Annotated in this window: 44 protein-coding genes, 2 tRNA genes, 3 pseudogenes and 1 riboswitch (1 of these 50 cut by a window edge); of the genes and pseudogenes, 23 read left to right on the top strand and 26 right to left on the bottom strand. The window is 69.7% G+C overall.

Annotated features, from left to right (window positions below):
* The first annotated feature begins 345 nt into the window (after positions 1 to 345).
* From cysS to ACWD6R_RS01515, 3 genes are all read left to right on the top strand, one after another.
* Entirely contained in the window at positions 346 to 1,749 is a 1,404-nt protein-coding gene (gene cysS, locus ACWD6R_RS01525) for a cysteine--tRNA ligase (RefSeq protein ID WP_451816816.1), read from the top strand.
* Positions 1,750 to 1,829: 80 nt separating this feature from the next.
* Positions 1,830 to 2,786, top strand: coding sequence for a 23S rRNA (guanosine(2251)-2'-O)-methyltransferase RlmB (rlmB, locus tag ACWD6R_RS01520; protein ID WP_451816815.1), 957 nt, complete (start codon positions 1,830 to 1,832; stop codon positions 2,784 to 2,786).
* A gap of 203 nt (positions 2,787 to 2,989) precedes the next feature.
* Positions 2,990 to 4,606 (top strand): DoxX family membrane protein, encoded by a 1,617-nt coding sequence (locus ACWD6R_RS01515; protein WP_451816814.1) that lies wholly within the window; start codon positions 2,990 to 2,992, stop codon positions 4,604 to 4,606.
* A 286-nt stretch (positions 4,607 to 4,892) separates the two neighbouring features.
* Here ACWD6R_RS01515 and ACWD6R_RS01510 read toward each other — a convergent pair whose 3' ends face one another.
* The 4 genes from ACWD6R_RS01510 to ACWD6R_RS01495 form a co-directional block, all read right to left on the bottom strand.
* Positions 4,893 to 5,603 (bottom strand): nucleotidyltransferase family protein, encoded by a 711-nt coding sequence (locus ACWD6R_RS01510; RefSeq protein ID WP_451816813.1) that lies wholly within the window; start codon positions 5,601 to 5,603, stop codon positions 4,893 to 4,895.
* Positions 5,604 to 5,638: 35 nt separating this feature from the next.
* Positions 5,639 to 6,052 (bottom strand): hypothetical protein, encoded by a 414-nt coding sequence (locus ACWD6R_RS01505; protein WP_451816812.1) that lies wholly within the window; start codon positions 6,050 to 6,052, stop codon positions 5,639 to 5,641.
* 231 nt (positions 6,053 to 6,283) lie between these two features.
* On the bottom strand, positions 6,284 to 7,420 hold the full coding sequence (locus ACWD6R_RS01500) for an ABC transporter ATP-binding protein (RefSeq protein WP_451816811.1): 1,137 nt from the start codon (positions 7,418 to 7,420) through the stop codon (positions 6,284 to 6,286).
* A 427-nt stretch (positions 7,421 to 7,847) separates the two neighbouring features.
* Entirely contained in the window at positions 7,848 to 9,248 is a 1,401-nt protein-coding gene (locus ACWD6R_RS01495) for an RNA-guided endonuclease InsQ/TnpB family protein (RefSeq protein WP_451816810.1), read from the bottom strand.
* A 163-nt stretch (positions 9,249 to 9,411) separates the two neighbouring features.
* On the opposite strand from ACWD6R_RS01495, the gene ACWD6R_RS01490 reads away from it, so the two are divergent.
* Together ACWD6R_RS01490 and ACWD6R_RS01485 are read left to right on the top strand one after the other, a co-directional pair.
* A tRNA-Thr gene (locus tag ACWD6R_RS01490) sits at positions 9,412 to 9,484 on the top strand.
* Positions 9,485 to 9,725: 241 nt separating this feature from the next.
* On the top strand, positions 9,726 to 9,884 hold the full coding sequence (locus ACWD6R_RS01485; protein WP_451816809.1) for a hypothetical protein: 159 nt from the start codon (positions 9,726 to 9,728) through the stop codon (positions 9,882 to 9,884).
* A gap of 29 nt (positions 9,885 to 9,913) precedes the next feature.
* Here the strand turns inward: ACWD6R_RS01485 and ACWD6R_RS01480 are convergent, their stop codons facing one another.
* On the bottom strand, positions 9,914 to 10,882 hold the full coding sequence (locus ACWD6R_RS01480; RefSeq protein WP_451816808.1) for a hypothetical protein: 969 nt from the start codon (positions 10,880 to 10,882) through the stop codon (positions 9,914 to 9,916).
* A complete protein-coding gene (locus tag ACWD6R_RS01475) occupies positions 10,879 to 12,294 on the bottom strand; it encodes a phenylacetate--CoA ligase family protein (RefSeq protein WP_451816807.1) in 1,416 nt (471 codons plus the stop codon). The genes ACWD6R_RS01480 and ACWD6R_RS01475 overlap by 4 nt, the downstream gene beginning before the upstream one ends.
* Before the next feature lie 342 nt (positions 12,295 to 12,636).
* Between ACWD6R_RS01475 and ACWD6R_RS01470 the strand changes: the two genes are divergently transcribed.
* The 4 genes from ACWD6R_RS01470 to ACWD6R_RS01455 all read left to right on the top strand — a co-directional run bounded on the left by ACWD6R_RS01470 (position 12,637) and on the right by ACWD6R_RS01455 (position 13,821).
* Positions 12,637 to 12,744: transfer RNA gene (locus ACWD6R_RS01470), tRNA-Gly, on the top strand.
* A gap of 167 nt (positions 12,745 to 12,911) precedes the next feature.
* Positions 12,912 to 13,106, top strand: a complete 195-nt coding sequence (locus ACWD6R_RS01465) for a type II toxin-antitoxin system Phd/YefM family antitoxin (RefSeq protein WP_451816806.1) — start codon at positions 12,912 to 12,914, stop codon at positions 13,104 to 13,106.
* Positions 13,107 to 13,135: 29 nt separating this feature from the next.
* Positions 13,136 to 13,501 (top strand): hypothetical protein, encoded by a 366-nt coding sequence (locus ACWD6R_RS01460; RefSeq protein WP_451816805.1) that lies wholly within the window; start codon positions 13,136 to 13,138, stop codon positions 13,499 to 13,501.
* Entirely contained in the window at positions 13,498 to 13,821 is a 324-nt protein-coding gene (locus ACWD6R_RS01455) for a hypothetical protein (protein WP_451816804.1), read from the top strand. The genes ACWD6R_RS01460 and ACWD6R_RS01455 overlap by 4 nt, the downstream gene beginning before the upstream one ends.
* A gap of 228 nt (positions 13,822 to 14,049) precedes the next feature.
* Here ACWD6R_RS01455 and ACWD6R_RS01450 read toward each other — a convergent pair whose 3' ends face one another.
* Positions 14,050 to 14,319 carry an 8-oxoguanine DNA glycosylase OGG fold protein gene (locus ACWD6R_RS01450; RefSeq protein WP_451816834.1) on the bottom strand — a complete coding sequence of 90 codons (270 nt, stop codon included), beginning with the start codon at positions 14,317 to 14,319 and terminating at the stop codon, positions 14,050 to 14,052.
* A gap of 38 nt (positions 14,320 to 14,357) precedes the next feature.
* A complete protein-coding gene (locus ACWD6R_RS01445; RefSeq protein ID WP_451816833.1) occupies positions 14,358 to 14,540 on the bottom strand; it encodes a DUF6177 family protein in 183 nt (60 codons plus the stop codon).
* Positions 14,541 to 14,792: 252 nt separating this feature from the next.
* Between ACWD6R_RS01445 and ACWD6R_RS01440 the strand changes: the two genes are divergently transcribed.
* Complete coding sequence (locus tag ACWD6R_RS01440; RefSeq protein ID WP_451816803.1) at positions 14,793 to 15,578, top strand: GNAT family N-acetyltransferase; 786 nt, start codon at positions 14,793 to 14,795, stop codon at positions 15,576 to 15,578.
* A gap of 2 nt (positions 15,579 to 15,580) precedes the next feature.
* On the opposite strand, the gene ACWD6R_RS01435 is transcribed toward ACWD6R_RS01440, so the two are convergent.
* Genes ACWD6R_RS01435 through ACWD6R_RS01415 form a run of 5 tightly spaced genes read right to left on the bottom strand, consistent with a single transcriptional unit; the run spans position 15,581 to position 19,357 of the window.
* Positions 15,581 to 16,540, bottom strand: coding sequence for an Imm49 family immunity protein (locus ACWD6R_RS01435; protein WP_451816802.1), 960 nt, complete (start codon positions 16,538 to 16,540; stop codon positions 15,581 to 15,583).
* A gap of 12 nt (positions 16,541 to 16,552) precedes the next feature.
* Positions 16,553 to 16,774, bottom strand: coding sequence for a hypothetical protein (locus ACWD6R_RS01430; protein ID WP_451816801.1), 222 nt, complete (start codon positions 16,772 to 16,774; stop codon positions 16,553 to 16,555).
* A 31-nt stretch (positions 16,775 to 16,805) separates the two neighbouring features.
* Positions 16,806 to 17,207: a hypothetical protein gene (locus ACWD6R_RS01425; RefSeq protein WP_451816800.1), complete on the bottom strand. Its 402-nt coding sequence runs from the start codon at positions 17,205 to 17,207 to the stop codon at positions 16,806 to 16,808.
* Between the two features lie 33 nt (positions 17,208 to 17,240).
* A complete protein-coding gene (locus ACWD6R_RS01420; RefSeq protein ID WP_451816799.1) occupies positions 17,241 to 18,641 on the bottom strand; it encodes an NAD(P)/FAD-dependent oxidoreductase in 1,401 nt (466 codons plus the stop codon).
* Positions 18,638 to 19,357: a rhomboid-like protein gene (locus ACWD6R_RS01415; RefSeq protein ID WP_451816798.1), complete on the bottom strand. Its 720-nt coding sequence runs from the start codon at positions 19,355 to 19,357 to the stop codon at positions 18,638 to 18,640. The genes ACWD6R_RS01420 and ACWD6R_RS01415 overlap by 4 nt, the downstream gene beginning before the upstream one ends.
* A 33-nt stretch (positions 19,358 to 19,390) precedes the next feature.
* Here ACWD6R_RS01415 and ACWD6R_RS01410 point away from each other — a divergent pair, with 33 nt between their 5' ends.
* A complete protein-coding gene (locus ACWD6R_RS01410) occupies positions 19,391 to 19,582 on the top strand; it encodes a hypothetical protein (protein WP_451816797.1) in 192 nt (63 codons plus the stop codon).
* A 40-nt stretch (positions 19,583 to 19,622) separates the two neighbouring features.
* Positions 19,623 to 20,096 carry an N-acetyltransferase family protein gene (locus ACWD6R_RS01405; protein WP_451816796.1) on the top strand — a complete coding sequence of 158 codons (474 nt, stop codon included), beginning with the start codon at positions 19,623 to 19,625 and terminating at the stop codon, positions 20,094 to 20,096.
* 11 nt (positions 20,097 to 20,107) lie between these two features.
* Here ACWD6R_RS01405 and ACWD6R_RS01400 read toward each other — a convergent pair.
* Positions 20,108 to 20,221 (bottom strand): annotated as a pseudogene (locus tag ACWD6R_RS01400) (zinc-binding dehydrogenase); the annotation flags it as partial.
* A 27-nt stretch (positions 20,222 to 20,248) separates the two neighbouring features.
* Here ACWD6R_RS01400 and ACWD6R_RS01395 point away from each other — a divergent pair.
* The gene (locus tag ACWD6R_RS01395) at positions 20,249 to 20,935 is read left to right on the top strand and encodes a pentapeptide repeat-containing protein (RefSeq protein WP_451816795.1); all 687 of its coding nucleotides are present in this window, start codon (positions 20,249 to 20,251) and stop codon (positions 20,933 to 20,935) included.
* Positions 20,936 to 21,007: 72 nt separating this feature from the next.
* On the opposite strand, the gene ACWD6R_RS01390 is transcribed toward ACWD6R_RS01395, so the two are convergent.
* Together ACWD6R_RS01390 and ACWD6R_RS01385 are read right to left on the bottom strand one after the other, a co-directional pair.
* Positions 21,008 to 21,505, bottom strand: coding sequence for a hypothetical protein (locus tag ACWD6R_RS01390; protein ID WP_037692856.1), 498 nt, complete (start codon positions 21,503 to 21,505; stop codon positions 21,008 to 21,010).
* A gap of 116 nt (positions 21,506 to 21,621) precedes the next feature.
* Positions 21,622 to 21,897: pseudogene (locus ACWD6R_RS01385) on the bottom strand (response regulator transcription factor); the annotation flags it as partial.
* Positions 21,898 to 22,007: 110 nt separating this feature from the next.
* Here ACWD6R_RS01385 and ACWD6R_RS01380 point away from each other — a divergent pair.
* A complete protein-coding gene (locus tag ACWD6R_RS01380) occupies positions 22,008 to 23,411 on the top strand; it encodes a M1 family metallopeptidase (protein ID WP_451816794.1) in 1,404 nt (467 codons plus the stop codon).
* 28 nt (positions 23,412 to 23,439) lie between these two features.
* On the opposite strand, the gene ACWD6R_RS01375 is transcribed toward ACWD6R_RS01380, so the two are convergent.
* Together ACWD6R_RS01375 and ACWD6R_RS01370 are read right to left on the bottom strand one after the other, a co-directional pair.
* The gene (locus tag ACWD6R_RS01375) at positions 23,440 to 24,942 is read right to left on the bottom strand and encodes a M4 family metallopeptidase (RefSeq protein ID WP_451816832.1); all 1,503 of its coding nucleotides are present in this window, start codon (positions 24,940 to 24,942) and stop codon (positions 23,440 to 23,442) included.
* Between the two features lie 346 nt (positions 24,943 to 25,288).
* Positions 25,289 to 25,864, bottom strand: coding sequence for a TerD family protein (locus ACWD6R_RS01370; RefSeq protein WP_451816793.1), 576 nt, complete (start codon positions 25,862 to 25,864; stop codon positions 25,289 to 25,291).
* A 192-nt stretch (positions 25,865 to 26,056) separates the two neighbouring features.
* Between ACWD6R_RS01370 and arfB the strand changes: the two genes are divergently transcribed.
* Positions 26,057 to 26,482: an alternative ribosome rescue aminoacyl-tRNA hydrolase ArfB gene (gene arfB / locus ACWD6R_RS01365; protein ID WP_451816792.1), complete on the top strand. Its 426-nt coding sequence runs from the start codon at positions 26,057 to 26,059 to the stop codon at positions 26,480 to 26,482.
* Between the two features lie 193 nt (positions 26,483 to 26,675).
* Here the strand turns inward: arfB and ACWD6R_RS01360 are convergent, their stop codons facing one another.
* Positions 26,676 to 27,182: a flavin reductase family protein gene (locus tag ACWD6R_RS01360; RefSeq protein ID WP_451816791.1), complete on the bottom strand. Its 507-nt coding sequence runs from the start codon at positions 27,180 to 27,182 to the stop codon at positions 26,676 to 26,678.
* Positions 27,183 to 27,576: 394 nt separating this feature from the next.
* On the opposite strand from ACWD6R_RS01360, the gene cdgB reads away from it, so the two are divergent.
* Together cdgB and ACWD6R_RS01350 are read left to right on the top strand one after the other, a co-directional pair.
* Complete coding sequence (gene cdgB / locus ACWD6R_RS01355; RefSeq protein ID WP_451816790.1) at positions 27,577 to 29,238, top strand: diguanylate cyclase CdgB; 1,662 nt, start codon at positions 27,577 to 27,579, stop codon at positions 29,236 to 29,238.
* A 163-nt stretch (positions 29,239 to 29,401) separates the two neighbouring features.
* Positions 29,402 to 30,379, top strand: coding sequence for a carbohydrate-binding protein (locus tag ACWD6R_RS01350; protein WP_451816789.1), 978 nt, complete (start codon positions 29,402 to 29,404; stop codon positions 30,377 to 30,379).
* A gap of 69 nt (positions 30,380 to 30,448) precedes the next feature.
* Here the strand turns inward: ACWD6R_RS01350 and ACWD6R_RS01345 are convergent, their stop codons facing one another.
* The 5 genes and pseudogenes from ACWD6R_RS01345 to ACWD6R_RS01325 form a co-directional block, all read right to left on the bottom strand.
* A complete protein-coding gene (locus tag ACWD6R_RS01345) occupies positions 30,449 to 31,297 on the bottom strand; it encodes a class II fructose-bisphosphate aldolase (protein WP_451816788.1) in 849 nt (282 codons plus the stop codon).
* Between the two features lie 242 nt (positions 31,298 to 31,539).
* The gene (locus ACWD6R_RS01340) at positions 31,540 to 32,466 is read right to left on the bottom strand and encodes a 1-phosphofructokinase family hexose kinase (protein ID WP_451816831.1); all 927 of its coding nucleotides are present in this window, start codon (positions 32,464 to 32,466) and stop codon (positions 31,540 to 31,542) included.
* A 167-nt stretch (positions 32,467 to 32,633) separates the two neighbouring features.
* Positions 32,634 to 33,863: an N-acetylglucosamine-6-phosphate deacetylase gene (gene nagA / locus ACWD6R_RS01335; RefSeq protein WP_451816787.1), complete on the bottom strand. Its 1,230-nt coding sequence runs from the start codon at positions 33,861 to 33,863 to the stop codon at positions 32,634 to 32,636.
* A complete protein-coding gene (locus tag ACWD6R_RS01330) occupies positions 33,863 to 34,756 on the bottom strand; it encodes an ROK family protein (RefSeq protein WP_451816830.1) in 894 nt (297 codons plus the stop codon). Before ACWD6R_RS01330 ends, nagA begins: the two co-directional genes overlap by 1 nt.
* A 173-nt stretch (positions 34,757 to 34,929) precedes the next feature.
* Positions 34,930 to 35,058 (bottom strand): annotated as a pseudogene (locus tag ACWD6R_RS01325) (sugar isomerase); the annotation flags it as partial.
* 222 nt (positions 35,059 to 35,280) lie between these two features.
* On the opposite strand from ACWD6R_RS01325, the gene ACWD6R_RS01320 reads away from it, so the two are divergent.
* Both ACWD6R_RS01320 and otsB read left to right on the top strand, forming a co-directional pair.
* The gene (locus tag ACWD6R_RS01320; RefSeq protein ID WP_451816786.1) at positions 35,281 to 35,574 is read left to right on the top strand and encodes a DUF3263 domain-containing protein; all 294 of its coding nucleotides are present in this window, start codon (positions 35,281 to 35,283) and stop codon (positions 35,572 to 35,574) included.
* 167 nt (positions 35,575 to 35,741) lie between these two features.
* A complete protein-coding gene (otsB, locus tag ACWD6R_RS01315) occupies positions 35,742 to 36,617 on the top strand; it encodes a trehalose-phosphatase (protein WP_451816785.1) in 876 nt (291 codons plus the stop codon).
* A 9-nt stretch (positions 36,618 to 36,626) separates the two neighbouring features.
* Here the strand turns inward: otsB and ACWD6R_RS01310 are convergent, their stop codons facing one another.
* Together ACWD6R_RS01310 and ACWD6R_RS01305 are read right to left on the bottom strand one after the other, a co-directional pair.
* Positions 36,627 to 38,018 carry an alpha,alpha-trehalose-phosphate synthase (UDP-forming) gene (locus ACWD6R_RS01310; protein ID WP_451816784.1) on the bottom strand — a complete coding sequence of 464 codons (1,392 nt, stop codon included), beginning with the start codon at positions 38,016 to 38,018 and terminating at the stop codon, positions 36,627 to 36,629.
* A 54-nt stretch (positions 38,019 to 38,072) separates the two neighbouring features.
* Complete coding sequence (locus ACWD6R_RS01305) at positions 38,073 to 39,023, bottom strand: glucosyl-3-phosphoglycerate synthase (RefSeq protein WP_451816829.1); 951 nt, start codon at positions 39,021 to 39,023, stop codon at positions 38,073 to 38,075.
* A 152-nt stretch (positions 39,024 to 39,175) separates the two neighbouring features.
* Positions 39,176 to 39,302: riboswitch (SAM riboswitch) on the top strand.
* A 17-nt stretch (positions 39,303 to 39,319) separates the two neighbouring features.
* Between ACWD6R_RS01305 and thrC the strand changes: the two genes are divergently transcribed.
* The 4 genes from thrC to groL form a co-directional block, all read left to right on the top strand.
* Positions 39,320 to 40,621, top strand: a complete 1,302-nt coding sequence (gene thrC, locus ACWD6R_RS01300) for a threonine synthase (RefSeq protein WP_451816783.1) — start codon at positions 39,320 to 39,322, stop codon at positions 40,619 to 40,621.
* A gap of 33 nt (positions 40,622 to 40,654) precedes the next feature.
* Entirely contained in the window at positions 40,655 to 40,933 is a 279-nt protein-coding gene (locus ACWD6R_RS01295; RefSeq protein ID WP_405685704.1) for a MoaD/ThiS family protein, read from the top strand.
* Positions 40,934 to 41,366: 433 nt separating this feature from the next.
* Positions 41,367 to 41,573, top strand: coding sequence for a cold-shock protein (locus ACWD6R_RS01290; protein WP_003967346.1), 207 nt, complete (start codon positions 41,367 to 41,369; stop codon positions 41,571 to 41,573).
* Between the two features lie 340 nt (positions 41,574 to 41,913).
* Positions 41,914 to 43,131, top strand: partial view of a chaperonin GroEL gene (gene groL, locus ACWD6R_RS01285; protein WP_451816782.1) — the 5' portion only. 405 nt of this gene lie beyond the right edge of the window; 1,218 of the gene's 1,623 nt are visible here — the first part of the coding sequence; it begins with the start codon at positions 41,914 to 41,916; the stop codon falls past the right edge of the window.

The raw sequence follows: 43,131 nt of genomic DNA, 5'->3' as shown, positions 1-43,131 counted from the left end.
CACGCCCGCGACCCGGCGGTCGTGACAAGAGGGCACACCGGGCCGCTGACGCGCGACGGCCGGTCCGGGGCCGTGCAGGGGAGTCCCCGCAGGACGACGAACAAAGACCCGGGCTCGCCCGCGTACCCGCCGAACGTTCGTCGTTCGAGGAGACACCCCGGAAGGGCCCCGCCCACCCCACCACCGGGCAGGCGACGGTGCCCCGGGACACGGCGCCGAAAAATCAAGCCTGTCCGGCGATTGAGGACAAAGACGGCGGCCACTTTCGGGCGCCGACAACACGAAGTTGTTCCGCTGGCCCCAAGGGGGCACTGCGCACAGCTGCGGGCCCACTACCCTTGAGGGGTGACTATTCGCCTGTACGACACCAGCGCCCGGCAGATCCGTGACTTCGTCCCGCTCACAGCGGGCTGCGTCTCGATCTACCTCTGTGGCGCGACCGTCCAGGCCGCCCCGCACATCGGGCACATCCGGTCCGGGCTGAATTTCGACATCATGCGCCGCTGGTTCGCCTACCGCGGCTACGACGTCACATTCATCCGGAACGTCACCGACATCGACGACAAGATCATTGGGAAATCGGCCGAGCAGGGCCGCCCCTGGTGGTCGATCGGGTACGAGAACGAGCGCGCGTTCAACGACGGCTACGACGCGCTCGGCTGCCTCCCGCCCACCTACGAACCGCGCGCCACCGGCCACATCACCGAGATGATCGAGATGATGCGCGGCCTGATCGAGCGCGGTCACGCCTACGAGGCCGACGGCAACGTCTACTTCGACGTGCGGTCGTTCCCCGGCTATCTGGAGCTCTCCAACCAGGACCTGGACGACCTGCGCCAGCCGTCCGGCGAGGGCGAGACCGGCAAGCGCGACCAGCGCGACTTCGCGATGTGGAAGGCGACCAAGCCGGGCGAGCCCAGCTGGGAGACCCCGTGGGGCCGCGGCCGCCCCGGCTGGCACCTGGAGTGCTCCGCCATGGCGCACAAGTACCTCGGCACCGCCTTCGACATCCACGGCGGCGGCATCGACCTGATCTTCCCGCACCACGAGAACGAGATCGCCCAGGCGAAGGCCTACGGCGATGAGTTCGCGAAGTACTGGGTGCACAACGGCTGGGTCACCATGTCCGGCGAGAAGATGTCGAAGTCGCTCGGCAACTCGGTGCTCGTCAGCGAGATGGTCAAGGCGTGGCGCCCCATCGTGCTGCGCTACTACCTCGGCACCCCGCACTACCGGTCGATGATCGAGTACAGCGAGGAGGCGCTGCGCGAGGCGGAGTCCGCGTTCGCGCGGATCGAGGGCTTCATCCAGCGGGTCATCGAGAAGGCGGGCGGCGAGGTCGTGGCCGCCTCCGAGGTGCCGCCCGCGTTCGCCGAGGCGATGGACGACGACCTGGGCGTCCCGCAGGCGCTCGCAATCGTCCACACCACCGTCCGGCAGGGCAACTCCGCGCTCGCCGCCGACGACAAGGAAGCGGCAGTCGCCAGGCTCGCGGAGGTCCGCGCGATGCTCGGCGTCCTCGGCCTCGACCCGCTCGACGAACACTGGGCGGGCGAGAGCGACCGCGGCGAGGATCTGCACGGGGTCGTCGACACGCTCGTACGCCTCGTCCTGGACCAGCGCCAGTCGGCCCGCGACCGCAAGGACTGGCCCGCCGCCGACGCCATCCGCGACCAGCTCAACCAGTCGGGCCTCGTCATCGAGGACAGTCCGACGGGCCCACGGTGGACGCTCGGCCCGCGCCAGTAGTCCGCCCATGTGCCGCCCGGCGATCCGGGCGGCACACTTTCATTACGTACGCACGTCTGAAGCAACGAAACAGGTAGGTCATGGCCGGGAACAGCCAGCGCAGGAACCGCCGCACGTCCAACAAGAAGGGCATGCAGGTCGGCAGCGGCGGTAACCGACGCCGTGGTCTCGAAGGCAAGGGACCGACGCCGCCCGCCTCCGCCCGCAAGGGACACAAGAAGAACCGGGTCGCCAACGCCCAGGCGAAGCAGGCCGCGGCCCGCCGGCCCGCCCCGCGGCGCGGTGGCGCCAAGGGCACGTCCGAGATGGTCGTGGGCCGCAACCCGGTCTACGAGGCGCTGCGCGACGGCGTCCCGGCGACCACTCTGTACGTCCAGCAGTACATCGACAACGACGAGCGGGTGCGCGACGCGCTCCAGCTCGCCGGCCAGCGCGGCAACATCAACCTGATGGAGGCGCCGCGCCCCGAGCTCGACCGGATGACGAACGGCCTGAACCACCAGGGCCTCGTCCTGCAGGTCCCGCCGTACGAGTACGCGCACCCGGAGGACCTCACCGCTGCCGCGTACGACAACGGCGAGGACCCGCTGATCGTCGCCCTCGACGGCGTCACCGACCCGCGCAACCTCGGTGCGATCGTCCGCTCCGTCTCCGCGTTCGGCGGCCACGGTGTCGTCGTGCCGGAGCGCCGTGCGGCCGGGATGACGGCGGGCGCCTGGAAGTCCTCGGCGGGCACGGCGGCCCGTACGCCGGTTTCCCGGGTGACGAACCTGACCCGCGCCCTGGAGGGCTACCAGAAGGCCGGCATCACGGTCGTCGGCCTCGCCGCCGACGGCGAGCACACCGTCCAGGACCTGGAGGCGCTCGGCGGACCCGTCGTCATCGTCATCGGCAGCGAGGGCAAGGGCCTGGGCCGTCTGGTCGGCGAGACCTGCGACTACCTCGTCAGGATCCCGATGCCGGGCGGCGCGGAGTCGCTGAACGCCGGCGTCGCCGCGGGCATCGTGCTGTACGAGGCGGCCCGGCGCCGCGTCTGACCGGGGCGGCTCCCGGACGGGCCCGAGGCCGGCCGTCCGGGAGCCCGCACTGCCGGACGGCGGCGCAGGGCTCGGACCTCGGCAGACGCGGCGGCACCGACCGCCGCGCGCACCCCGGCCACCGCACCGCCCGGGCCTGTTGACGGGTCTCGGACACATCGGGGTCGTCAAGGCAGTGTCCTAATCACACATCACTCGGTTAGATGAGTGTGGACACCAGAACGCCTCGGTTCGACGAACTACCCGCCCTGAGCATGGCCAAGGTGGACTGCGACCCAGCGCAGGTCATCGTCAACCACGCCAGCTTCCGGGTGCAGCTCGCCCCCGGCCAGCGCGCACGGGTGCGCGGTGCCGCCCCCGCGGGGTCCGCCAGGGTCCCCGCCATGAGCGGCAGCGGGGCGGGACGCGGCAGGCGCTCGCCCGTCGTGTGGAGCGGCAAGTCCGCCCCCGGCGCCACCGGACTCCTCCAGGCCGTACGGAACTCCACCGCAGTCGGCCTCGACGGCGGGTACAGCCCGTACGGCGACGAGTTCGACGGCGGCTCGGGCGCCACCCAGGTCATCCCGCGCCTGGACGAAACCCAGCCCACCCCCATCATCCCCGCCCCCCACCGGTCCGGCGGCCGCCACGGCAAAGGCCCGCTGCTGCCCCCGATGCGACAGGTGGTCGGCGCATACGACGCCATCGACACCGGTCCGTACGACCATGAGCCGTACGAGGACGACGAGTTCGACGAGACCGCCGGGAGCAGGTCGCAACGGCACAGCGCCGACACCGTCCGGCACGCGTACTACCCCGGACGCCGGATGAACCTCGGGGTCGTACTCCTGCCGATGCGGGTGTTCCTCGGCTTCATCTCCATCTACGCGGGCATGGGCAAGCTCTGCGACCCCGTCTACTTCGACGGCGGCGAGCGCGGCTCCATGGTCAAGTGGCTGACCTCGCTGCACCCTTGGGGACTCGCCGAACCGCTGCGGGACTTCGCACTCTCACACCCGGTCGGGGCCGGACTCACCGTCGCCTTCCTCCAGGTCGTCGTCGGCGTCCTCACCGTCCTCGGCCTCTGGCAGCGGGTCGCCGCCTCGGTCGGCGCCCTGCTCTCCGCCGCGCTGCTGGTCACCGTCAGCTGGCGGACCGTCGCCGTCTACGACACGCCGGACATCATCTACCTCGCCGCGTGGAGCCCGCTCGTCATCGCGGGCGCCCCCGTCTACTCCGCCGACGGGCGCCTGGCCGGCGAGGCATGGCGCAGGCTCGGCCCGCGCTCCGCGATCTGGGACCTGCGCCGCCGGGTGCTGCGCCGCGGCGCCGTCGTCGCCACCGTCGTCGTCGGGCTCACCCTGCTCATCGGTTCGATGCTCGGCGGCGCCGTCCGCTCCTCCGAGGTCGTCACCGTGCCCGGACCGAACGACAACCCGACCAACCAGCTCCCCGGCTCCCCGCTCCCGCAGGAGTCGGACAAGGGCAGGGCCTCGCGCAGCCCCGCCGGACAGAAGCCCTCCCCGCCGCGCTCCAGCGCCGTTGCCACGCCCTCCGCACAGGCGTCCACGCCCGGCACGGACAGCGTCCGCGAGTCCGGCCGGGCCGCCGGCGTCGGCGCCGGACAGCCCAGCGAGACACAGGGCACCGGGCAGCAGCCCCCGCAGCAGACGACCCCGCAGCAGCCCCCGACGACCAGCGCCGGACCGAGCTCCTCCGGCTCCACCGGCACGGGCGGCGGCTCCACCAGCGGTGGTTCGACCGACGGCGGCTCCACGGGCTCGACGTCCGGCGGCACGTCGGGCGGCGGCCGCAACCCGATCGGCGGCCTGCTCGGCTGAGAGCCTGTCGGGTGACCTCTGATCGGGCGGCCACGCCCTGGCACGCACGCTTCCCGCGTTGCCGAAATGCCCTAGGAGCTCCTTCCCCAAGCTCTCAGCTTCGTTCGAGCAGGGGAGACCCCGTCCGAGGGCCTTCCGGCGCCTTGGAATCGCACGCACCAGACCGCGTCCGCTTTCCGATCGAAGGTCACCCGACAGGCTCTGAGCCGCACACCACGCGGGAGGGGCGGTCACCGGAACCCCGGTGACCGCCCCTCTGCCGTGCCCGCCACGCCGCCCCGCGGCGCTACCGGCCGTCCAGCTCCTTCGCCGCCTCGGCCAGGTCCTTCGCCGTGTCGATGGCCCGCCAGTACGCGCCGTGCGGCAGCGGGTATCCGGCCAGCCGCCGCTCGCGGGCCAGCCGGGGGAACGTCGTCCGCTCATGGTCGCCGCGTTCCGGCAGCAGCGTCGTGAACGCCGGCGAGAAGACGTACACACCCGCGTTGATCAGATACGGGGACGGCGGCGACTCGATGAAGTCGGTGATGTGCCCGAATGCGTCCGTCTCCACGGCACCCCACGGGATACGGGGACGGGCCAGAGCCAGCGTCGCGGTCGCATCGCGCTCCGCATGGAACGCGGCCATCTCACGCAGCGAGAAACGCGTCCAGATGTCGCCGTTGGTGGCATACCAGGGCTCCGACGGGTCCGGCAGCCGGGCGGCGGCGTACCTCAGGCCGCCGCCGCGGCCCAGCGGCTCCGACTCCACCACGGTGGTCACCCGGAGCGGCAGGACGGCCTCGGCGAGCCACTCCTGGAGCACCTCGGCCAGATGACCGCACGAGACGACGACATCGGTCACGCCCTCGGCGGCCAGCCAGGAAAGCTGATGGCCGATGATCGGGGTCCCGGTGCCCGGGATCTCGACCATCGGCTTGGGGCGGTCATCGGTGTACGGGCGTAGCCGCGATCCCTGGCCACCTGCCAGGATCACGGCCTGCGTCGGATACGTATGCATGCCAGGCACGATAGGCCGTGCCCGGACCGTGCCGGTCAGCTGAACTGCGCGACACCCGAGGCGAACGACGTGTCGCAGACCGGGCGGGAGAACCGGTGCGCCCGCGTCGGACCGTACTGCTCGACCGCGGCGCGGCCCAGCGCCCTGGCGATCGACATGCAGTGCCGGGCGAGCGAGGGGCGTCCCTCGACGGCGCGCTGGAGGTCCGTCAGCGCGACGCCCGGGTCCTTCTCCTGAAGCTCCACGAGAAGCCGGCCCCGCAGGACGTCCTGCGGGGCGCGCGACGTGGCGTGCTTCGATACGGTCCGAGCCGACGCGGTGAGGACCTGCGACTCGGAGTTGTGCGCTGCCCACGGCACACGGGTGACCGCGAGAGTCCCGGAGAGGACCATGACGACGGGCAGGACGAGAGCGAGAGTTCGGCCGATGCGGCGCGCGGTGTGGGTCACGCAGCGAGCGTAGCGGCCGGTGATGAATCGACGACATTGCGTCACTCTCGCGGGGGATGGTTCGAGGATGCTTTTCGAATCCCGCGTTGACGCCTGCCGGTGAAATGACCGAAGTACCAGGGTATTTGCCGAAGATGCCGGACCCTCGGGCTCAAACCCGTACACGTGCTTCGGTACGCGGACGGCCCCGCACCACGAGGGGTGCGGGGCCGTCGTACGGCATGTGTGACGTCAGTCGGTGAGACGCTCACCCGTCGAGGTCGAGAAGACGTGCAGCTCGTCCGGGCGCGGCACGACGTGCAGCGTGGTGCCCTTCTCCGGCACGGCGCGGCCGCCGACACGGACGACCAGGTCCTTGTCCGCACCGCCGACGCGCGCGGAACCGTAGACGAAGCCGTCGGCGCCGAGCTCCTCGACGACGTTGACCGAGACGGCCAGACCGGCCGGGGCGTCGGCACTGTCCTTGGAGAGCGACTTGGCGGCGGCGCCACCGTGCTCGACGATGTCGAAGTGCTCCGGGCGGATGCCGACCGTGACCGTGGTGTCGCCCTTGTCCGCGGCGGCGGTGAGCGCCTCGCGGGAGACCGGGACGACGCTGTTGCCGAACTTCACGCCACCGTCGGTGATCGGGACCTCGACCAGGTTCATGGCCGGGGAGCCGATGAAGCCGGCGACGAAGAGGTTGGCCGGGCGGTCGTACATGTTGCGCGGCGAGTCGACCTGCTGCAGCAGACCGTCCTTGAGGACCGCGACGCGGTCACCCATGGTGAGGGCCTCGACCTGGTCGTGCGTGACGTACACGGTCGTGATGCCGAGGCGGCGCTGGAGCGACGCGATCTGCGTACGGGTGGAGACACGGAGCTTGGCGTCGAGGTTCGACAGCGGCTCATCCATGAGGAAGACCTGCGGCTCACGCACGATGGCGCGACCCATCGCGACACGCTGACGCTGACCACCGGAGAGCGCCTTCGGCTTGCGGTCCAGGTATTCGGTGAGGTCCAGCATCTTGGCGGCCTCTTCGACCTTCGCCCGGATCTCGGCCTTGTTGATACCGGCGATCTTCAGCGCGAAGCCCATGTTGTCCGCGACGGACATGTGCGGGTAGAGCGCGTAGTTCTGGAACACCATGGCGATGTCCCGGTCCTTCGGCGGCAGGTGCGTGACATCGCGGTCACCGATGCGGATCGCGCCGCCGTTGACGTCCTCGAGACCTGCGAGCATGCGCAGGGAGGTCGACTTGCCACAACCGGAAGGACCGACGAGTACGAGGAACTCACCGTCCGCGATGTCGATCTCGAGCTGGTCCACGGCGGGCTTGGTGGAGCCGGGGTAGATGCGGGACGCCTTGTCGAACGTGACACTGGCCATGCTGAATCTTCTCCTCCACCGGCAGGAACGTGCCGGACGATCCGAGTAGGGAGTGGTCTGGTCCACTTGGGTGAACCTGCCGTGACGCTACCTGGCCATTTCGAATCTGTCAGTAGTTCGAGGGCGACTGATATCTCGCATCGGAGGGGGCAGGCAGAGCAACGAACTTTTGACCTTGTGCGTGCGGGCAAAGCTCTCCTCTGTCGCTCCGCCGCGTGCCGGGAGGCAGAGCGGAATACTTTTGACCCTGCGTCCGCAGGCAGAGCACCGGACTTTTGGCACGCTGCTGCAGGCGCAGCACTTCCTGCTTCATCGCCCGCTGCCGACCCGACGCAACCCTGAGGGTCACACCTGGCCGGTCTTACATGGGCTCCACAGGCATGTCGGCCGACGGCCCGTCGGTCCGTAACACTCATATCGCGCCCGCTCACGCGGCCAGCAGCACCTCGGGCAGCTCCGATGCCTTGATCACCGGCGGTGGCACCCTGTCGGGCGGAAGCGCCGACGCCACCAGCCAGTACAGCCGCATCCCCTCGTCGCGGAGGTTCCGCGCCGCGTTCACATCCCGGTCGTGCACCGCACCGCATGCCGCGCACGTCCACTCGCGGACCGACACATCCAGCGACGGCCCCTTCGCGTGACAGCACGAGCACCGACGCGTCGACGGGAAGAAACGGTCCACGGTCACCAGGGTCCGCCCGTACCACGCGCACTTGTACCGCAGCTGCCGCAGCAACTCACCCCACGCCGCATCGCTGATCGACTCGTTCAGCCGGGACTTCCGTCGTCGGCCCGTCCCGACCGTCGTCCGCAGCAGATTCGCAATGGCCAGGTCTTCCACCACGAGCACTTGGTTCTCGCGCACGAGGCGGGTGGTCAACTGATCCAGCATGTCTCTGCGGACATCGCCGATGAGCGCGTACAGCCGAGCGATACGAACCCGGGCCTTACCCCGGTTCTTCGACCCCTTCTTCTTGCGGTGCAACCCCCGCTGCAACCGCGCCAACTCCTTTTCGTACTTGCGCAGCAGACGCGGGTGATCCACCTTCGTGCCGTCGTCCAGCGTCACGAGCGCCGCCAGCCCCAGGTCGATCCCCACGGCCTTCGGCTCCCGCCCGCCCGGCACGAAGACCACAGGCAAAGGTTCGATCCGTTCCTCGACCAGCACGGAGAGGAAGAACCGGCCAGCACGGTCACGCGTCACCGACAGCTTCACCGGCACCACACCCACCGGAAGCGGACGCGACCACCGCACATCCAACGGCGACGACTGCTTCGCCAGTGTCACCGCCCCCGTGCCCGGCCGCTCCGGATCCTCCACCCACCGGAAACCCGTCCGCACATACGTGGCGGCATCCCGCGAGCGATGCTTCTTCTTCCGCTTCGGGTACCGCGCCGACTTCTGGAAGAACCGCGAGAACGCCGCATCCAGATGCCGTAACGACTGCTGCAAAACCGTCGACGACACCTCCCGCAGCCACGAGGTCTCCGCCGCCTGCCGCCACCCCGTCAACGCCCGGCACGACTCCGCGAACCCCACTGAGACCCTGTGCCGCTCCCACGCATTGGCACGGAGAGTCAGGCCCTCGTTGTAGACCCACCGGCAGGCGCCAAAGGTCTTCTCCAGCTGCTCGGCCTGCGCCGGGCTCGGGTAGAAGCGGTAGCGGTACACCCGCTGCTGGGTGCCCGGCTCCTTGGTACGGCTCTTCAGCCGGGTCGACGCCCGGCCGTGATGCTTCCGGCGGTCGGGGATGCCGAGTGCCTCCCGCTTGACGCGCTTGGCCTCTTCCCCCGTGACACGTATGGGCTGGTCCGCCGAATCCACCATGTCCGCTCCCCCGGTCCGGCCGTCCGATAGTCGGAACAGCGCGTCAGTCCTCTTAACGCACGGATGGTCGAGTGGTCACGGGTGCGGAAGAACTTTGTGGATCAGGAGGTGGGCCGCTGTGTAGAGTGAGGGAACTTGCGCGCGCGGTTTCGCTGTGTGCGTTGCCGCCTTAGCTCAGTTGGCAGAGCAGGACCTTTGTAACGTTCAGGTCGTCGGTTCGATTCCGACAGGCGGCTCAAGCGGAACCCCAGCTCAGATGCGCTCTGAGCTGGGGTTCTTTTGTTCAGCGGACGCGGCGACGACGCCGGGAGCGGGCCGCGCGGGTGTCCGTAGTCTCAGTTGCGGCTTCGGGCGGGGCCCCATCTTCGGGCGGGGCCCCCATCGTGCCGGCGCTGGGCGCGGGAGATCCGGGCCCAGGCACCCGAAGCCATGGGGATGATCTGGGGTTCGAAACGCAACCCGCCACGGCGGGCCCCGGTGCTCTTCGAAGACCGCCTAGCGGACTGTGCGGACGGACCACTCGAAGCACTGCCGTACCGCAGCATCCCGGACCTCGGCTCCCCCGACGGCATCGAGGAGGCCAACCAGCTGCTGGAACCGTTCCGTTCGGCGATCAAGGAGCTGCTCCACCACTGATCCCGACACCGCAAGCCCACCTGGCCTGGTCAGCTACCGACCTGGGAGCGTTTTCTTGGGGAACGCTCCCAGGGCTCGTCGGCGGTGGCCGGGCTCGCGGGCTCCTGCTGTCCGTGGGCTGTCACGAACCGCGCGGGCGGCCGGACGTCGGCCATGCGCCGCTCCGGGCCGCGCCGCCGCAGCACGAGGTACCCGCAGAACGCGGCCGGGCCGAAGAAGATCTGCGCGGGCACGATCTGCGGAAGGTGTCCGGTGAGCGCCTCGACCGTGACGGGTGTCAGCGCCGGGACGAGCGCGCCGAACACGGCGACCAGCCCAAGAGCCCAGGTCAGCCCCGCTCGTCCGTACGCCTTGTAGGCCACGGTGGTGAAGAGGGCGTACACCAGGAGGTCGCCCATGCCCACGACGGCGCCGAACTCGCCGACGCGCAGCCCGGCCGACGGTGCGAAGGCGTAGCCCTGCACCGCGTCGAACAGCTTCTGGGTGAGGGGGACGACGGTGGCGAAGAACAGGTCGTACACGGCGAGCGCCAGCGCGAACCGGGAGACGTGCCGCAGCTTCAGGCCGCCCTGCGCGTTGAGGTTGGCGGCGCCGACCGCCATCAGCATGATGACCAGGCTGTTGACCAGCCAGTACGGCGTGGCATGGGTGGGATCGTCCTCGGCGCTGCGCGCGGCGAGCCAGTCGGCGACCAGCAGACCGGCGATGAGCGACCAGCGCACCGGTCCCCGGCGGACGGCCGGCCCGTAGCCGACTGCGAGACCACCGGCCAGGGTCAGCCCCAGCACGGGCGGCAGCAGCCAGCCCGGAAGAGAGAGATACAGGAAGGGCAGTAGGACGACGAAGCCCATCATGATGACAATGTCGTTGCCGTTGAACACGCCGACGGCCGGCCGGGGCAGGGTGACCCGCCGGAAGTAGGCGACCGAGGCGAGCGAGACGCCCAGGGTGACGGCGAGGGTCACGAGGACGAAGAACGCGCTCTGTGCGGCGGTCATGCGGCCCGCCCGGCGGAGGCGAAGCTGTTCTCGACCAGATCGCAGCGGTAGCGCCGCAGCTCACGTCCTTCTCCCGGTACGACGCTGACGGTGGCGTCGAGGCCGGCCTCGGCGAAGTGACGTGCGATGTCGCTCGTCTCCGGCACGGATGAGGCGGCCACCTCCACATGCAGCCGCCCGTCCACCACGTCGGCGCGGTGGCGCACGGGCCAGCACGCGCCGGGCAGCGCGTCGAGGACCTCGATGATCTCACGCGGGGTCACCGGGCCGTCCTGGGTGCGCAGCACATGGTCCGCCTTTCCGAGGATGTGCGAGGTCGCCGGCACGTTCGCCATCTCGCAGGTGAGCGGTGCGTCGGGCAACTGCCGCACCAGGTCTCGGGTGTCGTAGCGGAAGAGCGGCATGCACTCCCGGTACGGGAAGAAGGGAGTGGCGACGATCGTGCCGAGCGCTCCGGGTGCGGCCGGTGCCCCGGTGTCGAGGTCGCACACCTCCACGAGGCCGATGCCGGCGTCGATGTGAAGGTGCCGCTGTCGGCAGATCGCGCCGGCCACCGGTGTCACCTCGGTCATGCCGTAGCCGTCGTGGACGGGGGCGCCGAAGGTCTTTTCGGCGGCCTCCGCAAGGGTGGGCGAGAGCACTTCGCTGCCTACGTTGATGCGGCGCAGCCGGAAGTCCGCGGGGCCGAGTCCCCGTTCGCGGGCCAGGCGGGTCAGCTGTCCCAGATAGCTCGGGTAGGTGACCATCAGGGTCGGCGCCGATGGGTCGGTTCCCGCCATGAGGTCCAGTGTCTCGGCCGGTGGGACCAGGCCCACCATGCGGATCGCCGCCCCTGCCAGGCGGGCGACCTGCATCTCCGCGTACGCCGTGCCGGTCGCCCGGGAGCTGATGCTGAACTGGACCAGGTCGGTGGTACGGACGGTGCCGCGCAGCACCTGGGAGAGGGCGACGAGCGCGGGCCACAGGCGTTCCTCGTAGCGGGAGTACCAGACCTGGGTGGGACGGCCTGTCGTCCCGGTGGTCCGGGAAGCGAGGAAGGGTTCGCTGCACAGGAAGTCGCGGGCCCGCTCGACCAGGTCGGCCTTGGTGGTGACGGGCACGGCGGTGATGTTCTCGACGGTCAGTGCGGCCGGGTCGACTCCTGCTGCCGCGAAGTGGTCGGCGTAGAAGGGCGACTTGGCCGCGAGGCGTTTCGCGGTACGGCGCAGGGCCTTGTTCGTGAGGTCGGTACGCATCTGCGGGTCTGCGGCGGCGCCGCGCAGCAACTGTTCGACGTCCTCGCCGGGGGAGCCGAACTCGGCAAGTGTCGCCAGCGCGTCATCGACGAGCCTTTCGGCAGAGCGAACATTGATCGGACGGCCGAGCACCATGGCCAGCGCCATCCGGAACTGCCGTATCCCCGCGTCGAACATGGTCCTCCCCCGCCGTTCCGACCCCTCACTGTGCCGGGGTGGGCGGCCATGACCGCCCACCCCGTTCCTGCGTCAGCTGGGGCAGTTCGTGAACAGCACCGCAGCCAGGGAACCCATGACGTACTTCGTGTGCTTGAACGTGGAAACGATCGCGGACATACGAAAACCCCCTTGTATCGCTCAAACCTGAGCCCCCACCGGTCAGCGAAGGCACGCTGATCTTCAATTGGCGCAACGTCTGCTGTCAAGGAGTCGTCACACGATCAAGCTTCCGCCGCCAAACATTCAATCGGCCTGTTTCTAGGGCGAGTTCGCGCCACGGCGTGATCCGGAATCCGGGCCGCGGGCGCGGGGGCGCGAGGTCACCCGACAGGCTCTAAGGGAACCAGACCTAGATCACCTGAGCTTCCCAAGCTCAGAACGCGAGTTCGATTCTCGTCACCCGCTCCATGAAGCACTACCTCAAAGCCCCAGGCCGACGGCCTGGGGCTTTGTTGTCGCACAAGTCGAGGCCCCGTGTGCCCGTTCTGCGCCCAACGCGTCCATCGGCTTCTTCCGGTCGCCACCACCCCACGAGCACATATGTCAACTATGATAGTTGTTATATGCTTCAGCACATGGAGACGAAGACGTACACAACCATCGACCTGCGCAAGGGGATGGGCGAGATCCTGGACCGGACCCGGATCGCCGGTGAGGCCGCCGCCATCACCCGTAAGGGGAAGACGGTCGCCTACTTGGTGCCGGCCGAGTGGTTCGAGCAGATGGCCCGTCGGCGCCAGTCGCACGAGGACCGGCACGAGGCCGCCTGACCCATCCTCCATACCAAGGAGCCCGAACCATGCCCGCCCATGCACTCCACTTCGATGGGTACGAGGGGGAGCCCCTGCGGTTGCCACCCATGCCCGAACACACGCCTCAAGCACTCCGGTTGGCGATTCAGGAACACACTCCGCAACTCCTCCCGGACTTCGAGGCTCACTGGAAGCGCGTCATCGGCGACGCCTTCAACATCACCCCCGTGCCGGCCTTCATGCGCCTGTGGTGGACGCAGTACGCCATCGCGCGAAATCCCGTCCTCGACTCACACCTTCGCGACCTCGAAGCCCGCGCCGCCAAGTCCGAGGACCCCGAGGAGTCCATCCGGCTCCTGGAGGAGTACAGCCGCCTCCGGCACGAAGCCGCCGAGAGGAAGCCCGGAGAGTGATCGACGAACCACTCCGGCCGCCTTGGCAGATGGACTGGACGAAGCAGGCGCAGCACGACTTCCAGAACATGCCCGCCGAAGGCAGCGACCTGGTCATGAGTGCCCGTGCGGAACTGGTCACCGCCGAAGACCCGTACTTCCGGGGAATCGACGCCGATGCCACGCTCCCGCACTGGATGACCGTCCGGCCACTGGCCTCCACGAGCCCCGGCGGCCCCCACATCGTGGACCTGGCCGGCGGACGCGGCTGGCTCATCTATACGTTCATGCGCCGCCACGCCGACCCACAGATCGTCGTCACCGAAGCCTTCTGGGCCTGACGTCTGCGCCACCGCAGCGTCTGCACCACGGGCGGCTTCCGTTCCTGTCACCCGCTCCGGCAAAAACCTCAGGTTGATGACCTGTCGTCGACGTGCCCCATCCGTGCCCTTCGGAGCGGAGAACAGCGGTCACGTACGGCTCCCAGGGGACACAGACAACCATCCCACTCCCGACAACTGTGCAGGTCAGAGCCACCCCGTCCACTCAAGCACCCCTGATTCCCAAGCTCAGGGCTCGTCTACGCGACCGTTCACATGGAAGAGAAGCCACTCAAGCCAGTCCGCCGTGACTCCCAGAGACGAGGCCCAACCGTGCATGGAGCTGACGTAGGTGGCGTATCGGGTCGGCCAATTCCGAGTGCCGGCCGCCTTCCAGCTGGACCACCCGAGGGCGTTCAGCGAACGAAAGACCCGATCATCAAGGATCAAGGCCCGGTCACACGTGGCGTCGCGTTCGTCCACGGCCGCGAACCACTTCGTGAAGAAGGACCGGGTCAGGCGCCCTTCAGGTGTCGCATCAGGCGTTCGAAGTCCTGCTAGCCCGGCAGGTCCGACGGGTCGCCCGGCAGCGGGTAGTACAGCGCGGGGCGGGTCTTCGGGCCGAGCTGGACCGGGGGCTCGGACAGGGGGGTGCGGCGGGCGCGGTCGCCCGGCATCTCGCGGACCTCCTCGGCGCCCAGCACGAAGGCCAGGGTGGCTTCGTTGATCTCCAAGGACAGCGTTTGTCGACGGTTTCCGGAGGCAGTTGGTGATCAACCGGCTCTGGAATGTGGACGAGAAATGACGGCACTGCGTGGATGCGAACGTGGGGACGGCCAGCCGCCCGAAGGGCGGCTGGCCGTCGAGGCAGGTAGCGGCAGAGGTCAGTACCTGTCTGATCTCCGGTGGCCGGGTGAGAGAGTGCAGCCCCTTGATGTTCGCGCGGTTTCGACCGGCGTTTAATCACTTGACCCGGTCCGTACGGTGTTCGAGTGAAGGACATTCTGATCGACGAACTCCGCGCCGCGTATGACGCCCAACTCCGTGGTGTCACCCCGTCTGGCGGCAGCGCCCGCATGGAGAAGGACGGCCCGTTGACCCGTGTCGTCGGTTGGCACCGTGGCTTCGTCACGGGCCCACGCGACCTCGGTGTGTGCGGGGCAGAACTCGACACGCTCATAGCGCGGCAGCGTGACTTCTACGCTGCCCGTGGTGAGGCGGTCGAATGGAAGACTCGCGCCCATGATCTCCCCGCCGACCTCACTGACCGACTCACGGCGGCCGGCTTCGTCGCCGAGGACAGCGAGACCGTGCTCATCGGGCAGTCCGCAGACCTTGCCGCAGACCCCGTCCTGCCCGACGGCGTGACCCTCCGCCGTGTCACCGCCAGATCAGACCTCCAGCGCATCGCCGCTATGGAGAGCGCCGTCTGGGGCGAGAATTGGGGTTGGCTCGCCGACGACCTGGCCGCCCGGATCGAGAACGCCCCAGAAAACACCATCGTACTCGTCGCCGAGGCACGCACCGAAGTCGTCTGCGCCGCCTGGCTGGTGTTCAAGGACGGCGTCGACTTCGGCGGCCTCTGGGGCGGCTCAACGCTCAAGGAATGGCGCGGACAGGGCATCTACCGGGCCATGGTCGCCCACCGAGCCCAACTCGCTGCCGCCCGCGATGTCCCCTACGTCTACGTCGACGCCTCAGCCGACAGCGCCCCGATCCTCACCCGCCTTGGCCTGCACGCGGTCACCACGACGACACCGTATGTCTGGTCGCCCTGAGCTCAGCCGGCCTTGGCAGGCTCTTCGGCTCGTGCGCGGGTGCTGGCGAGGCGGTAGGAGTCGGTGCCGGTTTCGATGATGGTGCCGTTGAAGGTGAGGCGGTCGACGATGGCCGCGCAGAGGCGGGGGTCGGTGAAGGTCTTGGTCCAGCCGCCGAAGGACTCGTTGGATGCGATGGCGACGCTGTTCTTCTCCTCACGCTCGGTCAGAACCTGGAAGAGGAGTTCAGCGCCGCGGCGGTCGAGTTCCATGTAGCCCAGCTCATCGATGCAGAGAAGGTCGACGCGTCCGTAGCGGGCGATGGTCTTGTTGAGCTGCTTCTCGTCGGCGGCCTCGACCAGTTCGTTCACCAGTTTCGTGGCGAGCGTGTAGCGGACGCGGTAGCCCTTCATTGCGGCCTCGGTGCCCAGAGCGATGAGCATTCGGGACAGGACCCTTCGATCGCGGCCACCAGCTTCTCCGCCAGGCCAGTACGTCTGCAGAGCATCCACCCAGTGGTAGATGTACTCGTCGCACTCTCCCTCGGGCGAGCGCAGACGATCCAGCGGAATCTGGCACAGCTGCGTCATCCTCTTCTGGTCACGGCACACGATCGCCAGCCAGAACACCGTCAGCCAGTTTCCCGCGTCGGCGAACGAACGCTGCCCGATGGCCGGGAGAGTCCGCATCTCGCGATTGATACGGCACTCGACGGTCCCCTCGGTCGCCCCCGTCACGGCGAACAGCGCCGACCCCACCCGCATTGCGGAGACAACCGCTTCCCACGTTTCCAGCTTCGCGGCCTGCGGATCGACCGTGCAACGCGCCTCCACGTGGAGGAGAGCGGTACGGAACGCGGAGTCGATCACGGTCGGCGACGATTCGAGGCGGGCGATCGAGCCGGCCTGGCTCTCACCGAGAGCCTCGGCCCAGCGCGCGGAGTTGGGTCCTGCCTCACCATGCCGGGGAACAACAATCGCCACGGCGTGCTTCGTTCAGATCACTCTGGGGATTTCGGTGTTGCTGATGCCTTTGACGCCTTTGGTCATGTTATCGATTTTGGAGAGGACTGCGCCGGCGCCTTTGGCGATGTAGGTCATGGGGTCGATGACCTTGCCGGCGTCGGCTGCGGCGCCGCCTGCGCCGCCTGCGCCGCCGCAGCCGACGGTGGTCAGAACGAACGTGTCCCGGGCGAACAGGGCAGTGGGCGCAATCACGTGGGCCGTGGATCCGCGGGAGCCCAGGGCCTCAGGTCGGGTTGGCCAGTCGCCTGACCACGTCGGCGTTCGGCGCCTCGGTCAGGGAGCCGGGCACGACGTGGCTGCTCTTCGTGGGGTCCGACTCCTGGATCATCTCTGCCAGGGCGGCGGTCGGTGCAACCCCGCGGGCCTTTGCGTCGTGGAGCTTCCTGGCCCATCTGGCGCCCTTGTTGAATACCTCATCGCCGCCCGCCTTCCGGACTTCCCACCCGGCGGCATCGTCCTCGTCGTTCGCCCATACGTAGCCGATCACCTGACCGTCCCTGTCCGAGACCGTGAGGTACTGAACGGGCTTGTGGGTCAGTGGGCTGTAGCGCGGCGGCCCTCCGGGCGCCACGTTGAACAACAGATCCTCGTTCAAGCGCGGATTGGGCCGCTGTTCCCTGCTCATGGTTGCCATGCTCGCTTACGTGACGAATGTTTTTCAGTGCCGTCCCGCCAGCCGGTCCGCCACCTGGGCGATCGGGTCGGTGGTGGCTCCGGCCGAGGTGAGTTCGCGGCGGTCCGCGGTGCGGTAGGCCGCGTACATGCCGTGGACGCCGATCCAGCGGAAGGGTTCCGGCTCCCAGCGCCGGACCTTGTGGTTGACCCAGGGGAGGGTGGTCAGGCCGGTGGGGCCCGACTGGCCGGAGTCCTGCTGGATCAGGTCGCGCAGGGTGCGGGCGGCGAGGTTGGTGGTGGCGACGCCGGAGCCGACGTAGCCGCCGGCCCAGCCGAGTCCGGTGGAGCGGTCGAGGGTGACCGTGGCGCACCAGTCGCGGGGGACGCCGAGGACGCCGGACCAGGCGTGGTCGATGCGGGCGCCCGCGGTGGTGGGGAAGAAGCGGACCAGGATCTCGCGGAGGGCCTCGATGGTGGCGGGCTGGGTGCGTCCGTCGTTGTCGGTGCCGGAGCCGAAGCGGTACGGGACGCCCCGGCCGCCGAGTGCGATGCGGTCGTCGGCGGTGCGCTGGGCGTACATGTAGGCGTGGGCCATGTCGCCGAGCGTCTCGCGGCCGTCCCAGCCGATGGTGTCCCAGACCGACTTCGGGAGCGGTTCGGTGGCGATCATCGAGGAGTTCATCGGGAGCCAGGTGCGCTTCTGGCCCTTGAGGTTGGCCGTGAAGCCCTCGGTGCAGCGCAGGATGTATGGGGCGCGGACGGTGCCGTACGGGGTGTGGGCGTGCTTGGGTTTGATCTCGGTGACGGGGGTCGACTCGTGGATGGTGACGCCGAGCGCCTCGACGGCGTCGGCGAGCCCCTTGACGAGTTTGACCGGGTGCAGGCGGGCGCCGTGCGGCGTCCAGGAGGAGCCGACGGCTCCGGTGACGCGGATGCGTTCGGCGGTCTCGCGGGCGCCGCGCAGGACCCGGCCGGTCTCGCCGAAGGCGATCTCGACGGAGTGGAAGTCCTTGAGGCGGGCCAGCTGGGCCGGTGTGTAGGCCACTTCGAGGACGCCGCCCTGGTGGATGTCGGCGTCGATGTTCTCTTCGGCGGCGACGCGTACGACCTCGTCGACGGTGTCGTTCATTGCCTTCTGGAGGCGGACGGCGGCGTCGTGGCCGTGGAGTTTCGCGTAGCGGTCGCGGCCTGCGATGCCGTTGTAGAGCCAGCCGCCGTTGCGGCCGGAGGCGCCGTAACCGCAGAACTTCGCTTCGAGGACGGTGATGTTCAGGAAGGGGACGGCCTTCTTGAGGTAGTACGCCGTCCAGAGTCCGGTGTATCCGCCGCCGACGATGCAGACGTCTGTGGTGGTGTCGCCGGGCAGGGGCTCGCGCGGGACGGGCGTGCCTTGGTCCGCGTACCAGAACGATATTCCGCCGTTGACCGTGCTGACGGTGCTCATGTTGCCCCTGCTTGTCCGTGTGAAGCCGAGTTCTTGTGCGACGGGACGTTACTGCGCGGGGGCGGTTTCGTCCTCCCCCGGGCGAGCGGATAGCAGGCGAGACCGATGAGGACGGCGGTGATGTGGCCGAGGTCGGTGAAGGTGGGGCCGGTGATGAGGGGGATGCCGTAGATGACGAGGACGGCGAAGAGGTACGCGTACCGCCAGGGCCGGGGGACGTGGTACGTGAGGACGGCGACGACGCCCGCGAGTGCGTAACTGACCCCGACGTCCAAGGTGTTGACCGCGGACGTGGGTGCCTGTCCGTGGCGGACGGCCCAGGCGAGGATGCCCTCGCTGACGAGGGTGGCCAGGATGTGGGCGAGTGCGGCAACCGCCAGCCAGCGCAGCGTGCCCAGCCGGCGTTCGGCGGGGGCGTGGAAGACCGTGAAGAGGAAGGCGTACGGGAGCCACTTGCCGCTGTCGATCCAGAAGGCGCTGGAGATGAGGACACGTACCGGGTCGCGGACGAGCTCGTGGATGTTGGTCGAGTGCTGACGCAGGAAGTCCTCCTCGAAGTCGGGGGACATCTGATGTACCACGACCGTGGTGACGAAGAGGGTCGCCAGCCAGATGTACGTGCCGGGCGCGCTCCGGATCCAGAAGCGGACGGCGCGCAGGGTGCGCGTCGGGAGGGGGAGCGGGTTCGTGGGCGGGGCCGGGCTGCTGGGGGGCATAACCGATTGACGCACGGGCCTACGATCGGGTGCGTGATTGACATTCCGGACGCGCTGATCGCCACCCGGTCCAAGTACAACGGCGAGACCGGGCGGACGTTCGTGGCCGCGCTCCCGGGGCTCGCGGACCGGTTCCTGGGCGAGTGGGGGCTGCGGCTGGACGGGGAGAGCCGCTTGGGGCCGGAGCAGGCGGAGATCGCCCGGCAGCTGCTGGGCCGGGGATAGCGGGAAGCCGGTGGGCGGGGCGGCTGCTTACGCTGCTCCCATGATTCGTACCGCTACTGCTGCCGATATCCCTGTCATCCATTCCATGGTCCGCGAACTCGCCGAGTACGAGAAGGCGCTCCACGAGGCGAACGCCACCGAGGAGCAGCTGCACGAGGCGTTGTTCGGCGAGCGGCCCGCCGCGTATGCGCACATCGCCGAGTCGGACGAGGACGGGGAGATCGTGGGCTTCGCGCTCTGGTTCCTGAACTTCTCGACGTGGCGCGGGGTGCACGGCATCTACCTGGAGGACCTGTACGTACGCCCCGACCGGCGCGGCGGCGGGCACGGCAAGGCGCTGCTGACGGAGCTGGCGCGGATCTGTGTGGCGCGGGGGTACGAGCGTCTGGAGTGGTCGGTGCTGAACTGGAACGCCCCGTCCATCGCGTTCTACGAGTCGCTGGGTGCGCGCCCGCAGGACGAGTGGACGGTGTACCGGCTGACGGACGGGGCGCTGGCGGAGCTCGGCGGCTGACCGAGGCCCTGGGGGACGAGGACGACCTTGCCCATCGTGCCGCGCGTCTCCAGGGCGCGGTGGGCGGCCGCCTCGGTGAGCGGGAAGCGCTGGACGGCGGGACGCAGGCGGCCCGCGGGGGCGTTGTCAGTGGCGTGGGTCACGATGGGGCCATGGCACGTAACAGCAGGAGTGGTGGCGGGAAGGACGCCGTGGCGGCGGCGCGACGGCCGGAGGTGCGGTTGCCGCCGCTCGTTCCGTACGACGGGGTGGGGCTGGAGCCGGACGGGGACTACGACGGTGTGCGGTTCGAGGGGACGGACCTCGCGGACGAGTCGGGTCCGGGCGCCCGGTTCATGGACTGTGCGCTGGAGGGATGCGCGCTCGATCGTACGGAGCTGATCAGGGCCCGCTTCATCGACTCGGTCCTGACGGGGGTGCGGGGGGTGGGCACCGATCTCGCGGGGGCGTCGCTGCGTGATGTGGAGGTGGTGGACGCACGGCTGGGCGGGGTGCAGCTGCACGGCGCGGTGCTGGAGCGGGTCCATGTGCGCGGCGGGAAGATCGACTATCTGAACCTGCGCACGGCACGGCTGAAGGACGTGGTCTTCGAGGGCTGCGTGCTGTCCGAGCCGGACTTCGGGGACGCGCAGCTGGTGCGGGTGGAGTTCCGGGACTGTGTGCTGAAGCGGGCCGACTTCAGTTCCGTACGGATGGAGTCGGTTGACCTGCGGACGGCCGCCGAGCTGGACATCGCCCGTGGGGTGGAGCGGCTGGCGGGGGCGGTGATCAGCCCGGTGCAGCTGATGGAACTGGCCCCGGCGTTCGCGGCGCAGATCGGGGTGCGGGTGGAGGCGTAGGGAGTGTCCGGCGGATCATGGCCGGGGCCGCGGCCGCCGGACACCCCCAGCCGGTTTCCCCGGATTCGCTCGTCAGACCCGGGGGAAGCGGGCCTGGAGGTCCCAGATCACGGGGTTGTCGGCGAGTCCCTCGTGCATGTCGGCGAGGTCCGCGATCAGGTCGTGCAGGAAGTCGCGGGCCTCGCGGCGCAGCAGGGAGTGGCTGAAGGTGAGGGGGGGCTCGTCGCCGGGCATCCAGTCGGCTTCGACATCGACCCAGCCGAAGCGGCGCTCGAAGAGCATCCGGTCGGACGACTCGGTGAAGTCCAGCTCGGCGAACTGCCGCCGGTGCGAGCGGCTGCCGCGGGGGTCCTGGTCGATCTGCTCGACGATGTCGCAGAGCGCCCAGGCGAAGTCGAGCACGGGCACCCATCCCCAGGCTGTGGATACCTCGCGGTCCGCCTTGGTGTCCGCGAGGTAGACGTCCCCGGAGAACAGGTCGTGCCGCAGGGCGTGGACGTCCGCGCGGCGGTAGTCGGTCTGCGGGGGATCGGGGAAGCGTCGGGAGAGGGAGTAGCCGATGTCGAGCACAGTTCGATGGTGTCATGCCCGGGGGTGCGTCGATGCCGGAGCGGTGGGGTGCCCCACGCGCCCCCGGGACCGCGGGCGCGTGGCGCTGCGGCGGTCCTCGCCGCAGGCGGCCCGGCTCACGGCAGCAGCCGTTGCTCCTTCGCCACGGCCACGGCGCCCGCGCGGGTGTCGACGCCGAGTTTGTCGTAGATGCGGCCCAGGTGCGTCTTGACCGTGGCCTCGCTGATGAACAGGGCCCGGGCGATGTCCCGGTTGCCCAGGCCCTGGGACAGCTGGCCCAGGATGTCGCGTTCGCGGTCGGTGAGCGTCGGCAGGGGGCTGCGCATGCGGGCCATGACACGGCTGGCGACCGGTGGGGAGAGCGTGGTGCGGCCCTGGGACGCCGAGCGGACACGCGGAGCGGCGCGGGTTCGCGGAGATCGCGGCGCTGCTGCGGAACCGGGAACCGAGGTGAGCATCCACCGATCCGCCAAACCGACATTCCGCACATAGGATCATCTGTGTGCGCCCCACCGCTCTGATCCTGGCCCTCGCCACGACCACCGTCGTCTCCCTCGGCACCGCCTGCTCCGTCGGGACCGGCGGTGTGGAGGGCACCCCCGGCGCAGCCGGTCTGCGCGACCCGTACTTCCCGAAGGCCGGCAACGGCGGGTACGACGTCACCCATTACGACCTCACCTTCGACGTCGACCCGGCCGCCCAGCACCTGCGCGGCACTGCCGTGATCACCGCGCGCGCCACCCAGGACCTCAGCGCCTTCAATCTCGACCTGGCCGGGCTGACTGTCGAGTCCGCGCAGGTCGAGGGCCGCCCGGCCGCCGTCAACCGGGCGGCCCACGAACTGACGCTGCGCCCCGATGCCGAGGTGGAGAGCCATCTCCACAAGGGCAGGACGTTCCGTACGGTCGTCCGCTACTCCGGTTCCCCGCTGACCCTCACCGACCCGGACAAGTCGAAGGAGGGCTGGCTGAGGACGGCGGACGGATCGGTGGCGCTCGGTGAGCCGGTCGGGGCGATGGCCTGGTTCCCCGGCAACAACCATCCGAGCGACAAGGCGTCCTACGACCTCACGGTCACCGTTCCCAAGGGCCTGACCGCCGTGTCCAACGGCGAGCTGACGTCCCGTAGGGCCTCCGGTGGCACCACCACGTTCCACTGGCACGCTGCCGCGCCCATGGCGACCTATCTCGCGACGCTCGCCATCGGGCACTTCGACACGAAGGCGTCGACGACCCCCGACGGCATCAAGGTGTTCACGGCCGTGGACCCGAAGTCGGCGGCGGCGAGCGCCCGGACCCTGGCCCGGATCCCCGAGGTCGTGCGGTGGGAGGCCGAGCGCTTCGGCCCGTATCCGTTCTCCTCGACCGGGGCGATCATCGACCGCGCGAACGACGCCGGGTATGCGCTGGAGAGCCAGAACCGTCCGTTCTTCCCCGGCCCGCCGGACGTCGGGCTCCTCGTCCACGAGATGTCCCACCAGTGGTTCGGGGACTCCGTCACGCCCGAGAGCTGGCGGGACATGTGGCTCAACGAGGGCTTCGCGACGTACGCGGAGTGGCTGTGGCAGGCGGACAAGGAGGGCGTCCCCGTCAAGGACAGCTTCGACCGCGCCTTCGCGAGCGATGCCAACTGGGCGTTCCCGCCGGCCGATCCGCCGACGGCCGCGGACATCTCGCAGGCACCGGTGTACGGGCGCGGGGCGATGGTGATCCACAAAATCCGGCAGGCGGTGGGCGACGACGAGCGGTTCTTCGCCCTCGTCAGGGGCTGGACGAAGGCGCACCGGCACGGCAACGCGTCGACGGCCGACTTCACCGCCTATGTGGAGAAGACGACCGGCCTGGATCTGACGGACCTGTGGAACACCTGGCTGTACGGCAGGAGCCGGCCCGCCACGGAGGGCTGACCGGCTCCGGGAACCCCAGAGGCAGGGGCTACTTCACGTTGACGCCGGACCAGGCGGCGGCCACCGCCGCGTACTCCGCGCTGCTCGCTCCGTACAGGTCCGTCGCCGCCTGCAGGGTCGCGACGCGCGCCCCGGCGTAATTGGTGGTCGACGTCATGTAGGTGGAGAGGGCCTTGTACCAGATCTTGTAGGCCTTGACCCGGCCGATCCCGGTGACCGTGGAGTTGTTGGAGGTCGGCGAGTCGTACGAGACCCCGTTGACCGTCTTCGCGCCGCTGCCCTCGGACAGCAGGTAGAAGAAGTGGTTGGCGACCCCGGACGAGTAGTGGACGTCGAGGCGGCCGACGGTCTTCGACCAGGAGTCGGCGGAGGAGCCGTCCTTGCTCGGCTTGTCCATGTAGCGCAGCGGGGTGCCGTTGCCCCTGATGTCGATCTTCTCGCCGATGAGGTAGTCGCCGACGTCGCTGCTGTTGGCGGCGTAGAACTCGACCGAGGTGCCGAAGATGTCGCTGGTCGCCTCGTTGAGACCGCCCGACTCGCGGCTGTAGTTCAGACCGGCGGTGGACGCGGTCAGACCGTGGCTCATCTCGTGCCCGGCGACGTCCAGCGAGGTGAGCGGCTTGAGGTTGCCCGAGCCGTCGCCGTACGTCATGCAGAAGCAGCTGTCGGACCAGAAGGCGTTGACGTACGCGTTGCCGTAGTGGACCCGCGAGTAGGCGGCCCTGCCGTCGCCCGCGATGCCGTTGCGCGACAGCTCGTTCTGGTAGAAGTCCCACGTCACGGCCGCGCCGTAGTGGGCGTCGACGGCGGCGGTCTGACGGTTGGTCGCGAGACCGTTGCCCCAGATGTCGTCGGCGTCGGTGAAGAGGGTCCCGGTGCCGGTGGTGCCGCCGTTCAGGTCGTACGTGTTGTGCCCGCCGCGACCACCGTCGGTCAGGTTGAAGGCGGACCCGGCGGCCGTGGTGCCGACCGTCACCGTGCCGCTGTACTGGCTGGTGCCGGACCCGGTGTCGATGCCCTCGTACGAGTAGAGCTCCTTGCCGGTGGTGGCGTCCGTGATGACGTGACGCTCGCTGGGCGTCCCGTCGTGCTGGGTGCCCTTGACCACGTTCTCGAACGCAAGCGTGGGCTTGCCGGTGGCGGCCCAGATCACCTTCCGGCCAGTGGACTTGGCGCTGGTCCCGGCCTCCGTCGACGCCACGGCTATCTTGGCGTTCGTGGCCTTGGAGACCCCCTTGAAGGAGCCGTCCTTCCGGGTGTGGGTGACCAGGTCGCCGCCGAGGACGGGCAGGCCGTCGTAGGTGCGCTCGTAGCGGGTGTGGACGGTGCCGTCGGCGTCCTTGACGACATCGCGGACGACGAGCTTCTCCTTGCCGCCCAGCTGGATCTTCTCGGCGGTCGTGGCGGCCCCGGCCTGGGCTTCCTTGATGGCCGTGGCCCGCTGGGAGGCGCTGGTCGGCAGGGCGGTGGCCCCGGACGCGCGGTCCGGGGCCGCACCGGCCGAACCTGCTTGTACGCCGACGACGACCATGGCGGCGGTGGCGGCAAGAGCGGCGGCACGCAGAGTGGTTCTCACTCGTTCTCCTTCAATCGGTCAGAAGCACCGTGACGGGGTGTGCGGTGAGAGTGGCACCGGTGCGCCCAATTTTGGCAGGGGCGTGTCAATGATTTGACCTGATCTTGTCCGTCAGTGAGGAAGCGTCATCCGATATGCGTACTAAGGCCGTCGGTGCGTAGGGGATGGATGACGGATGGCTGACGGCAGGGCAGACGGACGGGAGCCCCTGGCCGAAAAGCATCGGCCGGGGGCTCCCGGGGTGCGGCCCCTCAGGGGCCTACGTGGCTACATGCCTACGTGCTGCGTGCTGCGTGCTGCGTCAGAGGTTGACGCCGAAGTCCTGCGCGATGCCGCGCAGACCCGAAGCGTATCCCTGGCCCACCGCGCGGAACTTCCACTCCGCGCCGTTGCGGTACAGCTCGCCGAAGACCATCGCGGTCTCGGTGGCGGCGTCCTCACTCAGGTCGTAGCGGGCGATCTCGGCGCCGCCGGCCTGGTTGAGGATGCGGATGAACGCGTTGCGCACCTGGCCGAAGTTCTGGCTGCGCGTCTCGGCGTCGTAGATGGAGACCGGGAAGACGATCTTGTCGACGTCGGCAGGGAGGCCCGCCAGGTTGACGTTGATCTGCTCGTCGTCGCCCTCGCCCTGGCCCGTGACGTTGTCACCGGTGTGGACGATGGTCTGGTCCGGCGTCGACTTGTTGTTGAAGAAGACGAAGTGGCCGTCGGAGACGACCTTCCCCGTCGCGTTCACCGCGATCGCCGAGGCGTCGAGGTCGAAGTCGGTGCCGGTGGTGGTACGGACGTCCCAGCCGAGGCCGACCGTGACGGCGGTCAGGCCCGGGGCCTCCTTGGTGAGCGAGACGTTGCCGCCCTTGGACAGGCTTACTGCCATGGGAAGTCCCTTTCATCGTCGTGTGCGGGCTTCATGCGTTCACGAAGCTACCGTCACCCGTCATAACGCAGGCGGAGGACCGAGAGGTTCCTGGTCTCTTTGCTTTCTTTACCGAATGCGCAGCCGGGCCGACGGGCGGGTGCGGCAAAAAGAAGGTGACGAACGGGTCCCCGGCCAGGGAACATGGGTGTCATGTCCGGGCCCTATGTCATCCGCGGTTCGGTCTCCCTGCCGGAGGCCGAACTCATGTGGCGTTTCTCGCGGTCCTCCGGGCCCGGCGGTCAGCACGTCAACACCAGCGACTCCCAGGTGGAGCTGCGCTTCGACCTCGCAGCGACCGAGTCGCTTTCCGAGGTGTGGAAGGAGCGGGCGCTCCAGCGGCTGGAGAGCCGGCTGGTGGGCGGCGTGGTCACCGTACGGGCGTCGGAGCACCGCTCCCAGTGGCGCAACCGCGAGACCGCACTCGTCCGCCTCGCCGCCCTGCTGGCCGAAGCCACCGCGCCGCCCCCCAAGCCGCGCCGCAAGACCAGGATCCCGCGCGGGATCAACGAACGGCGGCTGCGCGAGAAGAAGCAGCGCGGCGACACGAAGCGCGGCCGCTCCGGCCGCGACTGGTAGGCGGCGCCCGCGGCCGCACTGGTAGGCGGCGTCCGCGGCCGCTCCGGCGGTGGCGGGCGGACCGCACCCGCGATCCGTTCCGGCCCCGACCGGCGGGCTGACCGCACCCGCGATCCGTTCCGGCCCCGACCGGCGGGCTGACCGCACCCGCGATCCGTTCCGGCCCCGACCGGCGGGCGCCGGCGACTCCGGGTCAGCTCAGCTGCCGGTAGCGCCCCCGGAAGTACGTCAGCGGCCCGCCGTCCGCGCTCGGCAGCGCCGCGCTCACCACCCGCCCGATCACCAGCGTGTGGTCGCCCGCGAGCACCCGCTGCTCCGTGCGGCACTCCAGAGTGGCGAGGGCGCCGCCGATCAGAGGTGCGGCGGACACCTCTCCCCGTACATAGGGGATGTCGTCGAACAGCAGCCGATCGCTGATCCGGCCCTTCATCGCGAACCGTCCCGCGACGTGCCGCTGGCTCTCCGCGAGCACGGAGACCGCCCACAACGGCTGCTCGTCCAGCAGGTCGTCCATCCGGGAGCCGTTGCGCAGGCTCACCAGGACCAGGGGCGGGTCCAGTGACACGGACATGAAGGCGGTTGCCGTCATCCCCACGTCCTCGCCGCGCCCGTTCTCGTCGAGCGGCGGCTCCTGGGCGGTGATCAGGACCACGCCTGCGGCCAGCCGGGCGAGGGCGCCGCGGAACTCCTCGTTGCTCACCCCTTCAGGATGGGGGATGGGCTCGGATCGCGGGGTGGGGGGTTTCGTCTGCAACACACCGGCACGCTAACCGTTGCCCGCGCGCGGTCGCATCGGGCCAGGGGACCAGCCGGGTCCTAGGACTCCGGCCCCATGAGGTCGCACCGCCACGACACAATGCAACGAGGCGCGATGCCGGGCAATGTGCAGATTTGCGTTCAAGAAAAGGACGGACCTCTTCCGCAGGCCGCCCGGTACCCTTCGCCACCTGTTGTGACTTGAGTCACAGAGCGAAATATTTGTTGACCCTGCGTACCGGGTGCACAGCTCACTGTGATTCAGTGGCCGTGACACTGCGATCAAGTACGTCGATATGAAACCTGGAGTGCTGTCGAGGTCTCGGGGAGTGCGAGCAATGGAGGCCGAGTCGGAGCCGTACGTTCGTCTGGCGACGATGCGGCAGCTGCATCAGGCCGTCGCCGATCTCAACACGGCGCGGAGCCTGGCCGACACACTGCAGACCGTGGCCGACGGAATCGTCGCCGGTCTCGGGTACGAGCTGGCCTGCGTCAACCTCGTCCGCCCCGACGGCGAGCTCGTCGTCGCCGCGTTCGCGGGCAACACCGCCGCCGAAGCGCTGATCACCGGCCGCGTCGGCTCGCGCACCTCCTGGGAGCGCAGGCTCTCCATGGGGGAGTGCTGGGACGAGCTCTGTTTCATACCGCACACCGACGGCTGGGTCCTCCTCGACGACGACGTACCGCAGTGGCACACCGAAGGTCCCGAGCCTCGCTTCGAGGACGAGTGGCATCCGCAGGACCGGCTCTACGCCCCGATGCACGCGTCCGGCGGCGGCCGGGACCTCCTCGGCGTCATATCCGTCGACCGCCCGCGCAACGGCCGCCGCCCCGGCGCCTGGGGTCGCGAGGCCCTCCAGATGTACGCGTCCCAGTCGGCCATTGCGATCAGCAACGCCCGGCTCCGAGCAAACATGCAGCGTGCCCTGGTCCGGCTCGAACGGGAGCAGCAGGCGCTGCGGGCCAGCGAGGAATCCTTCCGCCAGGCCTTCGAGTACGCCCCCAGCGGTATGGCCATCGCCGAGATGGGCGGCGACCAGCACGGCCGGCTGCTGCGCACCAACGACGCACTGTGCCGGCTCCTCGGCCGGCCCGCCTCCGTCCTGCGCCGCTATTCCTTCGCCGACCTCGTGCACCCCGAGAACGTCGGCACCCTGCTGCGTACGTCCGCCGAGGGCGGCCGCGCCGAGCTGCGGCTCGGGCGCCGGGACGGCACCTATCTCTGGGTCTCGCTGCGCAACTCCGTCGTCGCGGACACCGCCGACGGCCCCCGCTTCCTCCTCACCCATGTGGAGGACATCGAGGAGCGCAAGCGCCACGATCTGCACCTCGCGCACCGCGCCTCGCACGACGCGCTCACCGGCCTGCCCAACAGCGCCGAGCTGCGCGCCCGGCTCGGCGCCCGGCTCTGCGAGCGCCCGTACTCGCCGGCGGCCACCGCCGTGGAGGCGCTGGACGCGGCGTACGGCGACGTCGAGGACATGGACGCCCGGATGCACGGCTTCCGGGCCGACGGCTTCGAGGCGGACGCGGTGGCGGGCGGCGGCCCGTACGACCACCATGTGCACGCGGTGGCGCCCGACGGCGAGCAGGACGACGGGACGAAGGGGCTCGCGGTCCTCTTCTGCGACCTCGACGGCTTCAAGTCCATCAACGACCGCTTCGGGCACCACACCGGCGATGCCGTCCTGATCGAGGTCGCCCGGCGGCTCACCACCTGTGTGCGCGACGGCGACACCGTCGCCCGGCTCGGGGGCGACGAATTCGTCGTCCTCGCGGACGGGCTCGGTGCCGCGGACGCCGCAGACCTGGCCGTACGGTTGCGTAACGCCATCATTCCCCCCATTCGGGTGGATGGCCGTGCAGTGCGCGTCGGGGCGAGTTTCGGGATCGGCTGGGCCGGCTGCGGCATGACCGCCGAAGAGGTGCTGCGCTCCGCCGACCAGCGGATGTATGTGGAGAAGCGGTCGCGGTCGAAGGTTCACCGCAGGGCCGGCTGACGTTCACGGCAGGTCCGTTCCCGTACCCCGCCCCGGTTCCGGCACGGCACCCCGAAGGGTGATGGCAATTCGTGGTGTGCTCCGTTCGAGGTAGGCTCGGCCGGTCGGCGACGGCCGGCGATATTCGGCGACGGCTGGCGACATGGTGAGGAGTGACCCAGGGATGACGGCCGGGAACAACGGCGCAAGCACACCCGAGGACGACGATCCGTTCGGCTACCTGTACGAGGACGGGCAGGCGCCCGGCGCCCAGTCGCCGCGGCAGGGCGGCTACGGCTATCCGGGTCCTGCCTCGCAGCCCGGCGTGCCCAGAACCTCGTACAACCAGGTGCGGACGGTCGGCGAGCGCCAGTACGGGCAGCAGGTGCCGCAGCAGCCGTACGGCGGGCAGCAGCAGGGGCAGTACGGCGGGCCGAACGCCCAGTACGCCGCCCCGGAGACGTACCCCGGCGGCGGTCCCACCGCGCACGTCCCGGTGCAGGGCGGCCGCGGACGCAGCGGCGGTCCCGGCAGCGGCGGTCCGAACACCAAGGGCCTGCTGATCGGTGCGATCGCGGTCGTCGCGGTCGTGCTCGTCGGCATCGGCGTCGCGATGATCACGAACGACGGCAAGGACGGCAACAAGAAGGACGAGGCTGCCACCTCGGCCGGTCCCGCCGGTCAGGTCGAGGAGTCCCCGAAGCCGAAGCAGTCCGACACGTCCTCCGAGGCCCCGGCGGAGCTGCCGAAGCAGGACGCGGCGACGCTGAAGCTCGGCGGCACGGCCACGCTCGACAACTCGGTCAAGGGCGCGAAGAGCGCGAACGGCCAGTACATCAATCTGAACGAGGTCGGCAGGTCCGCGACCTGGTCGGTCGACGTGCCGGCGGCCGGCGAGTACACGCTGTTCGTGACGTACGGCGTGCCCGGCAAGGACGCCAAGACGTCGCTGACGGTGAACACCGAGGCCCCCCGCTCGATAAACATGACGAACTTCGCGCACGCCCCGGACGGCGACCTGGAGAAGGGCTGGACGACGACGTACGCCTACGTCAACCTCAACAAGGGCCCGAACACGCTGATGATCTCGTGCAACGAGGGCGACCAGTGCGACGCCAACCTGGACCAGCTGTCGCTGAAGGCCGGCCACCAGACACGCTGAACCCCGAACGAAGTCCGGCCCCACCACCCGACGAGGGCGGTGGGGCCGGTTCTGTATGTGCCGGGCGGGTCAGCCCATCAGGCTCAGGAACCCCGCCACCGTCGTGGCCATCGCCTCGCGGCCCGGGACGATGTACTTGCGCGGGTCGACGCCCGTCGGGTTCTCGGCCAGGTACGCGCGCACCGCGCCGGTGAACGCCGTGTTCAGCGCCGTACCCACGTTGATCTTGCGCATGCCGGAGGCGACCGCCTGGCGGATCTCCTCGTCCGGGACGCCGCTGGAGCCGTGCAGCACCAGCGGGACCGGGACCGCGTCGCGCAGCCGGCCGATCAGGGCGTGGTCCAGGGCGGCGGTGCGCTCCGTCATCGCGTGCGAGGAGCCGACCGCGACGGCCAGCGCGTCGACGCCGGTCGCCGCGACATAGGCGGCGGCCTCGGCCGGGTCGGTCCGGACGCCGGGGGCGTGGGCGTCGAGCGGGGCCTCGCCCTCCTTGCCGCCGACCTTGCCGAGCTCCGCCTCGATCCAGATCCCGCGCTCGTGGCCCCAGGCGACCGCGTCGGCCGTGGCCCGCACGTTCTCCTCGTAGGTCAGCTTCGAGGCGTCGAACATCACCGAGCCGAAGCCCTCGTCGTGCGCCTGGTGCAGCAGTTCCACGGACTCGACGTGGTCGAGGTGGAGCGCGAGCGGCGCCTGGGAGGCGCGGGCGACGGCGGCGGTCGCGGCGGCGATGGCGGAGAGCCGGCCGCCGTGGAACTTCACGGCGTTCTCGGAGATCTGCAGGATGGCGGGCGCCCCGGCGCGTTCCGCGCCCGCGGCGATGGCCTCCGCGTGCTCCAGTGTGATGACGTTGAAGGCGGCGACTGAGCGTCCGTCGGCCTGGGCGGCCGAGACGAGTTCACCGGTGCTGACGAGCGGCATGCTGCCCCCTGAGACTTCGTGTGGTGCGGGATGATCCGGGACGGTGCCGGGCGCGCGATGCGGGCCGGTTCCGCGCTGCTCAGAGCCCGTCGGGTGACCTTCGATCGGAAAGCGGACGCGGTCTGGTCACGATTCCAAGGCGCCGGAAGGCCCTCGTAGCGGAGCTACGAGGGCCTTCGGCAACGCGGGGAAGCGTGCGTGCCAGGCCGTGGCCGCCCGATCAGAGGTCACCCGACGGGCTCTCAGACCGTCGGTGCTTGTTCCTCGATGCCGACGCGCGGCAACAGCTCCTCGTACGCCGCCCGGTCGAACTCCCCGGCCGCCGGTGCCAGCACCGTCGCCGTCGACAGTGCCACCGCCCTGCGCAGCCGGTCCGGCCAGCTCAGCCCCTCGACGAGACCGGACAGCAGCCCGGCCACCGCGGAGTCGCCCGCTCCGGTGGGGTTGCCCGCGACCCGGTCCGGCGGCGCCGCCCGCCAGGCGCCCTCGGGTGTGACGGCGAGCATGCCGTCCGCGCCGAGCGAGGCGATCACGCCGTGCGCGCCCCGGCGGCGGGCGTCACGGGTGGCGCGCAGCGGGTCGCGGGAGCCGGTGAGCTGGGCGAGCTCGTCGGCGTTCGGCTTGATCAGGTCGGGGCGGGCGGCTATGCCCCGGCGCAGCGGTTCGCCGCTGGTGTCGAGGAGAACGGGGACCTCGGCGGCGCGGGCGATGCGGACCAGTTCGGCGTAGGCGCCGATGTGGATGCCGGGCGGCAGGCTGCCGCAGAGTGCGACCGCGTCCGTGCCGGAGAGGAGCTTCTCGTACGTGGTGAGGAAGGCGGTCCACTCGTCGGCGCTGACGAGTGGGCCGGGTTCGTTGAGCTGGGTGGTGTCGCCGGTGGCCGCGTCGACGACCGCGATGGTGCGGCGGGTGTTCCCGGCGACGGGGACGAGTGCGTCGCGCGGCGGGAGGTCCGACAGGAGCTCGCGGAGTACGGCTCCGGTGGCGCCTCCGGCGAAGCCGGTGACCACGGTCTCGTGGCCGAGTGCGGAGAGCACCCGGGCGACGTTGAGTCCTTTGCCGCCGGGGCGTTCGGATATGTCACCGACGCGGTGGCTGGTGTGCGGGACCAGCGCCGGTACGCCGTACGTCAGGTCGAGTGCCGTGTTCAGCGTGACCGTGAGGATCACCTCGGACACCCCTTCGATCCGTGCCGGAGCGCGAATCCCTTGCCAGAACGCGCTTTCCCTGCTGTTTACGAAGCGATCATGCCAAAGAGAGAGCGGTCGGCCCAGACCTCCGGGCCAACCGCTGTCTCTTCGTTACGTATGCGGCCCACTGTCAAGAATGGCTGAAATCACCCGAGTTCGGGTTCAATAACCCATTCGCCCTTGCGCATGACGCCCTTGAGCGCGAAGTCTGCGTCCAGGACCACGAGGTCCGCGTCCTTGCCCGGGTCGAGCGAGCCGACCTTGTCGTACACGCCGAGCAGCCGTGCCGGGTTGGCGGAGATGGACTGCACGACGTCCTCGACCGGGATCCGGTCGAGGGTGACGGCCCGGCGGAACGCGGTGTCCAGGGTGAGCGTGGAACCCGCGATCGAGTTGCCCTCGACGAGCCGGGCGACGCCGTCCTTGACCTCGACGGCGAGCGGACCCAGCTGGTACCGGCCGTCACCGAACCCGGCCGCGTCCATCGCGTCCGTGATCAGCGCGACGCGGGCGGCGCCCGCGTGGTGGTACGCCAGCCCCAGGGCGGCCGGGTGCAGATGCGTACCGTCGTTGATCAGCTCGACGGTGATCCGCTCGTCCTCCAGGAGAGCGGCGATCGGACCGGGATCGCGGTGGGCGAGCGGCGGCATCGCGTTGAACAGGTGGGTGGCGACGGTGGCGCCCGCATCGATCGCCTCGACGGTCTGCTCGTACGTCGCGTCGGTGTGCCCGATCGCGGCGATCACGCCGTGCTCGGCGAGCAGCCGCACCGACTCGATGCCGCCCGGCAGTTCGGTGGCGAGCGTGAACATCTTCGCGGTGCCGCGCGCCGCGTCCATCAGCTTGCGGACCTCGGCCGGGTCCGGGTGGCGCAGCAGCTTCTCGCTGTGCGCGCCCTTGCGGCACGGCGAGATGAACGGGCCCTCGAAGTGGATCCCGGCCAGGTCGCCCTGCTCGACCAGCTCGGAGAGGATGCCGGCCCGCTCGGCGAGGAAGTCCATCTCGCCGGTGACGGTGGAGGCGACCAGGGTGGTGGTGCCGTGCTCGCGGTGGGTGCGGACGCCGGTGAGAACCTCGTCCACGGTGCCGGAGGTGAAGGACGCGCCGCCACCGCCGTGGTTGTGCATGTCGACGAAGCCGGGGACGACCCAGTGGCCGGTCAGATCGATGGTCCGGGCACCCTCAGCCGGACCTGGGGCACCCGAGTACGGGGCTGACGAGGCCGGGGGGCGTGGGGGGTTGCTGCCGGTGAGTGGTTTCCACGTGATGCCCGCGATCTGGGTGCCCTCGACGATCACCTGGCCGTTCTCGACGGTCCCGGTGGGAAGAACCACCCGGGCCCCGGCGAGAACCGTGCTGTCTGCGCGTCCGGCCATCAGGCGGATACCTCCGTGGAGAGAAGATCCCAGGCGAGCAGCCCTGCGCCCAGGCATCCGGCGGTGTCCCCGAGGGCCGCCGGGACGATGTCGGGCAGCTTCTGGAACGTGACACGTTCCTCGACGGCCGCACGGAGTGGTACGAACAAGGTTTCCCCCGCCTCGGCGAGACCGCCACCGATGATGAGCGTGCGGGGGTCCAGCAGGGTCAGCGCGGTGACCAGCCCGGCGGCGAGCGCGTCGACCGCGTCCTGCCATACCCGTACGGCCGCGGGGTCGCCCGATTCGACGGCCTTCGCGCAGTCCGCGGCGTCGGCCTCCGGGTCCCCCGACGCGGCGGCCCAGGCGCGGCTGACGGCGGAGGCGGACGCGAGGGTCTCCAGGCAGCCGCGCTGTCCGCACCCGCAGTCCGGCCCGTCCGGCCGGACCACGATGTGCCCGATCTCGCCGGCGTACCCGTGCGCGCCCGCCTCGATGGTGCCCGCGATACCGATGGCTCCGGCGATGCCGGTACCGAGCGGGACGAACAGGAAGCGGTCGGCGTCCTTGCCCGCGCCGATCCTGCCCTCGGCGAGGCCGCCGGTCCTGACGTCGTGGCCGAGCGCGACGGGTACGCCGCCGAGTCGTTCGCCGAGCAGGGTGCGCAGGGGGACGTCGCGCCAGCCCAGGTTCGCGGCGTAGACCGCGATCCCGTTCTCCGCGTCGATGATGCCGGGCACGGCGACACCGGCCGCGACGGCGCTCTCGCCGAAGTGTTTCTCCCCGTGGGTGCGCAGTTCCGCGGCAAAGGCGAGGATCGACTCCACGACGGAGTCGGGTCCGCGCTCCCTGCCGGTCGCGCGCCGAGCCTCGTGCAGCAGGGTGCCGTCGGCCCCGACCAGTGCGGCCTTCATTCCGGTGCCGCCCACATCGAGGGCGATGACGTGTTTCACGGGAGACAGTTTCGCCCGAGGACCCCCGATAGGTCTAGTCCACTTTCGCCGTTTGTTGAGGATCCATACAAAAGTGTGGCAAAGCCGCTGGACCGCGCCCCGGACCGCGCCTTCGACCGGGCCTTCCGCCGAGCTCAGGGAGCCAGGATCACGCTGCGCGACAGATTGCGGGGGTGGTCCGGGTCGTATCCCTTCGACTCGGCGAGCGCCACCGTGAGCCGCTGAGCCCGGATCAGGTCCGCCATCGGGTCGGCCGTGGCATGGTCTTCGCAGCGTGTCGGCGCGGGCGTGGTGGGTCGCTCGATCGGGTGAGGGGTTGACAGCTGCTTGGCTGGGAGCATGCACGAGGTCGGCAAGGCGGTCGAACCGGGCGCCAACCCGGCCGCCGTGCTCGGTTCGATCTCGGCGGAGGCGTCGAAGGCGGAGGACGCGGAGTAGCGGGTGGCCGGGTAGCGGGTTCGGGGGCGGGCGATATGTTGGCTCATATGACCGCCCCCGACGACGGCTCCGCCGAAGCGGAGCCCCCTGCCGGCAGCCCCACCGACCGCCCTGGCACCGGGCTCTCCGACCGGGAGCGTGCGGTCCTGGCCGTGGAACGGCGCTCGTGGCCCGGCCCGGGGGCGAAGGAGCGGGAGATCCGGGAGGGCCTGGGCATCTCGCCGACGCGCTACTACCAGCTGCTGAACGCGCTCCTGGACGACCGGCGGGCACTGGAGGAGGACCCGGTGACGGTGAACCGGCTGCGACGGATCCGGGAGGCTCGGCGGGGGCGGCGGTGACATCGCGGCATCGCTGTACGTCCAGGGTCCTTCGTTTGGATCAGGCCGGATCGGGGAGCGGGAGTCCGGGGCAGAGCCCCCGGTTCCGGGAAGAGGCGGGCAGGGGAACAGGCCGGCCGCAGTCGCCGGCCGTAGCCGCACCGCACCACCCCCGATACCCTCGACCCATGGGCAGCACTCCGGAACAGCCTCTGCCGACCCCCACCACCCCGGCCGGCCGCGAAGGCCTCGCCGCTCTCCTCGCCCGCCCCGACCGTGCCGTCGTCGCCCTCGATTTCGACGGCACCCTCGCCGAGATCGTCCCGGACCCGGAGCAGGCCCGCGCCCACCCCGGCGCCGTCCCGGCCCTGGCCGCGCTCGCTCCGAAGGTCGCCTCCGTCGCCGTGATCACCGGCCGCCCGGCCGACGTCGCGGTCCGGCACGGCGGCTTCGCCGGAGTCTCCGGCCTCGACCACCTCGTCGTTCTCGGCCACTACGGCGCCGAACGCTGGGACGCCGTCTCCGGCACCGTCCACGCCCCCGCCCCGCACCCCGGCGTAGCCGCGGTCCGCGCCGAACTCCCGGGCGTGCTCGACCGGTTCGATTCGTGGCACGGAACCTGGATCGAGGAGAAGGGCCGGGCGCTCGCCGTCCACACCCGCCGCGCCGCCGACCCGCAGGCCGCGTTCGAGGCCCTGCGCGGCCCTCTCGGCGAGCTCGCCGCCCGGCACGGACTGATCGTCGAACCGGGCCGCCTGGTCCTGGAGTTGCGCCCGCCGGGCATGGACAAGGGTGTGGCGCTCGCACAGTACGCACGGGAGTTGGACGCCGAGTCCGTTCTGTATGCGGGTGACGACCTCGGCGACCTCGCCGCGTACGCCGCCGTGGAGAAGCTCCGCACCGAGGGCCCCGACGGCATCCCCGGCCTGCTTGTCTGCAGCGGCAGCGCGGAAGTGCCCGAACTGGCCGAGCGGGCCGATCTGCTGTTGAACGGCCCGGGAGCCGTCGTGGAGTTCCTCTCGGCCTTGGCGCACCGTCTCCGGTCGGATCCCACCGAGGTGTGACGGGCCGCGTCACTCCTGCCGCAGCGCCTCCAGCTGGTCCAGGAACCACTGCTGCGGCGGCAGCGCCGTCGCCGCAGCGGCCAGCCGCTCCGTGCGCGCGGCCCGTTCGTCGTCCGCCATCGTAAGAGCCTCGTGCAGCGCCGCCGCCGTCGCGGACACGTCGTACGGGTTCACCACGATCGCGTCGGCGCCCAGCTCCTCGTACGCCCCCGCCTCCCGCGACAGCACCAGCGCGCAGCCGTGGTCGGAGACGACCGGGACCTCCTTGGCGACCAGGTTCATGCCGTCGCGGATCGGGTTGACGAGTGCCACGTCGGCCAGCCGGTACGCGGCGAGCGAGCGGGCGAAGTCGTCCCTGACGTGGAGCACGACCGGCGTCCAGCCCGACGTGCCGTACACGGCGTTGATCTCGTCGGCGACCCGCTGCACCTCGGCCGTGTAGTCGCGGTACACCGCCAGGTCCTGCCGTGAGGGGTACGCGAAGGCGACATGGACGACGCGCTCACGCCATTCCGGCCGCTCTTCGAGGAGCGCGCGGTACGCGAGCAGGCCGCGCACGATGTTCTTGGACAGTTCCGTTCGGTCCACTCGTACGATCGTCCTCCGCCCGGGGCCGACCTGCTCCCGCAGCGCCGCCATCCGCTCGTCCACGTCCGCCTCGTGCGCGCGCCCGCGCAGGAAGGCCGCGTCCGCGCCGAGCCCGTGCACCCCGACCCTGGTCCGGCCGGTGCCGCCCAGGATCTCCGTACAGCAGCCGATGAACGCGTCCGCCCAGCGCCGGGTCAGGAAGGCCGCCCGGTCCGCGCCCAGGATGCCGTGCAGCAGCTGCTCGGCGATGTCGTCGGGGAGCAGGCGGAAATAGTCGACGGGCGCCCACGGGGTGTGCGAGAAGTGGCCGATCCGAAGGTCGGGGCGGAGCTCGCGGAGCATGCCGGGCACCAGCGCCAGGTGGTAGTCCTGCACCAGCACCGCCGCACCCCGGCCCGCCTCCTCGGCGAGCGCTTCGGCGAAGGCCCGGTTGTATGTCTCGAACGACGCCCACTGCCGCCGGAACTCCGCGTCGAAGACCGGTTCCAGCGGCGTCTGGTACAGCATGTGGTGGACGAACCAGAGCACCGAGTTCGCGATGCCGTTGTACGCGTCCGCGTGGACGGCCGCGTCGATGTCGAGCATCCGAACGCCCTGCTCACCGACCCCGCGCCGGACCGCCTCCCGGTCCCCGTCACCGAGCGCGGCACACACCCACAGCTTGTCCCTGACGGCGCTCAGCCCGGAGACGAGCCCGCCGCCGCCGCGCTTTGCGTCGAGCGATCCGTCCGTGGCGAGGGTGTACGACACAGGGCCGCGGTTGGACGCAACGAGGACCTGGGCAGCGGACTGGGCTTCGTGCGCGGAGACCATGTTGCGGAATCTAGCCCGATCACGAACCGCCCAAACGTGCGAAGTCAGGCCACGTCAGGCCGCGCGGCGCGAAACGTACTCCTCGATCTCGCGCATCGGGGGCCGCTCCTCGGTGTCCACCGCATGGGTGCGCGGTACGAAGCCGTCCTCGCCGCGCTCGAACTGTGTGAGCGAAGGCCGTACCAAGTGGCCGCGGGACAGGCGGAGTTGAGCGGTCCGGTAGATCGCCGCCGCCATCCGGCCGAGCGCCTGCCCGTCCTGGTGGCGGTGTTTGCGCACCCCCACGTCGACCTGGGCCAGCGCGTCCAGACCCACCGTGTGCAGCGCATCGACCAGGAGGCCCAGTTCCACTCCGTAGCCGACGGGGAAGGGCAGCCGTTCGAGGAGGGAGCGGCGTACGGCGTACTCGCCGCCGAGCGGCTGGACGAAGCCGGCCAGCCGCGGCCAGTGCAGATTGAGCAGCGGACGGGCCACCAGTTCCGTGACGCGACCGCCCTGACCCGCGGTGTCACCCAGGGGACGGTCGTACATCGCCTTCACGAACTGCACCCCGGGGTCGGTGAGCAGCGGGCCGACGATGCCGGACACGAAGTCGGCGGAGAAGTCCTTCAGGTCGGCGTCTATGAAGCAGACGATGTCACCGCTGGTGACCAGGAGCGAGCGCCACAGGACCTCGCCCTTGCCGGGGAGCGCGGGTATGCGCGGGAGTATCGCGTCGCGGTGCACCACCCGGGCGCCCGCCTTCCGGGCGACTTCCGCCGTGCCGTCCGTCGAGCCGGAGTCGATCACCAGCAGCTCGTCGACCAGCGGCACCTTCTCCATCAGCTCGACCCGGATCGTCTCGACGATGGCGCCGACCGTCGCCTCCTCGTTCAGGGCAGGCAGCACCACGCTCACGCTGCCGCGCCGCGGATCCCGGCACTTGGCGGCGACGAGCCGGTCCAGCGGGCGGTCGGCTGCCGACCAGGAACGCCTGGCCAGCCAGCGTTCGACCTCTTCCAGCACGGTCGATACTCCCTGTATGTGATCCATCTCGCGGTTCGGACGACTGTCTCAACCGTCCGGGGCTTCGGTTACAGTCTTGAACAACGCGGATGACCCTCGCATGTCGGGGTCCTCCGCCAATAAATGCCTGGATCGGTGATCCAGTGCCATAGCGCTCATCCAGAGGGACTGAGGGAACGGCCCGTTGAAGTCCCGGCAACCCTCCCGCCGACCGCGAGGTCAGGTGGGGAAGGTGCCAATTCCGTCTCGTGGCGAAATGCGCCGCGAGGAAGATGAGGAGAAAGGGCCTCGCCATCATGGCTGCGCAGACTGTTGCGGTAAGCACCGATTCTTCCACCGGCGCCGTCGATCTCGGCCCCGCAGCGGCGCTCTCCTGCCGCGAGTGCGGAGAGCGTTTCGAGCTCGGTCCCCTTTTCGCCTGCGCGTCCTGTTTCGGGCCGCTCGAAGTGGCGTACGACCTGCCGAGCGGCTCCCCGGACGAGCTGAAGAAGCGTATCGAGGCCGGACCGGACAACATCTGGCGCTACGCGCCGCTGCTGCCCGTCCCCGCCGATGTCGCGGACAAGCCCAACATCAACCCCGGCTTCACCAAGCTGGTCAAGGCCGACAACCTCGCCCGTGAACTGGGCGTCACCGGCGGTCTGTACGTCAAGGACGACTCCGGCAACCCGACGCACTCCTTCAAGGACCGCGTCGTCGCGATCGCCGTCGAAGCCGCCCGCGCCTTCGGTTTCACCACTCTCTCCTGTTCCTCCACCGGCAACCTCGCCGGTGCGGTGGGCGCGGCCGCCGCCCGGGCTGGCTTCCGGTCCTGCGTGTTCATCCCGCACGACCTGGAGCAGGGCAAGGTCGTCATGGCCGCGGTGTACGGCGGTGAACTGGTCGGCATCGAGGGCAACTACGACGACGTCAACCGCTTCTGCTCGGAGCTCATCGGCGACCCGCTCGGTGAGGGCTGGGGCTTCGTCAACGTCAACCTGCGCCCGTACTACGGCGAGGGTTCCAAGACGCTCGCGTACGAGATCTGCGAGCAGCTCGGCTGGCAGCTGCCCGACCAGCTCGTCATCCCGATCGCGTCCGGCTCGCAGCTCACGAAGATCGACAAGGGTCTTCAGGAGCTGATCAAGCTCGGTCTCGTCGAGGACAAGCCGTACAGGATCTTCGGCGCCCAGGCCGAGGGCTGCTCCCCGGTCTCCACGGCCTTCAAGGCCGGTCACGACGTCGTGCGCCCGCAGAAGCCGAACACGATCGCCAAGTCCCTGGCGATCGGCAATCCGGCCGACGGTCCGTACGTCCTGGACATCGCCCGCCGCACCGGCGGCGCGGTCGAGGACGTCAACGACGAGCAGATCGTCGACGCGATCAAGCTGCTGGCCCGCACCGAGGGCATCTTCGCCGAGACGGCGGGCGGGGTGACGGTCGGTGTGACGAGGAAGCTGATCGAGGCGGGTCTGCTGGACCCGACGCTCACCACGGTCGTCCTGAACACCGGTGACGGCCTGAAGACGCTGGACGCGGTCGCCCCGACGACCGGCCCGACCGCGACCATCCGGCCCAGCCTGGACGCGTTCCGCGACGCCGGCCTCGCCGACAGCTGACCCGACCACCCGAGACGTAAGGAAGGCACCGACATGAGCGTCAAGGTCCGTATCCCCACCATCCTGCGCACCTACACGGGCGGCCGGGCCGAGGTCCCGGCCGAGGGCTCGACCCTCTCCCAGGTCATCGAGTCGCTGGAGCAGAACCACCCGGGCATCGCCGCGCGTGTCCTGGACGACCAGGGCAAGCTCCGCCGCTTCGTGAACGTGTACGTCAACGACGACGACGTGCGCTTCGAGGGCGGCCTGGAGGCGGCCACCCCGGACGGCGCGGGCATCTCCATCATCCCGGCGGTCGCGGGCGGCTGCTGACCCGTAGTCAGCCCTGCGGCCGACTTCGCAGCGTTACCGGAATTGCCCCCTCTGCAAGCTAAGCGGAGGGGGAAATTCTGAATGGTTGAGCGCGGTACAGTGGGGGAAGTCCCCTCCGCTGCCCGTGCCGACCGCATATGAGAATGCGCCCGCCCGCGACAAGATGCAGCCAAAGTGCTCGAACTCCTTGCGCCGTAAGTGGCCTTTGTCCGGCCCGACTTGCCCTGGAATCGCGCAAATTCCTCATATTCGGGCGTTCGGTTCTGCCCAGAATTCTCGTCCGATTGACCTGTTGCAGAGGGCAGTTGGGCAGATACATTCGGCCGCGGTCGACGCGTTCCGGCGCACGCACCCTCTCCTGTCGGAGGGTGAGTTCTGACCCGGGTCCGCGAAGTGCGGTCCTGTGCAAGGGCCAGTAATAGGGGAGTTGGGCATGGCTCAGGGCACCGTCAAGTGGTTCAACGCGGAGAAGGGGTACGGCTTCATCGCGGTCGACGGTGGTGCGGATGTTTTCGTCCACTACAGCGCGATCCAGATGGACGGGTACCGCACCCTCGAAGAGGGTCAGCGAGTTGAATTCGAAATCTCGCAGGGCCAGAAGGGGCCGCAGGCGGACATGGTCAAGCTCGCCGTCGGCTGAGCTCGGCGCGGTCGGCCAACGACACTACTCACGCACGAAGGGTCCGTACCCCCTCCGGGGGAGACGGACCCTTCGCGCGTCCCGGAGTCGTCCCGGAGCCCGCCTGCGACCGCGCCACCGCGGTCCGGCGCCATCCGCGAACTCGAAGGGGCGCTTGCACTCGCAGGGGTCGAGTGCTAATCATTGGGCGTTAGCACTCTGACGTTGAGAGTGACAGAAGGACCGGGTCGGTGAGGCCCGCAGGCCGGGCGGGGCAAGGAACCGTCAGGCACGCAGGCCGTCCGTCGCGGGCGCCACACGGTCCGGAGCAATCCACCCCTGTCCGGGAGGACCACTTCACATGGCCAAGATCATCGCGTTCAACGAGGAAGCGCGGCGCGGCCTCGAGCGCGGGATGAACCAGCTCGCCGACGCCGTCAAGGTGACCCTCGGCCCCAAGGGCCGGAACGTTGTCCTTGAGAAGAAGTGGGGCGCACCCACGATCACCAACGATGGTGTCTCCATCGCCAAGGAGATCGAACTCGAGGACCCGTACGAGAAGATCGGCGCAGAGCTGGTCAAGGAAGTCGCCAAGAAGACGGACGACGTCGCCGGTGACGGTACGACCACCGCCACCGTTCTCGCCCAGGCACTCGTCCGTGAGGGCCTCCGCAACGTCGCCGCGGGTGCGAACCCGATGGCCCTCAAGCGGGGCATCGAGAAGGCCGTCGAGGCCGTCTCCGCCGCTCTGCTGGAGCAGGCCAAGGACGTGGAGACCAAGGAGCAGATCGCTTCCACGGCCTCCATCTCCGCCGCCGACACCCAGATCGGCGAGCTCATCGCCGAGGCGATGGACAAGGTCGGCAAGGAAGGCGTCATCACCGTCGAGGAGTCCCAGACCTTCGGTCTGGAGCTGGAGCTCACCGAGGGTATGCGCTTCGACAAGGGCTACATCTCGGCGTACTTCGCCACCGACATGGAGCGCATGGAGTCGTCCCTGGACGACCCGTACATCCTGATCGTCAACTCCAAGGTCAGCAACGTGAAGGACCTCCTTCCGCTGCTGGAGAAGGTCATGCAGTCCGGCAAGCCGCTGCTGATCATCGCCGAGGACGTCGAGGGCGAGGCCCTGTCGACCCTGGTCGTCAACAAGATCCGTGGCACCTTCAAGTCCGTCGCCGTCAAGGCTCCGGGCTTCGGTGACCGCCGCAAGGCCATGCTCGGCGACATCGCCATCCTCACCGGTGGCACCGTCATCTCCGAGGAGGTCGGTCTCAAGCTGGAGAACGCCGGCCTGGACCTGCTGGGCCGTGCCCGCAAGGTCGTCATCACCAAGGACGAGACGACGATCGTCGACGGCGCCGGTGACAGCGACCAGGTTCAGGGTCGCGTCAACCAGATCCGTGCCGAGATCGAGAACTCCGACTCGGACTACGACCGCGAGAAGCTCCAGGAGCGACTGGCGAAGCTGGCCGGCGGCGTGGCCGTCATCAAGGCCGGTGCCGCGACCGAGGTCGAGCTCAAGGAGCGCAAGCACCGCATCGAGGACGCCGTTCGCAACGCGAAGGCGGCCGTCGAG

Source organism: Streptomyces sp. NPDC005151, from assembly GCF_053599875.1.
This window is presented reverse-complemented; position numbering and strand designations above follow the sequence as displayed.

Coding starts and splice junctions, on each gene's coding strand:
- ACWD6R_RS01290 (WP_003967346.1), top strand. CDS start 41,367: ATGGCTCAGGGCACCGTCAAGTGGTTCAACGCGGAGAAGGGGTACGGC.
- ACWD6R_RS01375 (WP_451816832.1), bottom strand. CDS start 24,942: ATGGTCGTCGTCGGCGTACAAGCAGGTTCGGCCGGTGCGGCCCCGGAC.
- ACWD6R_RS01395 (WP_451816795.1), top strand. CDS start 20,249: ATGGCACGTAACAGCAGGAGTGGTGGCGGGAAGGACGCCGTGGCGGCG.
- ACWD6R_RS01330 (WP_451816830.1), bottom strand. CDS start 34,756: ATGAAGGCCGCACTGGTCGGGGCCGACGGCACCCTGCTGCACGAGGCT.
- ACWD6R_RS01320 (WP_451816786.1), top strand. CDS start 35,281: ATGACCGCCCCCGACGACGGCTCCGCCGAAGCGGAGCCCCCTGCCGGC.
- ACWD6R_RS01500 (WP_451816811.1), bottom strand. CDS start 7,420: ATGGCCAGTGTCACGTTCGACAAGGCGTCCCGCATCTACCCCGGCTCC.
- ACWD6R_RS01495 (WP_451816810.1), bottom strand. CDS start 9,248: ATGGTGGATTCGGCGGACCAGCCCATACGTGTCACGGGGGAAGAGGCC.
- nagA (WP_451816787.1), bottom strand. CDS start 33,863: ATGGCCGGACGCGCAGACAGCACGGTTCTCGCCGGGGCCCGGGTGGTT.
- cdgB (WP_451816790.1), top strand. CDS start 27,577: ATGGAGGCCGAGTCGGAGCCGTACGTTCGTCTGGCGACGATGCGGCAG.
- ACWD6R_RS01425 (WP_451816800.1), bottom strand. CDS start 17,207: ATGAGCAGGGAACAGCGGCCCAATCCGCGCTTGAACGAGGATCTGTTG.
- arfB (WP_451816792.1), top strand. CDS start 26,057: ATGTCCGGGCCCTATGTCATCCGCGGTTCGGTCTCCCTGCCGGAGGCC.
- ACWD6R_RS01480 (WP_451816808.1), bottom strand. CDS start 10,882: ATGACCGCCGCACAGAGCGCGTTCTTCGTCCTCGTGACCCTCGCCGTC.
- ACWD6R_RS01465 (WP_451816806.1), top strand. CDS start 12,912: ATGGAGACGAAGACGTACACAACCATCGACCTGCGCAAGGGGATGGGC.
- ACWD6R_RS01295 (WP_405685704.1), top strand. CDS start 40,655: ATGAGCGTCAAGGTCCGTATCCCCACCATCCTGCGCACCTACACGGGC.
- ACWD6R_RS01515 (WP_451816814.1), top strand. CDS start 2,990: ATGAGTGTGGACACCAGAACGCCTCGGTTCGACGAACTACCCGCCCTG.
- ACWD6R_RS01405 (WP_451816796.1), top strand. CDS start 19,623: ATGATTCGTACCGCTACTGCTGCCGATATCCCTGTCATCCATTCCATG.
- ACWD6R_RS01415 (WP_451816798.1), bottom strand. CDS start 19,357: ATGCCCCCCAGCAGCCCGGCCCCGCCCACGAACCCGCTCCCCCTCCCG.
- thrC (WP_451816783.1), top strand. CDS start 39,320: ATGGCTGCGCAGACTGTTGCGGTAAGCACCGATTCTTCCACCGGCGCC.
- ACWD6R_RS01310 (WP_451816784.1), bottom strand. CDS start 38,018: ATGGTCTCCGCGCACGAAGCCCAGTCCGCTGCCCAGGTCCTCGTTGCG.
- ACWD6R_RS01345 (WP_451816788.1), bottom strand. CDS start 31,297: ATGCCGCTCGTCAGCACCGGTGAACTCGTCTCGGCCGCCCAGGCCGAC.
- ACWD6R_RS01370 (WP_451816793.1), bottom strand. CDS start 25,864: ATGGCAGTAAGCCTGTCCAAGGGCGGCAACGTCTCGCTCACCAAGGAG.
- ACWD6R_RS01460 (WP_451816805.1), top strand. CDS start 13,136: ATGCCCGCCCATGCACTCCACTTCGATGGGTACGAGGGGGAGCCCCTG.
- rlmB (WP_451816815.1), top strand. CDS start 1,830: ATGGCCGGGAACAGCCAGCGCAGGAACCGCCGCACGTCCAACAAGAAG.
- ACWD6R_RS01420 (WP_451816799.1), bottom strand. CDS start 18,641: ATGAGCACCGTCAGCACGGTCAACGGCGGAATATCGTTCTGGTACGCG.
- otsB (WP_451816785.1), top strand. CDS start 35,742: ATGGGCAGCACTCCGGAACAGCCTCTGCCGACCCCCACCACCCCGGCC.
- ACWD6R_RS01510 (WP_451816813.1), bottom strand. CDS start 5,603: ATGCATACGTATCCGACGCAGGCCGTGATCCTGGCAGGTGGCCAGGGA.
- ACWD6R_RS01350 (WP_451816789.1), top strand. CDS start 29,402: ATGACGGCCGGGAACAACGGCGCAAGCACACCCGAGGACGACGATCCG.
- ACWD6R_RS01475 (WP_451816807.1), bottom strand. CDS start 12,294: ATGTTCGACGCGGGGATACGGCAGTTCCGGATGGCGCTGGCCATGGTG.